Source organism: Streptomyces nymphaeiformis (assembly GCF_014203895.1).
Lineage (GTDB): Bacteria > Actinomycetota > Actinomycetes > Streptomycetales > Streptomycetaceae > Streptomyces > Streptomyces nymphaeiformis.
This window is the reverse complement of sequence record NZ_JACHJY010000014.1, coordinates 55,560-113,230: the sequence shown is the minus strand read 5'-3', so window position 1 is coordinate 113,230 and position 57,671 is coordinate 55,560. Positions and strand designations below refer to the sequence as shown.

Sequence of the window (57,671 nt, the reverse complement as noted above, 5' to 3'; positions counted from 1 at the left end):
CGGCTCCGGCCCCGGAGTGTCGACGCCGGGCACCCGGCCGGGGGCGGCCGCGAGGGCGGAGTCGAGCGCCTTCCTGGACCGCCGTTCGACCAGGATCGGGACGTACGCTCTCACCCTGGCCTGCTCGAAGTGGTCGTGCGCGGCTCTGACCGCCGCCTGAACGGCGCTCGGGTCGACCGAGGGGTAGACGACCGTGAGACGCGCCACGAGATCTTCGAGGGAAGGCGCCTGGTCCGAGGCGGCGGCCGATGGAGGCCCGGAGGGTCCGGCCGGACCGGAGAGGCCGGTGGTCCCGGCCAGGGTCGGTCCGGCTTCCCCCGTCGTCCCGGTGTCGCCGGTCGCCCAGCCCAGTCCGGTTCCACGGTCCGGCCGGGGAGGCAGGTCCATGCTCTCCCCGGACACGCGCGGGCCGACGTGCGGAGGCCGCTCGTCCCTCGTCATGGCTACACCCCTGCCACGTCCCACGACCTCCCGACCGCAGACCACACCACCCGCTGTCGTCGTGAGAGGCCCGTCGAATTCATTGTCGGTGCGCCGGGCCAAGATTGTCCTCCGGAGCACGTCCCGCCGCCCCGTTCCGGCCGGCGACAAGACCGGACGCCCAAGTGCCGCGGCTCACCATTCCGGGGCAGCCGGCCTGGGCATCAACCGGGCCACCCTGCACGAGCGGATCCGGGAGCCGTGAGGCAGGTCGATGGACGCGGTCGGCGGCCACCAGGACGGCGAAGCGCTCGCGACTGCTGGAGGTCGCCGAGGCGGTCTTCGCCGCGCGGGGCGCCGGCGCGTCCGCCGACGGGCTGAAGCCGTGCGCCGGCGGCCTGGAAGGGCCTTCGCCGCACGGTTGTTCCCGCTCCTGAAGACAGGAAGGAGCGGAGAGGACGGGTCAGCGGACGCTGCGGATGGGGAGGATGCAGAGGGCGCCGAGGACGGAGATGACGCCGACGACGGGGTAGAGCGCGCCATAGCTGTCGAACACCGCCACCACGGCCCCCGCCGCGACCGGCGCGACCGTTCCGGGAAGCGTCGCGGCCAGATTGAGGACCCCGAGGTCCTTGCCGTGGTCGTCGGCGTTCGGCAGGACCGAGCTCATCAGCGCCTGGTCCACCGCGACGAACGCCCCGAAGCCGGCACCGACGATCGCGCCGGAGACCGCGAGGCCCGCGACCGTCGGCATGGCGAGCGGGACGAGTGCACCGGCCGCGATGAGCAGCCCGGCGACCAGGACCGGCGGCTTGCGGCGGCCGATCCGATCGGACAGAGGCCCGGCGATCGCCGTGGACAGGACGATCCCGGGCAGCGCGACGAGGCCGAGCAGCGGGACGATGTCGGTCGCCTCGTCGAGCGAGAGCCCGACGTACTGCTGCACGAGATACAGGTTGTACGTGCTGAGCATGTAGTAGCCGCCGAACAGCAGCATCCGGCCCAGGAAGCCCCAGAAGAAGTCGGGGTGACGCACGGGGTTCACCCAGAAGGCGGTGGCGAAGGCGCGGAGCGGGAAGGGCTCGCGCGGCTCGCCGCGGTTGTCGCGATCGGGAACGAGGGCGACGAACAGCACGATGCCGAGGAGGACGACACCCCCGAGCACCTGGTAGCCGAGGGTGATCCGGTCGGCGAAGAGCGACCCGACGAACGGTCCGATGGCCGCGCCGAGGATCACGCCGAGACCGGCACCGGTCGAGTAGCGGCCTCGGAACTGCTCGGGCACACGGTCCGGCAGCACCGCGGCCAGCGGTCCCTGGAAGGCGTTGAAGCCGAACTGGACGACCATCACGCAGACGGTCAGCGTGGCGAGGTTCGGGGCCAGGCTGGTCGTGAGCAGCGCGACGGAGCCGATCAGCCCGCCGACGAGCATCCAGGGTCGGCGGGCCCCGAATCGCGAACGGGTCCGGTCGGAGAGCACTCCGATGACGGGTTGCGAGACCATCGCCGCCACGGCCGACAGCGTGCTCACCATCGCGAGCCCGGCGACCTTCCCCTCGTCGCTTTCGATCAGCTGCACCTGGAGGGCCAGGAAGAACGCGGACGCCCCGTAGGCCATCGGCGCCAGCGCCGACGCCCAGGGTGCGGCGAGGAACAGCCGGCGCAGATCGCGGGGCGGTCTCCTGTCCGCGGACGAGGCCGCCCCGGTGCCCGCGCCTTGGGCCGGGAGGGAGCGGGGCGGGGCGGAACCGGACGGAGGAGAATCCGGAGGGGAACCATGAGAAGGGGAACCGGCAGAGACTGAGTCCGGTGGCAGGGGCATCGTCGATCCCAGGGGAGTGGGTGAGTGGGGCGCGGTCAGGCGAGACCGTTGCGGCGGGCGCAGGCCCCGAGCCAGGCGAGGCTCGGCTTGGGGGTACGTACGAAGGTCTCGCGGTCGACCGCGATGAGGCCGAAGGTGGGCGCGTACCGGCCCCATTCGTAGTTGTCGAGCGCGGACCAGTGCAGGTAGCCGCGCACGTCGATGCCCTCGTCCACCGCGTCCTGGAGGTGTCGCAGTGCCTCGCCGGTGTAGGCGATGCGACGGGAGTCGTCGGCGGTGGCGATGCCGTTCTCGGTGACGAGGAGGGGCACCCCGCCGGCCTCCTCCCAGGCGCGCCGGAGCGAGATGCCGAGCGCATCCGGCCGGTAGGCCCAACCGGTGAGGGTGTTGCCGGGGTGCTCCGGGTGCGGCACGGGACCGTTCGCGTCGACGGGCTGGCTCGTGTACGCCTGCACCCCGACGAAGTCGTCGTCGCGGGCGGCCTCCAGGTAGAACCCCTCCCAGTCCCGGTGCACGCGCCGGAACACCTCCTCGTTGCCCGGGGTGGGCTCGAAGGACTGCTGGGCGACGGTCCAGCCCGCCTTCGCGTCCGTCGTCCCGCGCACGACCTCGACGGCCCGGCGGTGCACGGTGGCCAGGGCCTCGGCGACGGCGGCGTCCGGCCGGATGTCGGCCATGAGCCCGCCGAGTTCGGTGGCGGCCTGCCCGGTGTCGGCCGCCAGGGCCGCCATGGCCGCCTCCCGGACGCTCGCGAACACCCCGAGCATGTTCGGCTCGTTGATGGTGCACACCCACCCGACGTCGCGCAGGGCCGGGGCGACGAACTCGATGTAGCGGGCGAACCGGTCCGCGGCGTCGGGGGCGAGCCAGCCGCCGGACTCGGCGAACCAGCGGGGGAGCGTGAAGTGCTGGAGGGTGACGACCGGCGTGAGGCCGAGGTCGAGGGCGGTGTCCACCATCCGCCGGTAGTGGTCGAGCCCGGCGCGGGAGAACTCCCCGTCGGCGGGTTCGATGCGGGCCCACTCGAACCCGAAGCGGTAGGCGTTGAGCCCGGCGCCGGCGAGCAGTCGCATGTCCTCGGGGTGGCGGTGGTAGCTGTCCACGGCGTCGCCGCTCCGCTCGGGGAGGGGCGAGCCGGGGACGTTCTCCATCGCCCACCAGTCCGAGTTGACGTTGTTTCCCTCGATCTGGTGCGGCGAGGTCGCCGCGCCCCAGAGGAAGTCTTCCCGCAGCTTCGTCATGGTGCCGTGTCCCTTCGGAGGTCGCCGTCCGGCAAAAAGTTACCAACGTGGTGGTAAAATTTGGGGGAGGTTAGCACACCGGGATACTGGGGTCATGGGAAGTTCACGAGGTCCGTACCGCACGGGGCGGGAGCGCGCGGTGCGCATCCTCGACGCCGCACACGTCCTGTTCATCGAGAACGGCTACCGGGCGACGTCGCTGCGTGACATCGCCGCGGCATCCGGCATCTCGCACCCCGCGCTGCTGCGCCACTTCGGGTCCCGCGAGGAGATCCTCACGGCCCTGATCGAGCGGCTCGACGGCGTCCACGACGACTGGCCCGAGGAAGGCGCCGACGCCACTCCCGCCGCGGCGGCCGACATCGCGCGGAGGAACGAGACGATCCCCGGCTGGATCGGGCTGTTCACGGCCCTGCTGGGGGAGGCGACCAGCCCCGAGCACCCCGGCCACGCGCTCATGCGCCGCCGCCGCGCGGCCGGCATGGCCCTCGCGACGCGACTCCTGTTGCCGTACAGCGCCGACGAGCGCTCCGCCTCGCTCGAGGCGCTGCGCTTCGGCGCGTTCTGGGACGGCCTGCAGATCCTGTCGCTCTACTTCCCCGGCGAGATCGACATCCCGGGCCAGATCGCCGCCTACGAAGCGGAATTGGAACGCGGCGGCACCCCCGAGGCCCCGGCGGAGACGGGCGGACAGGAAGACGCCGAACCGACCTTTCCCGCGATCGAACCCGAGAGCCGCCGCCGCGCCCTCGAAGCCGCCGCGCGCCGCTACGCCCGACAGGGCTACCACGAGGCGTCGATGCAGTCGGTCGCCGACGACGCCGGCCTGACGAAGGCCGCCCTGGTCCACATCGCCCGGACCAAACGCGACCTGCTCGACGCCGTGCTCACGGAAGTCATCGACACCCCCGGGCAGGAAGGCGAAGACCCGGCCCGGTGGCTCTACTCCCTTCCGCAGCGCCCCCGTTGGGTCACCGCCGCAGACGTGGTCCTGATGTGCGAGGCGACCGTCCCGGCGCATCCCGCCCACGCCTTCATGACCCGGCGCCTCTCCGAGGCCAGGCGCGGCGCCACGTCCGCACTGGCCGCGACGGGACTCCCACCGGCCCGGGCGGCCTCCGAAGCGGACCGCATCGTCTCCATCGCCCTGGGCGTCGCCGTCTCCTGGCTCTACGACCCGGACCACGTCGACCCCCGAGCACTCCTCGACGGCGCCCTCGCCCACCTCCCGACCTCCGCCCGCTCCCGGTAGACCCTTTCGTCTGGTTCGTCGACGCGAGGCCGAGGAACACACCGGAGACTTCCAGCCCTTCGGCAGACCGCCCTGCACGAACGGGACAGCCCCGCCGGAGCCCGCCCATGGTGGGGGAGTCCGACGGGGCCGTCGCCGTCAGCTTCGCTGTCAGCGCACGTCGTAGGCGCGCGTCACGGTCTGGGTGACGGAGTTGCCGTTGGCGTCCTCCAGCTCCGCCCGCAGGGTGACCTGCTTGCCCGAGGCGTCCGTGTGGTCCACGGTCGCCGTCCAGGTGCCGTCGTGCTGTGCCACCGGAGCCTTGATCCAGGTCGCCCCGCCGTCGTACGAGTACGACAGGGCCGCGGAGACGAGTACGCCCGGGGTGTACCCGTCGTGTCCGGTCACGGCCAGGGCGATCGTCTGACCGGCCGCTGCCGCAAGGGTCTTGGCACCGTCCTCGGGCAGCCCGTAGCGGGGGAAGAGGATCGGAACGCCCTGCGAGTAGACGTTCTCGTCGAGCTCCGAACGGAACCGCCAGACGGTGTTGATCGCCGTGGACCGCTGCCAGACCTTGGCGGGCGCCCCGAACTTCTCGACGTTCTGCTCCAGCTCGTACGCCCCTTCCTCGGCCGGGACCTCGAAGACGCCGAAGGGGTAGGCCTGCTGGCCGATCTGCTCCCCGTTGCGGCGCAGCCGCAGGTTGCCGACGTCCCCGAACGAACCGGCCTCACCGTGGTGCGTTCCGTCTCCCCACATCGCGGTGGCGAAACCGATCAGATCGCCCTGACGCTCGGCGGCGAGCAGAGGCTTGCCGTCGGCGTCGAGCGGGGCGCGCGGGGAGATCACGCCGTCGTACCACTGGTCGTCGCGCCGCTCACCCTCCTCGTACGTGCGCGGCCGGTCGATCATGAACTCGCCCCAGGGGAAGCTGCTGGAGACGTAGTGCTGCCAGGTCGTGTCTCCGGGGGTGAAGTACTCGGTACGGACGCCAGGTGCCGCGACGCTCTCGAACGGCACGAGCACCTGCAGGCCGTCGGGCCGTCCCGCCAGCATCAGGTCGACGAAGTCGGCGGCGACGCCCATCGAGTGGTACGTGGCACGGCTGCGGCCGAGGCGGTCGTCGTCGACGCGGTAGGTCCGGTCCTCGTCGAGTTCGCCGCGCTGCGGGAAGGCGAGGGTGTACAGGTACGGGCTCTTCGCGGTGCCCTTCCAGCGGATCGTGACCCCGCCGGCCGCGAGACTGTCCAGGAGCGCCGTGGCCTCGGCGGACTCGACGGCCAGGGCCGGGAGCTCACCGCCGCCGGTGCCGACCGAGGGGAGCCAGCGGCCGGGGGCGGCGTGGTAGGCGAGGACGGCCTTGGCGCCCGCGGCCTTGGCGTTGCGGACCTGCTGGGCGACGTACGTGTCGCTGTCCGCGATCCGGACCAGGGCGATCTTGCCCTGGACGCCGGCGGCCGCCAGCTCCTCGGCCGTGCCGGTCTTGGCGTCGACGAGCGGCGTCTCACCCGTGCCGTCGAGGTTGACGGATCCGGCCGAGGCGGTGATCGGGTGCAGCCTCTCGCCCCCGGCGACGGCGAACTCGGAGATCAGCGGGGCGGCTGCGCGCCAGTAGCTGGCGAACTCGAAGTCGCCGTCGCTCGCCTCACCCTCGACGGAGGCGTAGTAGCCACGGGTGGTACGGCCGCCGGAGAGGGTTCCCGAGTGCGTCCAGGTGTCGTCCCACGACCGCGCGAAGGACAGGGTTCCGCTGCGCACTTCGGTGGGGCGGTCGGTGCGCAGCCGCAGCTGGTGGGCCCGACGGGCGTCGAGGACGACGGTGGTGTCCTTGGTCAGCTCCAGCTGCGGGCGTCCCAGGTACGTGATCGAGTCGGCGAGCTTGGCGCCCGCGCCGGCGTCGGGGGTGACGACGAAGCCGGACAGGAAGTAGCTGCCGGGGCGCAGCCGGTAGGTCTGCTCCGTGGCACCGGCGTTGTAGCGGCGCTCCCCGGTGGCGGTGTCGGTGCTGACGACGTCCAGCGAGGAGGAACCCGAGGCGGGCAGGCCGAGCCGGTTCACGGTCTTCACCGTCAGGGTGACGGTGTTCGGCTCCACGTACAGGGAGAACGGGGTGGAGACGTGGACGCCGTCGGCGGTGGCGAGGACCCGGCCGGTGATGTCGCCGTACTGTCCGGGCCGCAGCCGTGCGGTCGGGTTCAGCACCAGCGGGACCTTGACGGTGGCTCCGGCGGGGACGGTGACGCTGTCGGCGCCGAGGCGCGCGATCGCCGAGCCGACGGCCGTGCCGTCGTTGCCGGTGACGCGCTGCAGCGTCAGGTCCAGCTTCACCGGCCGGTCGCCCGTGTTGGTGTACGGGACGCCGACCGTGGTGCGGTCGCCGTTGTCCTGCGGCCAGCTGTACGAGCCGGCCTGGACGGCCGGCTCGCTGAGCACCGTCGCGTCGACGGCCGCCTTGACGTCGAGCCGGCCGCCGCCGGTCTCACGGGCGTCGCCGGGGATCGCGGCCTTCGCGGACGAGACCAGCGCGGCCTTGATCTGCTGCCCTGTCCAGTCGGGGTGCCGCTGCTTGACGACGGCGGCCGCGCCCGCGACGTGCGGGGTCGCCATCGACGTACCGGACATCGAGCGGTACGCGTACACCCCGCGCCCGCCCGCGGCGGCGGCGGAGATGCCCACGCCGGTGGCGGCGATCTCGGGCTTGAGCGTGTGCGAGAAACGGGCCGGGCCGCGGCTGGAGAACGGGGCCGTGGAGTCGTCGCGGTCGACGGCGCCGACCGTGAGGACACTGGGGGCGCAGCCCGGTGAGGAGACGGTGTTCAGGCCCGGTCCGGAGTTTCCGGCGGCGACGACGAACAACGTGTCCGTGGAGCGGGCGAGTCGTTCGGTAGCGGCACTCATCGGGTCGGTGCAGTCGGTCGGAGTCGGGTTGCCGAGGCTCATGGAGACGACGTCGGCGCCCTGGGCGACGGCCCACTCCATGCCGGCGATGATCCAGGACGTGGCGCCCGCACCGGAGTCGTTGAGGACCTTGCCGTTGAGCAGCTCGGCGCCCGGAGCGACGCCCTTCTTCCTGCCGCCACTGGCCGCGCCCGTCCCGCCCACGGTGGAGATCGTGTGCGTGCCGTGTCCCTGCCGGTCCGCTTCGGAGGCGGAGTCGGTGAAGTTCCGGGACGCGGCGATCCGGCCCTTCAGGTCCGGGTGTTCGGCATCGGCGCCGGTGTCGAGGACCGCGACCCTGGTGCCCTTGCCGTCGTACCCGGCGGCCCAGGCGAGGTCGGCACCGACCTGAGCCGTGGACCGTTCGAGCGTCGCCTCGACCTTGCGGTCCAGCCAGACCTTCTTGACGTCGGCGCCGGTGCGGGAGCGGCGGGAGGTGATGTCGGCCCAGAAGGCGGAGGCCGTCTTCTTGTCGGCCTTGAGCGCCACCCCGTGGGCGGCCTTCAGCACCGGGCCGTGTGCGGCACCGCGTGGGGAGGCGGGTACGGCGCGGGCGACGTCGACGGAGGAGTCGTAGACGGCGATCAGCGGAAGGGCGGTGGTGTGGGCGTCGTCGTAGCCCTGCCGGATCAGGCCGGTGACGTTGAAGAGTTCCTCGTCGACCCTGCCGGCGGTGAGCGCCTCGGAAGCGCCCTCGGGGTACACGTACAGATCGTCACCGGTCTGACGCGTCTCAAGCAGCGGCACGCTGCCGTCTTCGCGCGGCAGCGCGGTCGCGGCACTGTGGCCGGATCCGTCCGTGCTCACCACCACCCTGTCGCCGGTGACCAGAGTGACCGTCACTGACCCCTGCCCCCGCGGTGAGGCCGTCTGCGTGCCGACGAGTGGTCTGCTGCCGGATGCCCCGCCCTGTGGCTGGGCGTACACGGACGGCGTCAGCGCGGTGACGGCCAGGACGGCGGCGGTCGCCGCTCCCAGGGCCGTACGCGATATCTGGCGCATCGCTCTCCCTTGCTCGTTGCTGCTGCGGTGGCGACACCTTGGCAAAGGTCTCGGCCTGCACGGAACGGCGATCGCGGGCGGGAAGGTGCCGTGGCCGTTTCCCGCCAGAGGTGCTGTGGAAGGACATCTTCCGGAAGGAGGTCGGAGTGCTGGGCGCCATGGGAATCGACACCACACAGGAAGCGGCCTACCGCGGTCTGGTCACGCTGGGAGCCGCCGACGCCGCCGAACTCGCACACCGGCTCTCGCTCCCCGAGACCACCACCGCGACCGTGCTGCGACGACTGGAGCAGCAGGGCCTCGTCACCCGCTCCCGTACGAACGGGGGACATTGGCTGCCGGCCCCGCCCGGCGCCACACTGGGAACGCTGCTCACGCAGCAGAGGCGCGCGCTGGAGGAGGCCGAGCGAGCGGCGGCGCTCCTGGCGGACACGTACCGTACGGAAGCGGCGAATCCCGCGATGTACGACCTGGTCGAGGTGGTGACCGGCGCGAGTGCCGTCGCCCACCGCTTCCTCCAGCTCCAGATGGGGGCGGTCCGGGACCTCTGCGTCCTGGTCACCGGCACACCGGTCGCCGTCACCCCGCTGGACAACCCGGTCGAGGAACAGGCCGTGGATCGCGGCGTCGCCTACCGCGTGGTCCTGGAGCGCGAAGCACTGTCCCTGCCCGGCCAGCTGACCGAACTGGCCGCGGGGCTCGGACGCCGACAGGAGGTCCGGCTGACCGAGAGAGTGCCGACCAAACTGGTCGTGGCCGACGGAACCCTGGCGATGGTGCCGCTCAGCCACGGGGACGCGGAGCCGGCCGCCCTGGTGATCCACGCGAGTGGGCTGCTGGACTCGCTGACGGCGCTGTTCGAGCAGACCTGGCGGGACGCCCTGCCGCTCCGGCTCGACGGAGGGGGCGAACTGATCGAGGGCACACCACCCGGCCCGGACGCCACAGACCTCCAGATCCTCGCCCTGCTGCTGGTCGGCATGACCGACGCGAGCGTCGCCAAACAGCTGAAACTGGGCCTGCGCACCGTGAAGCGACGAGTGAAGGGCCTGATGACCCTCGCCCGGGTCACGACCAGGATCCAACTGGGCTGGCACGCCTACGAACTGGGCTGGATCACCGGCACGCCACCGGAACGCACACCCTGACCCCGCACCGGTCGCCGTACGGCGAGTACACCGACGACTGCCACGCCCGCCAGTTCTGCCTGATCAAGGGAGCAGGCGTGGAAATCCTTGCCGACGTCGGATACCAGGGACTGGGAGATGCTCCGCCGCCAACCATGCACGAGGTCGCTAGGGCTTGCAGAGAATCAAGGCGTTGCTCCGCGTTCCGTTGCTCGTTGATGTGGCATGCGCGTCTCCGAGTCGATCCGTGACCAACCGACTGCGAAGTTCGAGGTGTTGTTTCCATATCTGGACGAGCGGCAGCGGCGTCACCGTCGGCGACCTCGACCAGCACTGACCCTTCAGACACGCCGAGGCGCGCCCGCGTCCAAGCCGCCGCCCTCCGGGCCGCAAAGACCGGCACGGCGCCTCGGACATCGAATCCGGGGGCAAGGCTGGAAGCGGCCACGGTCCCACGGACGGCCGTCGGCGGATGGGCGACGGAGAGGGCTTGCCGAGGGATCCGGGCGTACACCGGATGGTTCCGGCGGACCTCCCGGTGGGGGTGACGGCTCGTCGAGCGGTCGGCCGTACCACTCCTTCAGGGGGCAGCTGCCCGCGTTGTCCTTGTACGGGACGCAGAGCGGTCCCAGTTCGCTGCCCGGGAATCTCACGGACAGCTCGGCGGGTGACTCTCCCTTGTCGGGCATGAACGCGGCGACGTAGACGAGCGCCTTGACGTTCGGGTTGCCGCTCGCCGCGCTGCTGATGACCGCGCCGCCGTAGGAGTGGCCCACCAGATGATGGGGCCCTTGATGCTCTTCAGGGCGCTGGCCACGTACGTGGAGTCGTTGCTCGGTCCTCGCAGCGGGTTGGCGGGGGCCACGACGTCGTAGCCCTGGCGCTGGAGTCGGTCGGACACCTCGCGCCAGCCGGACGCGTCGGCGAACGCACCGTGGACGAGGAGCACGGTCGGCTTCGGGCCGTGGTCTCCGGCGCCACCACGGCCGACGGTCGCCGCCGCGGGGTCCAGGGGGTGACGCGCTCGGCCGGGACCACTCCGTCCGAAAAAGTTGAGCAGTTGTCATGTTCAGTGTCTTCCCAGCGGGGGTCGGCACCCGGTAATTACCGGTGGTAACACCGACACCGGGAGGCTTCATGCCCAACTCCAGTCCATGGCTGAGGACTTGTGCCGTCACAGCCGCCGCGACCCTGGCCCTCGGCGCACTCGCCGCCCCCACCGCGAGCGCCGCCCTCACCACCGGAACCACTGCCACCACCGTGACCGCATCCACGCCACTTCCCGCGGAACTGGAGCAGATCCGCGCGACCGAGGCCACCGCGCTGTACGGCAGCCCGGAGGAACGGCCGATGGCCGAGCGGAAGACGGGGCTCGTCACGATCGGCGACTCGGAGATCTCCGGCGAGGGCGCGGGCGCGTACTGGCCCGGCACCGACGGTCCGACGAACTGGTGCCACCGTTCGCAGGAGGCCGCGATCTACCGCACCGGGATCCCGGCCGACGTTCCCACGAACATCTCCTGCTCGGGCGCGGCCACGTACCACGTCAAGATCGGCGGCGTGAAGCAGTACGCCGACCAGCTCGTCCAGAGCGACCACCTCGCGGTCAAGGCCCGCAACACCCGGGTCAAGATGGTGGTAGTGGTCCTCGGCGCCAACGACGACGTCCAGTTCGGTCCGGTCATGACGGACTGCGTGGAGCGCTGGGTCCTGTCCAAGGGCACCTGCGAGCCGACGTACGCGCCGGGCTGGCAGGCCCGCGTGGACGGCATGGTGCCGAAGGTGGCGGCCACCGTCACCGACCTCAGGAAGGTCATGCGCGACGCCGGGTACACGGACGAGGCGTACAAACTCGTCCTGATGAGCTACCCGTCACCGATCAGCCCCGACATGCAGGACAACCCGAACTTCCCCGGGAAGCTGTCCGGCGGCTGCCTCGGTTACGACTCCGACGCGGCATGGGGCCGCAACACGGCCGTACCCGCCTTCGAGCGCGGCATCCGCAAGGCGGCCCAGCTCTCCGGTGCCTCCTACCTGGACGCCTCTCGGCTCTTCCACGGGCACGAGGTGTGCATGGACTCCACCTGGGCGCGCGGCTTCTTCTACAGCGGCGCCTTCCCGCCGGACGAGAACTCCGTCCGGCAGTCGTACCACCCCAACGCCGCCGGTCACGGCGCGTTCGCGTCGTGCTTCACCCAGTTCTACAACTCCGGTCTGCGCGAGGCGTCCTGCGCCGACCCCGCCTCCACCAACACCCCGAAGCTCTACGCCGGCGCCTGGGACGACATGTTCAAGCCGATCAGGAACGAGGCCACCGGCCAGTGCCTGGACGCCGTCGGCGGCTCCTCGCGCAACTACACGGCCGTCGTGGGCTGGGACTGCCACGGGGCCCGTAACCAGATCTGGTGGTACGACCCGGAGCGGGGGTCGATCCACGTCGGCCTGTCCCACGACCGGTGCCTCGACTCCCGTGACATCCAGGCGCCCACCGCCGCCATCCTGTGGGACTGCCACGGCGGCACGAACCAGAAGTGGACCAGGCCCGCGGACGGCACGATCCGCCCGGCGACCGCGACCGGCCTGTGCCTGACCCAGCCGGCCGCCGGCAAGGCCGTGGCCCTCCGGCCCTGCGACGGCTCGACCGCCCAGCGCTTCGTGTAACCCCAGCCGAGCGAAGAAGCCCCCGGCATGGGACGACGATGCCGGGGGCCCTCCCGTGTCCCGCGATGCCGCCAGGCTTCGCCCTCACCCCATTGCAGTAGCAAGAGCGGTGGCGCGGCGGCCGGGTCCATAGCGTTCGGGTGTCAGCAGGATCGACCTTCGAAGGAGTCGGCACATGAGCGGCGATCCGATCCACGCCGAACTCGACCGACAGGCCGCGGCCGTGGAGCCGCAGGTCATCGCATGGCGCCACCACCTCCATCAGAACCCGGAACTGTCCAACCGAGAGGTGAACACCGCGAAGCTGATCGCGGACCACCTGACCTCGCTGGGTCTCGACGAGGTCCGCACGGGCATCTCCGGCCACGGCGTCGTCGGCGTCCTCAAGGGCGGCAAGCCCGGCGACCGGGTGATCGCGCTGCGCGCCGACATCGACGCCCTGCCGGTCAAGGAGGACAGCGGCGAGAGCTTCGCCTCCACGGTCGTGGACCAGGACTACCCGGGCGGCCCGTTCCCCGTCGCCCACGCCTGCGGCCATGACGGGCACACCGCCATGCTGCTGGGTGCCGCCACCGTCCTGGCCGGCGTCCGCGAGCAGCTGCCCGGCACGGTGCTGTTCGTCTTCCAGCCCGCGGAGGAGGGCGCCCCGGCCGGGGAGAGGTCCGGCGCGAAGGAGATGATCGCCGAGGGGGCGTGCGACGACCCCGTGCCGACGATGGCGTTCGGCATGCACCTGGGCCCGCTGCCGAACAAGTACGTCGGCTACCGCGTCGGCAACCAGTTCGGCGCCTCCTGCATGATCAAGATCGTACTCACCGGGCAGCAGGTGCACGGCTCCACCCCGTGGATGGGCATCGACCCGATGCCCGCGGCCGGCGCCATCCTGGTCGGCATCGGGCAGCTGTACCGGCAGGTCCCCGCCTTCGACCCGGTCACCGTCACGATCGGACACGTCGAGGACGTCGGCCGCTTCAACATCGTGCCCGGCACGGTCACGTTGTGGGGCACCATCCGCTGCACGGTCGAGGACGACATGACCGACGTCCAGAAACGGCTCACCACCCTGGCCGAGCAGACGGCCGCCGCGTACAACTGCACTGCCGAACTGGAGTACCTCCAGGACGTACCGGCCGTGCACAACCGCAAGGAATGGACGGACGTCGTCCTGCCGACCGTCGAACGGGTGGTCGGCGCGGAGAAGGCCTTCGAGCCGCCGCCGACCCTCGGCTACGACGACGTCTCCGAGTTCGTCAACAAATACGGCGGCGTGTACCTGATGCTCGGCGCGCAGGACGGCGAGCTGACCGAGGACGGAAAGCTGGAACCCACCCCCGGCGGACGCGGACTCGTCCCCAACCACAACCCGCGTTTCTACCTCAACGACGACGCCCTCCTGCAAGGCGTACGACTCCACTGCCACGTCGCCCACGACCACCTGACCGGCGTGATCACCCCCAAGCAGTGACCACGGCTCGGACGGCCCCCGCGCAGATCCGTCCTGGACCCCACCGGAGGCCGAAGCGCGGACCGAAGCAGTCAAGCGCCTTGCCGAGGAGGACCGACTGATCCGAGCTCAAATAGCGGCGGAGGCAGTGCGGACAGAGGCAGCGACACAGGCCGCTGAGGCCGATGAACGCGGCGAGCGGGCAGTCGCCCGCATGATTCTGGCCGCTCGCCGCGGGCTCCCCGCCGTATTCCAGGTGGCGCTCCGACCAGCCGTGGTAAGCGTCCGGAGGCAATGCCCTGCTACTTACCGCCGGGCTTACCACGCAGGTCACAGGCCACTTACCACCGGACTCACGATGAGGAGTCATGGCCCCGTGACGGCTTGGGCTCCTGGTGGCCAGCTCGGTGGTGAGGGGGCGTCGAAGAGAGTCAGGCATCAGCTTCGCCGACCTCTTCAAGGAGCTCTGGATGCCTCCGCCCGCCCTGCTGCGGCCTCGCCGTGACGCCCGGCTCGACAGGCACTCGTTCCCGCGTCACCCCACTGCGTGGACGCCGTGCATTGCTCGTACGGGTCGGTGTCTGGGCGGCACTCGCCACCGGCCCCGCGGCCCTCCTGGTCGCCGTCCGCGCAGGGGCTCGACGGCATCGACCTCAAGCCCGAGGAGATCGCCCACGTGCTGCGAGGAGCCATCAGCGTCGGAAGCCTCGGAGTCGAGGCATCGCTCTGAGCCGTCGAGCGCATCAACACCCCAGGGACCGGCTCTGAGACGAGCCGGAGATGGTGGCGTTCCCATGCACCAGGCAAGGACAGCAGCCAAGGCGTCCCGGACAGGCTGTCTCGGTCGACAGGATTCGGACCTGTCAGGGCCCCCCTTTTTTTCATCGCCCGCATGTTCACCGAGTCGATAGCGCGGCGGGACCAGTCCAGCTCGCCGCGGGCACCAAGCTCGTCGAGCACCACGCGGTGGAACTTGGCCCACACCCGAGCTTTCGACCCCTCGCTGAACCGCCGATGGGCCGTTACCCGTGACGGGCTGAAAGACGCTGTCGGCAGCTGCTCCCACAGCTCCCCCGGCACCAGCCGCATCAACGATGCCCACGACGTGTAGCGCCTACGTCTCGCTTTGGCCGACGAATCGTCGCACATACTCACCAAATGAGATGACGTCTGAGTGCAAGTCCTGGGCCACAACGGAGCGGGCGGGCTTCCGTACGAGGCGTTGCCGGACCTCGCCAGTAGACTCCGACGCCATGGTGGCCGCCACTCCCGTATCACCCGTCCCGGTCGCGCCGGCCGGTTTGACCAACAGGGCCAAGAGGTTCGTCGCGTGTGAAGGCATCCGTGTCGCCCGGCAGGACATCGAGCGACACCGCGACGCCTGGATCGAGCACGGTGTCCCGGCCGCGGAGGTCGATCGCGCAGTGGCCTTCGAGGACCGTTGGGGCGGTCTCGCGCTGCCGTCGGCGCCGTTTTACGAGAGCGGCCCGCGCGTCCTGGGCGCGGACGTTCCGGAGGGGTCGGCCAGTGAGGGCTGGTGGATCCCGGCCGGGGACTGCCGCTATTCCATGGCCTACGGATCCCTGATCGGCCCTGGCGGCGAGTTCGGGATTCACGGCTACCACTGGGCACCGCTGCATGCCAGTACCGAAGGCTGGGTGGAGTCGTTGGCACTGGCCTGCCATGCGAGGCGCTGGGCCAAGACCATCACGAGGATCACCGGCGAGGCCGTCGGCTCCCTGGACCTCGAAGGGTACGAGCCGGTACCTGAAGTGCAGGGCCTGACCGACACCTGGTGGCGGGGCAAGGACTCGCTCATCGCCCTGTACCGGGGCGTGGCCGTCGGGATGGACAGGCCGGGATGCCTTGAAGCCCATGTCTACGGCGGTCTTGACCAGTGGGGTCTTCACGGCGGCTGACCGCTGGCCGGCCCTGCCGGACCTGAGCACCCGATGGGCCGGACGAGCCAGCGATCACGGTGCTGACCGGTTCTGCGTGTTCGCACGAACGAGGCGGCGGAGGCAGACGAGGGCCGCGGAAGTACCCGCGAATGATCTTCAAGGGTGCAGTCCGCCCACCCGGATCCCGTCAGCGTCCAGGTGATACGCATGTCGGATGTCACGGCTGCTCCCTGGCGAGGAAGGTCCGGACGTCGGCTGCGAGGGAGGCCATCTGCTCGCCGGCCTCCAGCCAGGTGGTCACCGAGGCGCCCCAGCCGCCGGCGGCCTGTGCCCACGGTCGCAAGGCCCAGGTCAGCCCGACGTGGCCGCCGGATCGGAAGAGGGCCGACACCATCAGGTCCCTGTCGTTGGTCTGCCAGCTCCGTTCGCCGTCCCATCCCCGGTAGTCGGCAGCGAGCTCTTCCAGGAACGTGGTGAGATCGCTGTCCCAGATCCAGGCGACGACCTCGTCGACGCGAGCGGACAGTCCCGGGGCCCGCAGCTCGACGGCATAGTGCACGGAATCCGCGTCGAAGTTGAACCGGTCGCAGAACATCACGCCCACGGATGAGTTGTCCTGGCAGCGGATGGTCACGCTGGACTGTTCGTCGAGGCGGCCGTCTGGGGATGTCATGCACGGAACGCTAGGTCAGTGCTGCCTTGATCGTCATCCGAATTCGGCGCTGACCAGGTTGAATGACCGTAGGTGGCGCCGGAGGTGGCGGTGGTTCAGAGAGGCCGAGACTGGTCCACCTTCAGCGAGACGCATCATGGCGCCCGCCGATGTCGTCGGGCGGGCGCGGGGAAATGCGGGCGCGGCCTTATCGAGGATCTTCACCCGTCGGTGCCTCCTCACCATGACATCCGGAGAGGGTTGGTGCCGGACCGAGACGGCATTGCGGGCAGGTGGTGAGTACGGTGGTGAGGACCGCGCCGAAAGGTGAGGCGTCCCCGTAGCGCGCCGAATCCTTTCGTGGAGCCGCTGATGTCCTCCCCTCCTCCCCGTGGTCCTGACGAGGTGCTCGACCGCCTGGTCGAAGTCGCCGGTCACTTCTTCACCGGCCAGGACCTGGACGGGGTGCGGCGCACGGACGCCATGTTCTGGCGGCCGGGCCGCAGGGTAATGGTGAAGGACACCGACAGCCCGGTACGCCGCTCGTCCCACCGGGCCGGATGGCACCCGGCTCACGGTCCGCGTGACCGCCCTCGCGGCGGCCGGCTGCGGGGCGTACGGGGCTACCTCCATCACCCCGACGCGGCCGCCCAGGCCCTCACCTACGGCGGTCCGGTCGCCGCGCTCGCCACGGCGGCAGTCGGCGCCACGTACCGGATCAAGGGGCGAGAGCGGCGGGAAAGGGCATGTCCACCGAGAAGAGGTTCAGCTTGTGCTGGGCGATCTTCCTCTTGGCCGCTTCTACGTGCTCGGCGTACCGGTCGCATGCCTGGGCGATCTGCGTGCAGCAGCGCGAGGTTCGTCACCAGCAGCTCGTCTTCTCGGCTTTCGCCGGCGGGCGAACACCTTGTGCCGGACGGCAGGCGCCGCCGAGTTCTCGGGCGAGGCTCGCAGGTGGCCCGGCAGCACCCTGCCGGGCCACCTGCCGATCAGCGGGTGTCGGTGCGCTTTTCGAGGCGGGTGCCGTGGCGAAGGGTGATCGACATCAGGTCGCTGGGGACGTCCAGTTCCAGGCGGTGCCAGCGACCGCGGGGAACGATCACGGCGGTGCCCGCCCGCAACCGCACCATGTCCTCGGGGTCGCCGGGTGCGTCGGGACGGAAGTGGAGGCGGACACCGCCGCTCAGGCAGCACACCGCTTCCTCGGCCTCCGGGTGCATCTCCCAGTGGTCGGCGTGCACGTCGGCGTCTGTCTCCACGTGGAACGTGGCGATCTGCCAGGCGCCGGAGCCGCTGCTCGTCATCTGCCGTTCCACGGCTCGGACGTCGCCGTCGGGGTGGAAATGCAACGCCGAGGCGAACAGGTCGACGGTGGTGGTCGTCATGACGGAGTTCCTTCCATCTGGTTCTCTGTGGGGCTGGTGGGCTGCGGGATGGGGGTGACGGCCCGGCGGCGCGGCAGTACGCCGAGCGCCACGACCGCCGCGAGCACGAAGACGGCGGCGGCGACGGCCAGGCCCAGGGCGTAACCGTCGTTGAGCGCGGCGGGGCCGGCGACTGCGCCGGTGTGGTGCGCGGCGACGGTGGCCAGGGCGGCCAGACCGATGGAGCCGCCGAGTTGGCGGGAGCTGTTCATCAGGCCGGAGGCCATGCCGGCTTCCCGCGGGGCGACGCCGGTGGTCGCGGCGGCCGCGACCGGGGCCAGGACCAGTCCGGCGCCGACACTGGTGACGAGGGACGGGCCGAGTACGTCGGCGAGGAAGCTGCCGTCGGGGCTGATGAGGGCGAACCAGGCCAGGCCCGCGGCGGCAAGGAGGGCGCCGGGCACAAGGGACGCACGGGGTGTGCGTGCCGCGGTGACGCGGGTCGCGGCGACGGTTCCCGCGATCAGACCCAGCGAGAAGGGCAGGAATGCGATGCCGGTCGCCGCGGCACCCATGCCCAGGACCTGCTGCATGTACAGGGACACGAAGTAGAACGCGGTGAACTGCCCGGCCGCGGCCAGGAACACGAGCACGTTCGCGCCCGCGACCCAGCGGCTGCGCAGCAGGCCGAGGCGCAGCAGCGGTGCGGGGACCTTCGACTCCGCGAGGACGAAGGCGGCGAGCAGCACGGCCGCGGCGGCGAGGGTCACCCATGTGACCGGGGAACCCCGGCCGAGGGCGTCGGTACGGACGACGCCGAGCACCAGCAGCCCGACTCCGCCGGTCGCCAGGACAGCGCCCAGTGCGTCCAGTCTTTCGCGTCGGGCGGGGGGCGCTCCGGCGGGTACCCCCGCGGGGATGAGCGCGAGAGCCGCCGCCACGACGGGCAGGTTGATCAGCATGACCCAGCGCCAGCCCGCGTACTCGGTCAACAGCCCGCCGGCCAGCACGCCCAGCGCGCCGCCCGCCGCGTTCACCGCGCTCCACACCCCGAGCGCGCGGACGCGCCGGGGGCCTTCGACGAAGGTGGTGGTGAGCATCGCGAGCGCGGCCGGCGCGGCTGCGGCGGCTCCCAGGCCCTGCCCGGCGCGGGCGGCGACCAGTTGCCAGGGAGCCTGGGCCAGGCCGCCGGCCAGCGAGCACAGGCCGAAGACGGTCAGCCCCAGCGCGAACAGCCGGCGCCGGCCGTACAGGTCGCAGGCGCGGCCCCCCAACAGCAGGAACCCGCCGAGCGTGAGCGCGTACACGTGCACGACCCATGACAGGTCGAGCGGCGCGAAGCCCAGCGCCGTGCGGATCGCGGGTAAGGCGACGTTGACCACGGACATGTCCAGGGCGAACGCGAATGGGGCGACGGCGGCTGCCGCCAGCACCACTCCGGGCCGCCCGCGAGAGTTTTTGTACATGTAAGAAAAGTTAGCGCCGAGGGTCGACCCTGTCGACACCTGAGGGAAGATGGGGGGCATGCCGCAACCGTCCGCACCGCGCAAGACCCAGGGCCGACCTCCCCGCATCTCCCGCGAGGAGATCATCGAGACGGCCCGCCGAATCGTGGACGAGGGAGGCGTGGACCGGTTGACCATGCGGCGCTTGGCCACGGAGATCGGCAGTACGCCGATGGCGCTCTACCACCACGTCCGCGACAAGGAGGAACTGCTCGTCCTCCTCCTCGACGACTACGCCGCACGGACCCTGCGCCGCCCCGAACTGCCCGCCCACCCTCGCGAGCGGGTCGTCGTCGCCGCCACCGCGGTCCACGAGGCGCTCGCCGCCTGCCCCTGGATCGTGGAGGTGCTGACCGCCGACGACCTGATGTCCACGACCGCGCTGTGGTTCGTCGAGCAGATCGTCGACGGCCTGGTCGAGTGCGGCCTCTCTCCCGATCTGGCCGTTCACGGCTATCGCGCGATCTGGTACTACACGGCCGGGGAGATCGTGGTCAGGACGACGGCGGCGCGGCGGCGCGCGGACGACGACCGCGCGACCTACCGGGAGCAGGTCTTCGCCGATCTCGACCCGAGCGAGCTGCCCCGCCTGGCACAGGTCGCGGACCACTGGGCGCCGCTGACCGCCGAGGACACCTACCTGGACGGGCTCCGGGCCTTGGTGAACGGCCTTCTCGCCGGCCGCTGACGACGTGCCCCCCGGCGCTGTGAGCCATCGGTCTCGGCGACATGACGCATCTGGAGGCCCATCCGCTGTGACCGGTCAGGCTCCGTCACGGTGGCTTCGGGCCAGGAACAGCTCCTCCGCCTCGTTGAGGAGGCCGGAGGTGATACCGGTCTCGCGGCCGGCGAAGTAGTGGCCGATCGCCTGCGCCTCGGTGAAGGGGATCCAGGAGGGCGGGCCGAGCGGTGGTGGGGGCCGAGTGAGGAGACCTGACTCTTTTGACCAGTCGGCCGTCGAGGAGCGAGTACGACATCCGGGTCAGGAGCGGATGGCCGGCGAGCAGACGCTCGACGCGCTTGTCTGCCTTGGGTCGGACGATGACCCGAAGGCCGGCCATGTGGCAGTGCAGTCGGCGCAGGTATCCGGCCGTCAGGGTGTCGTCGTGGACTACGGGGGCGATCTCCGGCCAGTGGCGGGCCAGGGACTTCACTGCGAAGGGGTAGCGCGGCACATGGCCGTGGGCGACCAGGGTGTGGACCTCTACCACGCCTGTGGGGCGGAACTCCGCCCGGGACGCGGTGAACAGGGTACGGAGCGGGGCCGGCACCTCGGCAGGGTCGGGGCGGTCACCGGACGGCTCCGGCTCCGGTTCCGGTTCCGGCTCGGGCTTCGACTCCGGCGACGGCGGCTCCTCGGGTGCGCAGCATCAGGTCGACCACGCGGTCGTACACCTCGGTGCCGTTGCGGACGGGAGTCTCCAGGCAGGGGAGGTTCTCGTGCGAGGTACACAGATTCGCGGCCGCGACGCCCTTCCCCAGGGCGTCCTGATAGGCGGCGAGCACGTCGGTGTCGCCGGCGGCCAACCGGTCCATCACCCAGGGGCTGAAGTTGCCGACGTGATGAATCAGCTCGAAGGGACCGGTGAGATGGCGCTCGCTGAGCAGTTCGGTACCGGACTCGGCCTTGCGCAGCTGACGGCCGACCCGCGCGGCTATCTCGCGGCAGCGGAGCCGGTACGCGTCCAGGAAGGTGCTGCCAGCCCGGAACAGCGACAGCGCAGAGAACCTGCGAGGGGGTTCGGGAGCGGGCGGCGTGGTGCCGGCTGGCAACCGCTGAGCGGGACGAAGCAGCAGCTGCGGCGGCGGGGGAGTGGGCCGGCCTCGCTGGTGGTGCGGGAGGCCGTACGGGCGCCCGGGAGCGTCGGCGGCCTGCCGGAATCGGACCCGGAAGGACGCGCTCGGGAGCCCTTCACGCGGGACGGGAACCCCTCCGCCGGGGAGACGGGCGCAAGCGGATCGCCAGTGGGACGTTAGAGGAGGGGCCGGAGAATGGTGACTCGCCAGGGGACACGGGGCGCTGCGTCTACCCCATTCCCCTTCCACGATCACGCTACTCGGCAAAGGAACATGTAGATGAGCAGGTTCAAGAGCGCCCTCGCGTCCGTCGCGGCCCTGGCCGCCTTCGCCGGGGTGGGCGCCGCGGCGACGCCCGCGCAGGCGGCGACCTACTGCACGACCAAGAGCCAGAAGTACTTCTGCGACTACGGCATCACGACCACGAAGTTCCCTGACGGGACGCAGCAGCAGTTCGTCGTCGGCGCCGATCACGCGGTGTGGACGAACTGGACCCGCACCGACGGCTCCTGGAACGGGTGGGTCTCGATGGGCGGGTGGGTGCAGAGCCGGGTCGAGATCGACTACCTGCAGAACAGCCCCTGGAACTTCACCATCGCGGCCATCGGCGGCGACGGCAACTACTGGTTCCGGATGCGCTTCACCAACGGCTCCTGGAGCGACTGGCAGGTGAGCTGCTTGGTCAACCCGAACGGCTGGAACTGCCCGTGACCGCTGCGGCCGCCGCGACCGCAGCGGCCGCGTAGGGCGAACGGGCATCCCGGACGCGCCCCGGGGCAGGGCCGGGCCTGACGGGTCGTGCCCCTTCGGGCGTCCTCCTTCGCCCGGGCGGCCGCCTCCCGCTCCGCCGCAGCCGCCTTTGTCCTCTGTCCATTCCGCATCGATGCCCAGGCGCCGCATGCAGCGACATACACCTCCAAGACGGCGACTGCGGCGAGGAGTTGCCCGATGAGCGACCACGAGAGGGTTGCTCCCACGACAGGGGGCTGTTGGCGGTCCGGCGAGCCGGAGATGTACCAACGTTCCGGGTAGTGCAGCGGCTGCGAGCGGTAGGGCTGAAGTCCATACCGCCATGGTGAGAGAGCGGTTTACTGATCATTTCAGAATGAGTTGGGCTGCAGGTCTTGTGCTCGACGAGCTTGGTAGGCGAGGTGTCCGGATGCCCTGTGGGAGTGGGTGGCCCCGCTGTTGCCGCCCACTCCCGAACGGCGCCGTCGTCACCCCGGGCAACTGCGCGTTCCCGACCGAAGTGGCTCTCGCCGGAGTCATGTACGTGCTGCGGACGGGTGTCACGTGGCGTGATGTCCCCGCGGAGACCGTGGCTGCTCAGGGGGGATGGCCTGGTGCCGGCTGCGGGTCTGGACGACCGCTCCGTAGACGGCTCGCACGTCCGAGCACCCAAGGGGGGATCACGTCAGCCCCGCACCCGTCGACCGCGCCCGCCCCGGCTCCAAGCACCACCTGATCGTCGACCGCCACGGAACCCCGCTCCCCGTCACGCTCACCGGCGGCAACCGGCACGACGTCACCCAGCTCCTGCCGCTGCTGGACGCCATCCACCGATTCGGGGGACTGTGGGGCGCCCCCCGCCGCAAGCCCCGGCGTCTGTATGCGGACCAGGGCTACGACTTCGACAGGTACCGCCGCCTGCTGTGGAGGTGCGGCATCAAACCCCTGATCGCCCGACGCGGCGTCGCCCACGGCTCCGGACTGGACAAGGTGAGCTGGGTGGTTGAGCGCGCTTTCGCCTGGCTGCACCAGTTCAAACGGCTCCGCACCTGCTACGAACGACGCGCCGACCTCCATCAGGATCTGCCTGACCTGGCCTGCACCCTCATATGCCTCGCCTCCACCGACTCCAGCGAACTCTGACGTGAGGTCAGTAGCGGAGGCGAGCCTCGGGCCCCTTGATACGCACCATGCAGTTCTTGAAGAGCTGCAACGGAGGCTGCCGCCCGTCAACCGGAGCCAAGGTGAGCTCCAAGTCCTGCAACGGCTTGGCCAGGGCGACAAACCTGGCCCCATCCGGGTCCGAGCCTTTGAAGGCTGCCCATGCCTCGAGCAACGCCCTCACGCTCTCCCAGCCCGGTCCCGGGGTGAAACGCGCCAGGAAGAACGGCTGATCACAGTCATACTCGCTGAGCTCACCGACCAGGACTTCTCCTTGCAAAAGCCGCCACTTCGTCATCCCTGAACCAGCTCGAATCCCGATCGCCGCCGCCATCTGCCGACAACTCCTCCGACTGCCTGCACCCGTCGTCACGGACGCCCGCGGCCACCACGACAAGACGGCCAGGCGCCTCCGCAGCGAGACCGGAGGAACCTGGAGCTGGATGCACCCCCGGAGATCACGGAACGTCACCAGCAGGGTGGGTACCTCAGAGGACCATCGACAGTTGCATACGAGGGCCCACCGGTATCAGGCCCCGCTCCCGCCTCATCCGCTGACTGGTGGTCACTGATGACAGTGCCGTAGCACTTGTCCGGCCCCAGGTGCCGAAAGCGTCATCTAGGCGGTCATGCAAGGGCGTTGGAGCCATGGCGGCTCGTGCGCCGACGCACGTGCGGGTAGGGCGAGTTGGCAACGTTTCCGTTGCGGTGGTCGACGAATCTGGCCAGAAGCCTTCCCTGACAATGCGACATGTGAAATTTTACACGTCACATGTCAACGGCCTCGTGCTTTCGAGCACGTGTCCACAACGGCCCCGGAGGCCCCCACAGATGCATCCCTTCCGGATATCGATGACCCGCGCACGAAGACTTCCCGTGCTCGGCGCGGCCGTCTTCGCCGCGTTCGGTCTCCTCGCGCCGCAGAGCCAGGCCGCCCCCGTCGGCGTCACGGCTCCGGCCGGTGCGCACGCAGGCGGAACCGCGGCCCCGGCGCCGCGGGCGATCCCGGTCCCCAAGTCGCCCCATGCGATGAGCGACAATCCCCGCTTCCGGCTCTCCTCACAGGACGGTGCAGAGGAGTCCGCCCTGCGGCCCGCGCCCACCGTCAAGACGAGCAAGCGGTCGTCGTCCGCCGCCGCGGAGGCGTGCGGCGACCTGTCCGGCGTCATCAACGCCACCGGCAGCGCGCTGATCAGGGAGCTCAAGGCGCTCCCTCAGATCACCTGCACCTACCCGCTGTTCAACCTCACCGGGGAGAACGCGCGGAAGGCCTTCCGCGAAGACCAGATGGTGACCGTCGCCAACGCGCTGCGCGACAACTCCGCCACGTACGCGGGCGACAACAGCACCTCCACCGGCCAGCTGGTGATGTTCCTGCGCGCCGGCTACTACGTGCAGGACAACAACGCGGACGTCGTCGGCGCCTACGGCACGGCACTGGAGGGCGCGGCGCGCGGCGCCCTGGACGCCTTCTTCGCCGCCCCGCACAGCAAGGACGTCACCGACGCCAACGGCGAGATCCTCAACGAGGTCGTCACCCTCATCGACAGCACCCACGAGGCAGGCCGGTACGCCGGAGTCGTGAAGTGGATGCTCGGCAGCTACGTCGGTACGTGGCCCGGCCAGATGAACCTCGCCATGCAGCACGTCGAGTGGGTCGTCGAGAACGGCTTCAAGGCCAAGAACGACGGCCGTGGCTGGCGGGCCGCCCTCAAGGCCGACCCCGCCATCCTCGACACCTGGGCCGGTTTCATCACGCGCAACGGCGCGGAGCTGAACCGCCTGGACGTCGTCAGCAACGTCGGTCGCTACCTCGGCTACGCCCTCGACGTCCCCGAGCTCAAGGACCGGGTCCGGCCGCTGCTGAAGGACCTGATCAACCGGTACCCGAACGTCGGCCCCACCGCGCCGATCACCATGAACCTGGGCTGGTACACGCGCCAGTACGACAAGGGCAACTGCGCGGCCTACGCCATCTGCGACCTGGGCCAGCGCGTGCTTCCCGCAGTCCTGCCGATCCAGCACACGTGCACCGCGGACCTGAAGATCCGCGCCCAGGACGTGTCCCCCGGCCAGCTGGCGAGCACCTGTACGAGCCTGGCCGGTCAGGACGCCTACTTCCACCGGATCATCGGCGACAAGGGTGCGATCCCCGGTGACGTGAACACCAACCTGGAAGTCGTCGTCTTCGACGACTACACCCAGTACGCGCTGTACGCCTGGGCCATCTATGACATCGACGTCGACAACGGCGGCATGTACGAGGAGGGCAACCCGGCCGTCCCCGGCAACCAGGCCCGCTTCATCGCCCACGAGGCCAGCTGGCTGCGCCCGGACTTCCAGATCTGGAACCTCAACCACGAGTACACCCACTACCTCGACGGCCGCTACAACATGTACGGCGACTTCGAGGCGGGCATGACCACGCCGACCATCTGGTGGGTCGAGGGCATCGCCGAGAACATCTCGTACGGCTACCGGGGCGAGCGCAACGCCGACGCGATCGCGGAGGCCGCCAAGAAGACGTACAAGCTCAGCGACCTGTTCGACACCGTCTACGGCCAGGAGGAGAACCCCGAGGTCAACTCCAACCGGGTCTACCGCTGGGGCTGGCTCGCGGTCCGCTACATGCTGCAGAAGCATCCCGCGGACGTCCAGACCGTGCTCGGCGCGTACCGCACCGGTGACTGGGCCGGGGCCCGCACCGTCCTCAAGCAGACCATCGGCACCCGCTACGACGCCGACTTCGCGACCTGGCTGACGACCGACTGCGCGACGAACGACTGCGGTCCGCTGCCGGACGCCGCGGCTCCTTCCGTCCCGCTCTGCACCCTCAGCGACCCCCGGCAGTTCGACCAGAACTGCCGCCGGGACAACCTCGCCGCCTCCACCGGCAACTACAGCTACCACTTCGTGTACCTGCCGGCCGGCGTCAAGCAGCTGAAGATCACCAGCAGCGGTGGCACCGGCAACGCCGACCTGTACTACGGCGGCAGCAACTGGGCCACCACCGGCAGCTACCAGGCGAAGTCCACCAACGCCGGGAACGGCGAGACCCTGACGATCGACAACCCGCCGTCCGGCTGGGTCTACTTCAGCCTCGCCGCCACGCAGGGCTTCAGCGGCGTGAGCCTCTCCACGCAGTCCAAGTGACCCGGTTCGCCGGGGCCCGCCAGGCCCCGGCGAACGTCACGGCGCTGCACCCCGTCAACGGCCCCGGAGCCAGACGCGGCGTCCGGCCGCCCTCAGGGCTTCCTTATCGCGTCCCCGCAGCCCGATGCGGTGCAGCACCGTCTCGAAGCCCGCCTTGAGACAGACATGAGATCGGGCGCCTTGCGGTACGGCAGGCCGTCGATCTCGCGCATCATCTCCTCGAGCAGCCCCTCGTACACCTGCACCTCGAGCGAGCTGATCCGGCCCAGTCCGTGATTGACCTCGGTGCAGCACACGGTGTTCGGTCGGGGCACTCGGGTCGATCCATCCCCAACGGGCGTGCCAGCGGGCCTCGCTGCGCACGGCCCCGCCTTCTCGAGAGCGGGGACGATGTCGGGTTCCTCAGGGGCCGGGGTGGCGTTGGCGGTGATGGAGTAGGCGCACAGTGCCTCGTACGCCCCGTACGCCCCGTACGCCCCGTACGCCTCGGGATGCGAGCGGCGTTCGAGCAGTGCGACGCGGCACCTCGCCGGGCGGGCAGGATCGCTGCCGCGCTGCCGGCGAGGCTCGCCCCGCTGATGACCGCGTCGTAGTCGGGTCCCGCGCTCTCGGCTCGATCACGCTCTGATCGTCCCCCGTGGCGTGGTGACAGTTCCGTCAGGAACATGAGGACGAGGAGCATGGGCGGCTCAAGAGCAGCGGTGCGCCCTCACCTTTCCTCCGGGCCCTCGGGGAAGTGGCAGGCCACCTGCCGGGCGTCGCCCGGGACGGCGATCCGCAGCGGCGGCGCCTCGGTGCGGCAGATCTCCCGGGCCTTGGGGCAGCGCGGGTGGAAGGTGCAGCCCGGTGGTGGAGCGGCCGGGCTCGGAGGGTCGCCGAGCAGCGTGATCCGCTCCCGGGCCCGCTCGGCCGCCGGGTCGGGCAAGGGCACGGCGGAGAGCAGAGCCCGGGTGTAGGGGTGGGCGGGCGCCGCGTACACCCGCTCCTTCGGACCGATCTCCACGATGCGGCCGAGGTACATCACGGCGACCCGGTCGCAGACGCGCTTCACGACCGAGAGGTCGTGGGCGATGAAGAGGTAGGCGAGGCCGAGTTCCCGCTGGAGCCGTTCCATGAGATTGACGATCTGCGCCTGGACGGAGACGTCGAGGGCGGAGACCGGCTCGTCGGCGACGACGAGGCGGGGGGCTGTGGCCAGCGCGCGGGCGATGCCGATGCGCTGGGCCTGACCGCCCGAGAACTCGTGCGGGTAGCGGTCGATGTGCTCCGGGATGAGCCCGACGAGCTCCATCAGCTCCACGGCCCGCTTGCGTGCATCGGCGGCCGAACTCCCCTGCACGAGCAGGGGGTCGGAGATGATGCGGGCGACGGTCTGCCGGGGGTTGAGGGAGGAGTGGGGGTCCTGGAAGACCATCTGGAGGTCGCGCCGCAACGGCTTCAGTTCGCGCTGGGACAGATGGCTGATGTCGCGGCCGTCGTACGAGACGGAGCCGGTGGTCGGCTCCAGGAGCCGCACGATCATGCGGCCGGTGGTCGACTTGCCGCAGCCGGACTCGCCGACGAGGCCGAGGGTCTCGCCGGCCGCGACGTCGAAGGAGACGCCGTCGACGGCCCGGACGGGCGCCGAGCGGGCCCGGCGCCCGCGGAAGGTCATGGTCAGGTCCCGGACGCTCAACAGGGAGGGGGCTGTGGTGGTCATGAGGGAACGCCTTCGTATGCGGGGAAGTGGCAGGCGGCCGGGTGTCCGTCCGGGCCACCGAGCAGGGGGCGTTCGCCCGTGCAGCGGGCCCGTTCCTCCTCGGAGCCCGCGGCGGCGCGGGGGCAGCGGGGCGCGAACACGCAGCCCGGTGCCGGGTCGAGCAGGGAAGGCGGGCTGCCGGGGATCGCCCGCAGCGGCGCGTCGTCGTGGTCGTCGAGCCGGGGCAGGGAGTCGAGCAGGCCCCGGGTGTACGGATGGGCCGGGGCCGCGAACAGGGCATCCACCGGGGCGTGTTCGGCGGCCCGGCCGCCGTACATCACCAGCACGTCGTGGGCCACCCGGGCGACCACCCCGAGGTCGTGTGTGATCATGACGACGGAGAGGCCCCGGTCCTGCTGGAGGCGGGCGATCAGCTCCAGGATCTGCGCCTGGACGGTGACGTCGAGCGCCGTCGTCGGCTCGTCGGCGATCAGCAGATCCGGCTCGCAGGCCAGCGCCATCGCGATCATCACGCGCTGCCGCATACCGCCCGAGAACTGGTGGGGGTACTCGCCGGCCCGGCGGCGCGGTTCGGGGATGCCGACCTCCCCGAGCGCCTCGACGGCCCGCTCGCGGGCGGCCGCGCGCCGGGACCCGAAGTGGACCCGGTGGTGCTCGGCGATCTGCTCCCCGACCGTGTAGTACGGGTGCAGGCTGGACAGCGGGTCCTGGAAGATCATCGCCATCCTCCGTCCGCGCAGCCGGTTGAGCTCGCGCTCCGGCAGGCCGATCAGTTCGCGGCCGTCCAGGGCGACGGAGCCGGTGACCTCGGCGCCGGTGTGCAGGCCCATCACGGCGAGCGAGGTGACGGACTTGCCGGAACCGGACTCGCCGACGATGCCGAGGGTGCGCCCGGGCGGGACGTCGAAAGAGAGGGAGTCGACCGCCCGGACGGGGCCGCGCTCGGTCGGGAAGGTGACCGTGAGGTCCCGTACCGACAGCAGGGGGGCCAAGGCGCCCATCAGTACCTCACTCGCGGGTCGACGACGGCGTACAGCAGGTCGACGGCCAGGTTGGCGACGACGATGAAGGTGGCGGCGAGCAGCGTCACGCCGAGGATGACGGGCTGGTCGCCGGTGGACAGGGCCCCGTAGAAGAGACGTCCGACGCCGGGCAGTCCGAAGATGGACTCGGTGATCACCGCGCCGGCGAGCAGACCGCCCAGGTCCATGCCGAAGATGGTCAGGATCGGCGTCATTCCGGCGCGCAGCCCGTGTTTGACGACCACCGTGCGGCGCGGCAGTCCCTTGGCGCGCGCGGTGCGGATGTACGGCTCCGCCATGGACTCGATCATCGAGCCGCGGCTCTGCCGGGCGTACATGGCCGCGTAGAGCACGGCCAGTGCCAGCCAGGGCAGCAGCAGGTTCGACGCCCAGGACAGGGGGTCGGAGCCGAAGGGCACGTACTGCGGGTAGGGCAGCAGCCCGGTCAGCCGGATCAGCCCGTAGATGAGCAGCACCGAGGTGAAGTAGACCGGCAGGGAGGCGGCGGCGACCGCGCCGACCATGAGGGCCCGGTCCGTGAGGGTGTCCTTGCGGAGCGCGGCCGTCACGCCGGCGGAGAGACCGAGGACCAGCCACAGCACGGACGCGCCGACGGCGAGCGAGGCGGAGACGGGGAGCCGGTCGACGAGCAGGTCCCAGACGTCTTCGCTGTTCTCGTACGAGTAGCCGAGGCAGGGGAAGTCGCAGCGCAGGGCGTACTGGCCGGTGCCCATGGTGCGGCCGGTGAAGATGCCGGTGACGAAGTCGGAGAACTGGCGCCACAGCGGGGCGTCCAGACCCATGTGGGCGCGGATCGCCTCCAGACGCTCGTCGCTGCACGCCTTGCCGCAGGCCGCGGCGGCCGGGTCGGAGGGCAGCACGTAGAAGATGGTGAAGGTGACGGCGGCGATCGCGAGGAGGACGCCGACCACCCCGAGGAGCCGGCGGCCGAGGTAGAGGATCACGTGCGGCCTCCTCGCGGGTCGAGGATGTCGCGCAGGGCGTCGCCGAGGAGGGTGAACGCCAGCACGGTGAGGAAGAGACAGAGGCTGGGGACGAGGAAGTACATGGGGTCCGTGTCGTAGTAGGCGACGCTCTCCGCGATCATCTGCCCCCAGGAAGGGGTCGGCGGACGGACGCCGACCCCGAGGTAGCTGAGGGCGGCCTCGGTGGCGATCATGCCGGGGATCATGAGCGTGGTGTACGCGATGACGGGTCCGGCGACGCCCGGGAGGATGTCGCGGGCGAGGATCCGCCAGGAGCCGGAGCCGCCGACGCGGGCCGCGTCGACGTACTCGCGGTGCTTGAGCGAGAGGGTCTGGCCGCGGACGACGCGGGCCACGCCGGGCCAGCCGAAGAGGCCGATGACGAGGATCATCAGCAGGGTCCGGTTGACGTCCCGGGCCACCGACATCATCGCGATCATGAAGATGAGGGAGGGGAAGGACATCGTCAGGTCCATCAGACGGGACAGGACGGTGTCGGTGCGGCCGCCGAAGTAGCCGGCGGCGACGCCGGCGGCCACCCCCGCCACCACGACGATCGCGGTGGCGGCGAAGGCGATCAGCAGCGAGACCTGGGCGCCGTGCACGACCCGGGCGAACAGGTCGCGCCCGGTGATGGGTTCGACACCGAGCCAGTGTTCGGCGGAGACCCCGCCGAGCGGCCCGATCGGCAGTCCGCCGAGGTAGGGGTCGACGGCGGACTTGTCGAACTCTTCCGGGTTCCAGCCGCCCAGCGAGCTGATCAGCGGGGCGGCCACGGTCATCAGGGCGAAGAGGGCGACGACGGCGAGGGAGGCCTTGAGGGAGGTGCGGCGGCGCAGTTCCGCGCGGACCAGCTGCCAGGCCCCGCCGCCCCCGTGCACCGGAGGGGAGGTGGTGGTCATGGTCATGGGAGGGACGTCCTTCAGTTCGCGCTCTTCGAAGGGTCCTTGAGACCGACCGTCGCGTAGTCGATCTGCCCGCTCCAGGAGGTGTGGCCGTAGGCGCCGGCGATGTTGGTGCCGACGAGGAGGGAGCGGCGCTTCATGGCACCGGGGGCGACCGGGGCCTTGGCGAGGATCTGGCCGTCGAGCTCCTGCCACGCCTTGTTCGCCTGGGCGCCGTCGGTCATGGCGGCGATCTCGTCCATCCGCTTCATGGTGGCGTCGTCCCTGAAGAGGGAGTGGTTGCCGGAGTTGCCCTTCTCCTTGATGTAGCGGCCGTCGAAGACGAAGGGGAGGAAGGTGGTGCCGGAGGGGAAGTCGGGGCACCAGCCGGTGTAGACGAGGTCGGTGCGGTTCTTGGTGTCGCCGATGGTGTCGTAGAAGGCGGACGGGTCGACGGTCTCGATGGTCACCTTGATGCCCGCCCGGCCCAGGGACTGCTGGATGGCCTCCCCGATGGCCTTGTCGTTGACGGAGACGGTGAGGCGGGTGGAGAAGCCGTCGGCCTTGCCGGCCTCCTTGAGCAGCTGCTTGGCTTTCTCGGGGTCGCCGGAGAGCGGGATCTTCAGGGTGTCGGGCTGCTTTCCACCGGTGAAGAGGGAGCCCGGCATGGCGGCGCTGGAGGCGTCGGTGACCGCCGGGCCGCCGGCGGCGGTGACGATCGCCTCCCGGTCGAGGGCCCATTGCACGGCCTGGCGGACCTTCAGGTCGTCGAAGGGGGCGCGGCCGGTGTGCATCTGGACCATCTCGGTGCAGCTGCTGGACTCGGCGAGCAGCCGGGCCTTGACGTCGGCCTTGGTGAGCACCTTGGAGATGGACTCGGGGCGGAGCTGGGCCCAGGAGACGGCGGAGGCGTCGGTGCCGGAGGAGGCGATGAGCCGGTCGTCGATCTGGTTGCCCTTGAGGCCCATGGTGACGACGATCCGGTCCGGGTACGCCTTGCGGACGGAGTCGCTCTTCGGGTCCCAGTGGGAGTTGCGGACCAGGACGATCTGCTTGTCGCGGGCGTACGTCTCGATCTTGTACGGCCCCGAGGAGAAGGGTCGGCTGTCGTACTGGGGGCCCTTGTCCTGCTTCGGCGGCACCGGGGCGAAGGTCGGCAGGGTGGTGGCGAAGGGGAACTCGGCGAAGGCCGTGTGGAGTTCGAAGACGATCGTGCGGGCGTCCGGGGTCTTCACCGAGTCGAGGTGCCTGCCCTGGGCCGGACCCTGGTAGCCCTTGGCGCCGGCGAGGTAACGGGCCGCGTAGTCGGGGCCGCCGGGCAGGTCGGGGGAGAAGGACCGCTCCACGTTGTACTTGATGTCCTGGGCGGTGATCGGGGTGCCGTCCTCGTACTTCAGGCCGGGCTTGAGGCGGAAGGTCCACGTCTTGGCGCCGTTGGACGGGGTGCCGAGGTCCTCGGCGAGGTCGGGGACGAGTTCGCTGCCCTTGGCCCCGGGCTCCGCCTTGTAGGTGACCAAGGTGCGGTAGAGCAGCCGGGTGCCGAAGTCCATGTCGGGCATGACCCAGTTGCGGGCCGGGTCGAGGTGGGTGAAGTCCTGGTTGGACAGGACGGTGAGCGTGCCTCCCTTCTGCGGGGTCCCGCCGACGACGGCGCCGTTGGTGGAGGCCGCGGGGTTCTTGCGGTCCTGGGAGCCACCGGACTTGGCGCCACCGGAACAGCCGGTGACGCCGAGGGCGAGGGCCGTCACCAGGGCGGTGGCCAAGGTGCGGGTGTGCTTGTTCATAGGAGGTCACTCCGGGAGAGCAGCAGTCGGACAGCCGACGAAGGGGCGCGCCAGTGGCACAAGCGTCGACTGGAATGTGACCGGTAACATAGTAATGTGAAATTGCACTGACAAGGTGTCGGGAGCGCCGTTACTCATCCGTGTCCGGGTGGCGGGAGTGGCGGCGACGCCACAACTGGGAAGCTTCAGGCGGGACTTGGCAACCTGACTGCCATGTGAAACATTACTGCCGTGCCCAAGAGGGCACCTCGGATGTCATCACCAGCGCCGACGGCGCGGCCTGCGCCCACTACGCCGCCCGAGCCGGCCTCTCCGCCGCGGTCGTCGACCGCGGTCTCGTGGGCGGCGGCACCACGGGGGCGGGCGAGGGGAACCTCCTGGTCTCCGATGTGCTGGGTCATCCCTCGTCATCTGGCAGGCGACGAGGGTTACTCCATGTCGACGCCGTATCCGCGTACGAGGCTCTCCAGGCCATGGTCGTAGGCCTGGCCGGCGGCGCGGAAGCGCCACCGCGGGCCCCGGCGGTAGATCTCGGCGAGCTGTAGAAGACGAAGTCCCCGTCGCAGGAGAGCTGCTCGTCCTCGTCGAGGACGAAGGCGACGACGTGATCTCGCGGTTCGTCCGCTGTGTCCAGGAGGCACTCACGTGCCCGTGGCCGGCGGTGGCAAGCGTGGGGAGACCGGTGACTCCGCCGCGCGGCAGGAGATCGGTCATCGCGTTGTCCTGGGCGGGGACGTCGGCCGGCTCGGGGACGGGGGCTCCGAGCCGGCCGTGCGCGTGGACCGGAAGCTCCAACGCCGTGATGCGGGTCATGCGGCGGTCGAGTTCGCCCTCGGGGAAGAGGACGACGTCGGTGACGCTCGCCGAGGGGTTGATCGCGGCGGCCCGCCCAGCTCGACGACCCTGGCCCGGGCGGCGGATGCCTCCTCGTGGGTGCCGCCCAGGATCAGGACCCGCCGACGGCCGAACGGCTTGGCGGAATGCTTGGGCTCGGGTCGCCTGGGCGCCGGCACGTCCGCGGCAGCTGTGGACGCGGCGGGGGACGGCTTCGGCGTAGTGGGCGGCGTGGCGGGGTCGCCGCTTCCGGGTTCTTCTTCGGTGTCTGGTTCTCGTGCGGTGTTCCGGGACTCACCCCTCCCCGCAGCTTGAGAAACGTGTGCTCGTCGATGACGGTGACACCTTCGGCGATCGCGCGCCGTGCCTTCGCAGAGCCCGAGGCCGCGTCGGTGGTGACGAGGGCGCTGGTATACCGGCTGGCCGACGACATGATGTTCAGGCCGGCGGCGACCTCTCGGGCCACCAGTTCGGCCCGAGAGGTCGCGGTCTCGCCCGTGACGGGGATCTTCATGGCCTGGGCGATCGGGCCGCCGGGTGTCGGACGGCCCGGACCTGGTCCCGCTCGGCGTGGCAGAAGTCCGCCGACTCCTGGCGCCTCGTCTCGTCCCGCCCCACCTTCGTGACCGGCCGCTTCGGCGGCGCGCTCTCAACTGGTCGTGCTGCCGCTACCAACGCAGAGCGGTCTCGTTGGTGGGGTCTTTCGCTGAGTCCCAGCCGGGCCCATCGGCCGGCCCTGCACTCCGGTCGACGCCTTCGATCAGGCCAGATGGCGAACCGCTGCTGGAGTACCTGGATGCTGGAGCGTGCGCTAGGGCAATCCCGGGAGAGCATGGTAATGGCCCCGGCAGGACTTTCGGGCCTGAGGTATTGCGACGCGGCCAAGGGGGGCGAATTTTAGCCATCACATCGAATTCGTATATTCTTTCGGTCGCTATTCTTCGAACGCTCCGGGAATATCGAAAATTCTGATGGATTTCAGGATTCCACTGGTGGCGGAGAGGCTTCGGTGCATAGGATATCGCGCGCTGCTCGCGATGGCGGTCGGTGAGGTCGATGGTGAGGGGTACTGCGATTGAGCTGCGGAAACACGCACACGCAGGGCGGCCCCACCCAAGGTTCTGGACGTATGTTCGCCATTCCTGATTTGCGGCCTTTACAGCTCGTCCACCTTTTATCCAAGCGATCGTCATGAAGAGGTCCATGCGGCAGTGGTGGGTCCATTTCCTTCTCCGTGTGTGGAGTGTGATGCCATGAACCGAGTCGACCGAGACTCGCGCCGAGCAGCCCCGAGGATTGCGGGGCCGCTGGCGCGCGTAGGGTTATCCGTCTTATTGCTGGCAGGTGGCGCCCTGGGAGCGACGGCCGGTCCGGCCGCCGCTTCGGCTGAGGACGGCACACTGACGGTCGAGGTGCTGCGCGACTTCTTCGGCACCGGCGTGATCAACGCGGCGATGGACGTGCCGCAGCGCGGCATGAAGGTGAAGATCTCCGACCCCGCCGGGCACCGTGTCACCGGCGTCACGGACACCACCGGAAAGGTGGTGGTGTCCCCGTCGACGGCGCTGAGCGGCGGCCGGTACCGCGTCGACGTCAGCATCCCGGCGCCGTACAGCGGCTATCTGAGGGCGGCGCCCGCGTCGACGGCGGAGAACCACTTCGACAGCTTCACGTCGTTCGTGGACGTCTCGGGCGGAAAGAACGCCTCGGTGGTGACGGGGGTCTGGAACCCGGCCGACTACGCGCTGCCGGACTCCCGGTATTTCGTACCGGTCCAGAACGGCGCCAACGGAACCGACACCCGGGCACTGGTGGCGTTCGGGACACAGGCCCGGGGCACCTGCCCCACCGGTGTGTCGTGTCCGGACACGCTCGCGACCCAGGCCCAGGTCGGCACGACGTTCGGGCTGGCCTACGACAGGTACCGCGACCGGCTGTTCCAGAGTGCGTTCGCCCGCCGGTACGCCGGGTACGGGCCGAAGGGCCCCGGCGCGATCTACAAGGTGCCGGTCAGCGGCTCCGGCACGCCGGAGCTGTTCGCGCAGGTGCCGGGCGCCGCGCTCACGCCGCACGACACCGCCGACATGATGAAGGACGCCGGGTTCACCGACGCGCCGGGCAAGGAGAGCATCGGCGGCCTGGCCCTGTCGGAGGACGGCTCCACGCTGTACGCGGTGAACCTGCTGACCCGCAGCCTGGTGAGCTTCGACGCGACAGGAGCCACCGCCGCGGCGCCCGAGGCGACGACGCCGATCCCGGACCCGGGATGTGCGAGCCCCGGTGACTGGCGGCCGTTCGGTCTCGACGTCCACGACAACACGCTGTACGTCGGCGGCGTGTGCAGCGCGGAGAGCACGCAGCAGCGCGCGGACCTGAAGGCCGTCGTCTACGCCTACGACGGCAGGCGGTTCACCACGGTGCTGACCCACACGCTCGCCGACAAGCGCGGCACCGTCTTCGGCTCCGGCGACAAGGCCACCCACTGGAACCCGTGGAACACCGGCCTGGACACGTGGGACGACCGGAAGTCGGGCAACGTCTTCATCGATCCGCAGCCGGAGCTGGCCTCGCTCGCCTTCGGCCGCGACGGCTCGATGATCCTCGGGTTCCGCGACCGGTTCATGGACGTGCTCAGCTGGGGAGGTCTCGACCCCCGCCCCGGGAACTCCACGGCGGAGATGGGCATGGCCGGCGGTGACATCACCATGGTCTGCGCCACTCCCGCCGGCGCATACCAGTGGGAAGGCACCGGGAGCTGCCCCAACCACGCCACCCCTGCCAACAGCGGAGGCCAGGCCGCCGATGTCGTCGAGTACTTCCCGGGCGACTTCTTCGCCGGTGCGCACCAGGAGACCGCGCTGGGGTCGGTGGCGTACATCCCGCAGCAGCAGTGGGTCGTCAGCACGGAGTTCGACCCGGTCGTCGACGTCGCCACCTCGGGGACCGGCTACCACGACATCACGACCGGTCAGGGCCCGGGCAACAACCCGACTGCCAACGGCTTCCAGTTCGTCAGCCAGGCTCAAGGCGGGTTCGGCAAGGCCGGCGGGCTCGGCGACATCGCGTACGCGGCGGCGAACGCCCCGATCCAGATCGGCAACCTCGTCTGGTTCGACGGCGACCACAACGGGATCCAGGACCCGGCGGAACCGCTGCTGCCCGGGGCGACCGTCAACCTGCTGGACGCGGACGGCAAGCAGGTCGCCACGACCAGGACCGACGACGCCGGCGAGTACTACTTCGGTGGCGTCGGCGCCGCGTACCAGCTCACACCCGGGGCGAAGTACACGGTGCAGTTCGACGTGTGCACCGCGGACACCAGCGGGGTGCCGGGCCGACCCACGGCGGACAAGCTGCGGTTCACGCTCCCGCGAACCGGAGCCGACCGGGTGCACGACTCCAACGTGACCCCGCCGACCACCGGGCGGTTGTGCAATGGCTACGCGCCTGTCACGGCACCGGGCAAGCCGGGCGGCGTCGATCACACGATCGACGCCGGGGTCTACATCCCGAAGGGGAAACCGACTCCGAAACCGACTCCGACCTCGACCCCGACGTCGACTCCGACGCCGAGCTCACCGCCCGCGTCGACGCCGCCGTCACACACACCGCCCGCCAACAACCCGGGCCCGGACGGTGGGGACTCGGGTTCGCTGGCGCACACCGGTATGTCCGGGGTGACGCAGATGCTCGGCCTCGTCGGTCTGCTGCTGGCCGCGGGCCTGGCCATCGCGTACATGAGCCGGAAGCGCCGCGTCCGTAAGCACTGACCGAACCGAACCGAACCGAACCGAAGTGATCCATAGTGATCCGCCCGGCCGCGAGCAGGATGGCGCGGCCGGGCGCATCACGTCCGATGACGTCCGAGAGGGTGGGGCAGAAGAGTGTCAGCGTCGAGCCGCGTACGGAGCGGGAGATCTCAGCAAGCCCTGCCGGGCCGTGCGACCAGCCGTGCGACCAACCCTGCAACTGGCGGCCGATGTCGATGGCCGTGGCCACGCCGGGTGGCCGTCGCCCTCGTCACGGCCGCCGTCGCGGTGGGTGCCGCGTTCCTGCTCACCGGCGGGACCGGCGGGGGATCCGAAGCCGGCGGCCCGCGCGCACTGACCTCGGACGAGGCGAACCGGCTGGCGATCACCCGGTTCCGCAACTACGAGGCGCGCGGCCGCGCGGTGACGATCACCGTGCCGGGCACCGCCGGTGGGCTGATCGTCACCGGGTCCGTCGACTACCGGGGCAAGGTCGGTTACGGCGTGGTGCACGGCACCGGGCGGGACACGTCCAGCGAAGGGCTGATCGAGTGGACGGCCGACTCGGTCTTCGTCCACCCCATGACGAACGCCCCGGCACAGGCCCCCGCCTCGCCGCCCCGCACGGGCTGGTACCGCCGTCCGCTGCAGCCCTCCGGCAGCTCGCTGGACAGTTCGCTGACCATCGCGCTCGGTCTCGGCAGCGACCGCCCGGACAACGCCGAACTGCTGCCGCAGAACGGCGCCTCCTGGTGGGGACGGGACCAGGTGGACGGGCATCAGGCGGACGTCATGACCGGGCCGTCCTCCCCCGACCGCTCCGGCACGGCGGGCAATGTGCGCTACTGGGTGGGCGAGGACGGCACGATGTACCGGGTCCGGGTCAGCGTCGGTTCCGCGCCCGAGCCGGTGGACATCGCGTTCGACACCCAGAAGTACGTGCCGGTCACGCCGGTACCCGGAGTCACCCCGAAGAGGTAGCCACTGCTCGGGGACACCGAGGCTCCGGGGCTGTCGGGGCGGGGCGGGCGCTCAGGGTGTCCGCACCCGCGCGCCCGCGGCGAGCAGGGACGCCGACGGCAGCGGGACGCCCGCCAGGTCCGGCAGGTCCGGCACGGCCGGGACGGTGGTGGCGCCCGTGGTGAGGGCATGGGGGAACTGCGGCTGCGGAGCAGGCGCCGCCACCTCGGTGAACGGGATGCCGCCGGGGGCCGTCGGCATCGCCCACCGGCCGGCCGGCGAGAGCGTCGTGGCCGACAGTGGGCAGGACGCGGTGGTCGCGAGCCGGGCGGGCACTGTGCTGCGCAGATCGTTGCCGCGCAGGCAGTTGCCCCGCCCTCGCGCGGCGGTGGGGAACGTCCAGCCGATGTCGACGCCGTTGCCGGTGAACGTGTTGTCCGTGATCTGGTTGCCGACCGCGGGGATGTCGGCGGTCGCGGTGATCACCAGCCCCGCGTTGCTGTTGTCGGCGATGCGGTTGCGGACGAACCGGTTGGAGCTGCCGCCGTCGACGCCGATGCCGATGCCCCACCCGCCGTCTGCCTGCTGCGGGGTGGCCCGCTGCTGGTTGACGGCGATCAGATTGCCCGCGATGACGGCGTCCTGCTGCGGGAGCAGCTTCTCCTGGTGGTCGGAGCCGGTGGTGAGGCCGACCCGGTTGCCGACCAGACGGTTGCCGACCACGTACATGTCCCCGCCGGCGTTGGTGCCTTCGTAACCGACCGCGTTGAGTTCGGAGATGTTGTCCCGCACCACGATGCGGCAGGGCTTGCACTGCCCGACGTAGATCCCCGAGTCGGCCCCGCCTGACGCGTAGGAGTGCTCGATGACGCCGTTCTGCGCGGAGAACGCGTAGATGCCGTACAGCCCGTTGCGGGTCGCGGTCACATGCGAGACGAGGAACGACTTCAGGAAGGTGACGGGCTCGTCACCGGTGTCGTAGCCGCCGCTTCGCCCCGGCAGCCCGGCGGCCGCCGCCTTCGCCGAACCCGTGACCAGCACGCCGTTCTGCGTGTTGTTCCGCACGGTCAGGTTCTCCACGGCCACCCCGGGCGCCGCGACGACGACACCGTTCGGCTGCTGCAGCCGTCCGTCGATGACGACCTTGTCCCGGGACTCACCACGAAGGGTGACACGGGGCGTGGAGACCTTCACCGACTCGTGGTACACGCCCGGGGCGACCAGCACCAGGTCACCAGGCCGCGCCAACGACACCGCGGCCGAGATCGTCGGGGCGTCGCCGGGTACCCGGATCGTCACCCGCGCACCGCTCGGTCGCCGGCCATCGCTCGATCCGCCATCGCCGTCGCCACAGCCGCTCACAAGTGTCAACGTGCCCAGCACTGCGGCCAGCACGCGAAGAGCTAATCGAGGCATGATCCCAGTCTGGCATGGCGCCACTCAATTCAATCCGGGAAAAGGGAGGTTGACCGGCACGGGTGATTCCGGTGTGGCACGCTGACTGCATGCACCGAGGCGACTCCAGTCCGTCACGCCGCGCGTTCATCGGCGCCGCGGGGGCCGTGGCGACCACCGCCCTCACCGCGGGGTGCGAATCCCCCGCGGCTCGGCCCGCGTCAGGGGCGCAGGTGTCACCGACCGGCCTGCACCAGGCGGGCGTCACGCTCCCGCAACCGGCCCAGCCGAACCTCCTGGCGGTGGTGGCCGACCTCAACGACGGCGTGGCTCCCGGTCCGTTACTGGCCGAACTCGGCCGGGCCGTCCACGCACTCGTCGAGGGGACCGACCCACGACTCCTCGGCCTGCCGCCGGGCGACCTCACCGTGACCGTAGGCGTGGGCCCCCGGCTGGTCCGCATGGCCGGTACCTCGCTGCCCGGCGCGGCGGACCTGCCCCGGTTCTCCCGCGAGCGGATCGAGCCCCGGGCCCGGGGCGGTGACCTGCTGATCCAGATCTGTGCCGGCGACGCGCTGCTCCTCCCGGTGGTCGCTGCCGCGCTCCTGGACCAGGCCGGCGACCGTGTCCACGAACGCTGGCGGCAGTCCGCGCGTCGCGGTGTGAACGTGCCCGTCGGCAACGGTCTGACCGCGCCCCGCAACCCGCTCGGTTTCATCGACGGCATCGTGGGCCCGCACACGAACGCCGAACAACAGCGCGACCTGTGGCTGGCCGGGCCTCCCGCAGTCGCCGGCGGCACCCTCGCCGTACTGCGGCGCATGGAACTCGACCTGCAGCGGTTCGCCGCCCTGTCCGTACCCGAGCAGGAGGCGGTCTTCGGACGCCGCCGGGCCAGCGGTGTCCCCCTGTCGGGCGGCCCCGTCGCGTCGGGCCCGGACCTCGGCGCCAAGACACCGGACGGACGCTATCTCGTCCCCGCGGACTCCCACGTGCGCAGGGCCAACCCCGCCGTGGTCGGCACCGGCCTCATGCTCCGCCGCTCCTACAGCACCGACGATCCCGCCCCCGGCCTGCTCTTCATCAGCTTCCAGAACGACCTGCGGACCTTCACCGCCACCCTTGCCCACATGGACACCTCCGACGCGCTGCTGCGATTCACCACCACGACCGCCAGTGCGACCTTCCTGATCCTCCCCGGCTTCGACCGGCAGCACCCGCTCGGTTCCCGGCTGTTCGGCTGATCCCACCGGTCAGCCGTGGACGTCGAAGGGCACCTACCGAGATCGGTGGGTGCCCTTTCGGCTTGTGCCTCCGGCAGGATTCGGACCTGCGACACCTGGCGGGGGTGGGCTGCTGTTCACGGGTGCGGTGGAGACCCGTGCCGGACTGCCGTCATCCACCGTCGTTGATGTCAGCCGTGGACGTCGGCTGCGGCCGGTCCGCGAACGGCCGCCGATAGTCGGAGGCGTCTCCGAGCGGGGGTAGTCCCTGCCGAAGAACACGTAGACGGGGTGCTCGGGATACCCGGCTTCCACTCGCGCGAAGATGTCCACGTCGTGGTTCGCGAACCGATGCAGGTACTGGACGAACAGCTCGAACTCCTCATCGGACAGCCGCTCGTTGTGCATGCCACCCACCCCTGTCAACGACTACCGACCGGGACGGACGATACGACGATACCTGGACTGAAACGCACAGGCGGCTCCTGGGCTCCCACCGCTACCGTGCGGGCATGGGGAGCGGACGAAAACACTGGCGGGACAGGCTCGGGACACCGAAGACGTTCGTTCTGTATCGCACGCCTGACGTGTGGCGCTTTGCCGTGTACTGCGCCGGCGGCATCGTCGACGGCTACCTCGACCAGCCCGGCGCAGGTAGCGAACCCGGCGAAGCCCGGACAGCCGCACACGCCAAGGCCGAGGAACTGGTCGGCCGACCGCTCACGATCTCCTGGGAGGAGAGCGACAAACCGGGTTGGTGGACGGGAGTCATCACGACAGAGCCCACAGAGCTGATGCCCAACTCTGCTACCGGTTGATGGAGGATCAGGCAGAAGGCCGCGGATCTGCCTCCAGTTCCGCGCGCTCCAAGGCTGCGATCGTCCTACGCCTCCACGGTGTGGCTGACCGTGACTCTGATCTCGGCCATCCTGTTCACAAGGCCGGCCCCTGCGACCGCAGAGGCTGCGGACCGCCCTCGTCCCGCAGGGGACTGCAGCCCGTCAGCCCCTACGGCACCACGATTTCACCCTCGGCGGTCGTACGGGCCAAATGGAGCAACCATCAGACCGACGGCTCTGATCTCATTAGAGAGTAGACGCGTGAACGACACGGATGCGGGGGCGACGGAGTTTCGAAGAACGCGATTCGACAGTGTGCACACGTGGGCTGCCACGCTAGCCGCTGTTGTCGCCCTTGCTTTCTCGATCTACAACTTCACTGAGCTCCAGCAGAAGCCCAGAATTGATGTGACGCTACCTCACTTGTTGCGCACTGGGCCGGTGGGCAACGGAACGGTGTTTCAGATCCAGCCGACGGTTTCCACCAGGTTCAAGACCCAGGATGTCGAGGTAATTCTTGATGCGCATCTAGAGCTGACTCCAGTCGGTGCGATCCCGTCTTCAAAGAAGCCGATTTTCTACTGGCACGAAACCGGAACGTACGTATACGATTTCAATTCAGACCAGATCAACTACAGCTGGACCAGCGATCCCGCCCCGTTCATTGTCAGCCAGGACAAACCGCAGCAGCCCACACTCGTGTTCTGGGCCGACGATTGGACCTTCCAGCCCGGCCAGTACGAGGGATCGCTTCAGTTGAGCAGGTCAGGGAATCGTGGCCCTTTGACCGAGAAATTCTGCCTGGATGTTTCAAAGAAGGCCGCTGATGAAATCCACGGCGCAGGGCAACGGCAGATCTTCTTTTTCCGCGACGACCTGCCCAGGTTCCACTCCTCCGGCAAGTCTCCAGACTGCTATCGGAGGGAAACGGATTACTAAAACAGTGTCCTATGAGCTTGTAGAGCGAGCATGTTCGGTCCTTCTTGAGCCTTCTCCAGTAGATGAGGCTGCAGGCCAGGGAGGCGAAGGCGTCGTGGAGTTCGGTGAGGCGTTCCCAGCGGACGGCGAGGCGTTCGAACGGGGTGGGCAGGGCGAAGGTCTGCTCGACGACGTGGCGGAGTTTGCCCAGGCCCTTGATGTTCGGGGTACCTCTGCGGGAGATCACCGGCAGGATTCGGCGCTTGCGCAGTTCGCGGCGGTTGGGCTCGGAGTCGTAACCCTTGTCACCGAGCAGGGCTTCGGGGCGTCGCCGTGGGCGGCCGGGGCGACCCGCGACGGGCGGCATGCCCTCGACCAGTCCAGCCCACCGGCCGCGTTCAGTTCGGCGAGCAGGATCCGGTGTAGCCGGTCGAATACCCCGGCCTGCTGCCACCGCTCCAGACGCCGCCAGCAGGTTTGACCCGAGCCGACCCCCGCCTCCAGAGGCAGCAGTTGCCAGGCGATGTCGTTGTGCAGCACGTACAGGATGCCTGGTGCTGCTGTCGGTCGGCGAGACCCTCGCGGCCGGGGCGGGATGGCACGGTTCGTTCATCGCCTGAGCCGTCCCTTTCACCCGGCGAGCCCCGCGGCGGCGGTTCACCGACTCACGTCCTTCGGCGGCGGGAGGCCCGGCCGCGCGGCGGCTGGGCCCGCCTCAGAACCCGAGACCGGCCCGGACCTGGCCCGCCACGCGGTTCGCGAGGGCGCCGACGTCGATCTGGGGCACGATCCACTGGATGTCGCGGGCCTCGGGCAGACGGAGCGGCTGGTCGGACTGGTAGTGGAACGGGGCGATCAGACCGAACTCCAGGCCCGTGGCGTACGAGTAGGACGCCAGCTCGTACGGGAAGCGCCAGGACCCTCCGACCGCCGCCTCGATGAGGATGTCCGCCTCGACGCGCAGGGTCAGGACGGGCTGCACGCTGATGCGGGCCAGGGTGTCGAAGCTGAGGATCCCCTTCGCGTAGGCGAGCTTGGCACTGGCGTCGAGGCCGCCGCGCAACAGGACGCCGCCGGTGACGGTGATGCCGCCGGTGGCGCTGGCGATGGCGACGGACGCGCCGATGCCGGCCCGTACGAACATCTCGAGCCCCGCTTCGGCGGGCAGCACGAGGCGTGCCTCCGCCGCGAGTTCGGCGTTCATGTCCTCTTCGAGCGGGTTGAACGCGCCGCGGATCACCATGTCCCGGATCTCGCCCGGCCCGAACCGGTAGAACACCGCCAGGCCGCCGCCGATGCGCGCGACCAGGCCGACCGCCCCGATGCCGAGGGGGATCGCGAAGATCGGGATGTCGGGCAGGCTGTGCCGGAACAGCTCGTGGCGGGCGCCGCGGGGCTCCAGGAAGCGGTACGGGGGGAAGCGCAACTCGCCGGAGACGCGGAGCTTGCGGTCCCGGCCGTACTCGACGCCGACCGTGCCCACGAGGCCCGGCCGGATCGTCAGGCTGCCGGTGCCGCGGCCGCTGATCCGGCCGTCCTCGTCGAGGTGCGCGTCGAGCCGGCCGGCGAACCGACCGCGCCTGAGCTCGATGGACCCGTCTCCGCCGAAGAGTCCGTCGCGGTAGCGCAGGGCGATCTCGCCCTCGGCGCCGAGCAGGGCGAACGTCGTACGGGCGGTGCCCGTCACGCGCTCGCCGTCGTAGGTCACCGCGACGTCCACCGGCCGCAGCCCCGGGACCTTCAGGAGGGCCTTGCCGCCGTAGAGGATCCGGTCGCCCGACCTGCGGACGGTCAGCTGGGCGGGGTTGTCGCCGGGCAGCATCACGTCGACCTGGCCGCCGACCCGCCACGTACCGCCGTCGACGTCGAGCCGTACCTCACCTCCGCGCACCAGTCCGGAGGGCTTCGAGGAGCGTGCGACGAAGAACCCGGTGAGTCCGGTCGCGGGACGGTACTCCACGTCGCCGGTCGCCTCGTCGAGACCGGGGACGCGCCCGACGAGCCACCCCTTGGCGAACAGCCCCTGCGCGTCCACCCCGGCGTCCACGCGGCCGGTGACCACCGAGCCGAGGGCGAAGGCCACATGGCCGCCGACCTGGAGCTGCGGCGCGATGCTCAGCGCGAGGGCGGCCTCGGTGACCTTGAACGGCGGCAGCGACAGCTTCTCCGCGGGTGCCTGCGCCGAGCCGCGGAAGCCGCTGCGGTCCCAGTCCACCGTGATCGGCACCCGGGACAGCAGGGGAACGCTGGGGGTGAGCGTTCCATGGCCTTCGAGCCCCTGCTCGGTCGAGGACAGCGTGAGCCTGCCGGTGGACAGGTACGGGTACAGGAAGCGGACCTCCTGCTTCCCGCCGCGCAGCGAGAGCGCGCCGGTCGTGAAGGGGTCCTTCACGTCGAGGGTGAGTTCCTTGTCCTCGGCCTTCGGGATGCTGATGGGAAGTCGGGTGCCCGCCCGGACCGGGTGCGCTTCGGAGTCGATCCACGCGGTGATCACGTGCGCGCCCTTGCCCGACGAGGGCCGCTTCAGCTTCTCCAGCACGACGCCCGCGATCAGTTCCCGGGCGGCGCGGTTCTCCGGGACGGCACTGGTCTCGATCTCGTCGTGGCCGTCGCCCGCAGGCTTGTCCGGGACGCGCAGTTCCTGCCGACCCGGTCCGCTGGCGAGCGGATAGCGCTTGTACGCCGCCCAGGCGTCGGCGGCCTTCTTGAGGTCGTCCGCCGAGGGCCGTCTCCCGGCCTTGAGGTCGGCCTCGGCCGTGAAGTGCACCTGGAGCGCCGACTGGGCCTTGCGGGAGCCGAAGGGCGGATCGAGCGGCTTCACGTCCTTCTTCTCGTCGTACTTCTTGGGCTGGTCGGCGGAGCCGAACCACAGGACGATCTGGTCGGGCCGTTTGCGTCCCTTGGCGTGCAGCGCCGCCGAGACGGAGGAGGCCGCCTGCTGCACGTGCCGGGCGATGGTGCGTCCGCTGTCCTCGTTGTCGGGCCCGTCGTGCGGGGCGAGGTTCTCGGGGACGTTGGAGCCGCCGAGCTGGAGTTCGACGATGTGGTCGATCTGCGACGGAGTGGAGTCGACCTTCGGGTCGAAGTCCTCGCCCTTCGTGGAGGCGTCTCCGCCGGCGTCCTTCCACCAGGCGGCGGCCTGCTCCTTGGGCCACTGCATCCGCAGCAGCCACAGTCTGCGCAGCTCCTTCGTGGGGGCCCGCTTCTCCCACAGCCCGGAGCTCGGGTGGTTCCCGGACATCTTGACGACCGCCTGCAGGCCCTTCGCCTTGGCGACGGCGTCGTACGTCTCCTTCCACGGGCCCTTGTTCTGCGGGACGACGAAGGTGCCCAGGTTGACGCGGACCATGCCGGCCGGGTCCCCGGGGGAGCGCTGCTCCTCCTGGACGGTGCGCTGACCGTCCGCGTACTCGACGGTGTACTGGTCCTTGGGCTCCAGTCTGGTCCAGCTCATGTCGGCGCGGCCCAGGAAGGGGCCGGCGGGCCGCTCCCACCGCCACCCGGAGGGCAGCGGCTCGCCCCGGGCGTGGAACGCGGACGCCGTGTGTGCCTGCTGCTCCAGGCGGGCGTCGGCGGCGGGCGGGGCCACGGAGGGGTGTGTCCGCAGGAAGCCGGGCGCCGAGGGGTGGCCGCGGTGCTGGGCGACATGGGCCAGCTCATGTGCGATGAGGGCCCGGCCCCGGCGCGACAGCGGATCGTACGCGCCGTGAGAGAAGACGACGTCGTTGCCCACCGTGTAGGCGAGGGCGCCGAGTTCGGCGGTGGCCCGGTCCGCGGCGGGACCGGCATGGACACGGACCGGGGAGAAGTCGTGGCCGTAGCTCGTGGACAACTGGTCGCGGACCCCCGGCTCCAGGGGCGCGCCCGCTCCCTGGAGGCCCGAGGCGGCGGTGCTGCCGGCGGCGTCGGTCATGAGGGGACCCAGCCGCGGATCTCGTTGGCGGCCAGTGGGCGTTCGAGCTTGTCGCTCTCGATCCTGGCGGCGTCGAGGACATGGCGCATGCCCACGGGGACGCCCTCGTCGGCGGCGAGGAACGCGGCGTGCAGGGCCAGCTGCGCGATGGTGCCGCCGCTGACGGCCAGTTGCGCGAGGCGCCTGGGGTCGAGCCCGTCGGTGGGCACGCCGGGCGGGAACGCCCCGGCCCACAGCAGGGCGCGCTGCTCGGCGTCCGGGAAGGGGAACGTCACGACGAACCGCATCCGGCGGACGAAGGCGGGGTCGATCGCCTCGCGGGCGTTCGTGGTGAGGATCGCGACGCCGCGGAAGGTCTCCAGGCGTTGCAGCAGGTACGACACCTCCAGGTTGGCGTAGCGGTCCCGGCTGTCGCGTACCTGGGTGCGCTTGGCGAAGAGGGCGTCGCCCTCGTCGAACAGCAGCACCGATCCGGCCTCGGCCGCGTCGAACAGCCGGGCGAGGTGCTTCTCGGTCTCGCCGATGTACTTGCTCACCACCTGGCTGAGGTCCGCGGCGATCACGTCGAAGCCCAGTTCGTGGGCGACCGCCTCGGCGGCCGTGGTCTTGCCGGTGCCGCTCGGGCCGGCGAACAGGGCGGTGACGGCGAGGCCGCGGCCGCGCGCGGAGTACCCCCATGCGCCGTGCACCTGCCGGCGCCCTCGTACGTGAGCCAGCAGGGCGCGCAGGGAGCGGTTCGCCTGATCGGGCAGGACCAGGTCGTCGAGACCGGCCGCCGGGCGACGCAGCGTGGCGAGGCCGTGCAGCGGCCGTTCGGCGAGCGCCCGGCAGGCCGCCGCGACATCGGAGGCCCACGGCCCCTTGTCTCCGGAGGGCCCGTCACCGGGGCCGGGCCGCTCGGAGCCGAGCCGCTCGGAGCCGGGCCGCCCGTTCCCTGAGCCGGGCCGCCCGTCGCTGGGGGCGGACGCGAGCCGGCCGGTGCGTTCCACGGCCAGTGCGATGCCCGCCGGGGTGAGCGGATGCCGCTCGGCGAGTTCGGCCGGGTCCTCGGTGAGGCGCGCCTCGTTCAGGGCGGCGGCGAACAGGTCCCGCCGTTCGCCCGTCGACGCGGGTGGCAGTCGCAGCACCGGGAGTTCGCTGCCGGGGGGTGCCTCGTCCGCCGACAGGACGGCGGAGACACCGAGCGGTGCCCCGGCGGCCAGCAGCCGTACGCAGCGGGGCAGGGTCTCGGCGGTTCCCTCGACGAGCAGCAGCCGCAGCCCGAGCCCCGCCTCGCGGGCGAGCAGGCGCGCCAGGGTGTCCATCGCGGGCGCGGTGTCGGGCAGGTCGGGCCCTTCGACGGCGAGCACGGTGAGCCCGATCCGCTCGGCGGCGTCGACGACGGCCTGACGGCGGGTGAGCCGGTCCTCCCCGGAGAGCAGACAGCCTTCGGTGCCGGGGGAGGGGCGGACGAGGGCGGCCAGGGAGGCGACGACGGCACCCTGCCCGGGCGCGAGGCGGCACACGGGGGCGACGAGGCGGGCGCGCCCGGCCAGGCGGTCGTCCGTCGTGTCGGCGCCGAGGAGGGCGTGCAGGATGCGCTCGTCGACGGCGAGGGGCAGCTGCGACAGACCGCCGAACTCGGTGGGCGGCAGCTGGGCCGGTACGTCGAGCAGGCGCCAGCCCCGTAGCGGGGCGTCGGGCAGCAGGGCGCTCCAGTGCGCGTCCGGCAGTGCGGCCAGGGCGCGGGCGAAGGTGACGGGACCCGTCGCCGTGGGCAGGCCCAGTTCGGGAGCGGCGACCGCGACCAGCACGTCCCGTTCGAACGCGGTGAGGGTGAACAGTCCGCAGAGCCGGTCGAGGGCGGTGGGCAGGCCCGTGGTCTCGCGGACCTCGGCGGCCAGCAGCTCGGCGGCGCGGGCCGGTTCGTCCGCCTCGTCCGGGCGGGCGTCGAGACGGGCCGCGGCGGCGGCCGCGGCCAGGGCGAGATGCCGCTGGTTGTCGCGGGCCCAGACCCGGTCGCGGTCGTCCGCGTCGAGGCGGGGAGCGGTGTCGGAGAGGGTCACAGGGTCACCACCGTGGGGACGTACAGGCCGTTGGCGTCGAGGGCGGGGAGACTGCGTGCGCCGTCGACCTCGAGGGTGACCCGGTACGGGCCCGCGGGGGCGTCGGTCACCGTGAAGTCCACCTGCGCGGCGGGGGGATGGGACGACGGCAGGTCGACCGTGAGGACGAGCGACGCCGAGGATCCGGGCGTCGTGGCGTCGAGCAGCAGCCGCACCCGGTTGCCGGATCCGACCGGCGGGGTGACGGCGGCGGAGACGGTGCCCGTGCGCAGTCCCGGGTGGTGGCCGGCGCCGGTGGTGGCGGTGACCGTGCCGAGGGTGGGGACCACGAGGACGACGACGGGCGCGCTGACCTGCGAGGGGCGGGTCGAGGAGAGTGTGGGATGCGCGGGCGGCCCGCTTCTGCGGACGACGATGCGCCGTCGGCCGGGTGAGAGGGCCGGGGAGGCCAGGACGAGGTGGGTGTCGTCCGTTGCGGTCACCCCGGTGACGACGGCGCCGTCGACCAGTACTTCGCTGATCTCGCCCTCGCGGGCGGAGAGGGCGTGGCCGTGCAGATGGAGATCGGGCATGGGGTGGGCGGCCCGGACGGGAGCGCCCCTGCCCTCGGGCCCCGCCGCTCCGTCGAGCCGCGGAGGGGTGAAGGGCGTGGCACCGAGGAGGAGGGTACGGACGGGAAGCACCGCACCGGGGTCTCCGTCGCCGTCCACGAGCACGGGGCCGGCGATGACGGCGAGCGTCACGGTGAAGGTGGCGGGCGGGAACAGGGCCCACAGCCGGCTCAGTTCGTCGGTCGAGAGGGCCTCGGGCGTGACGCGGACGGGCTCGTCGGCCTGGGCCAGGTCGTTGTCGGCGATCTCGGGGTGGGCGGTCTCCGCGTCGGCGAGCAGGGCGGCGGTGATGTGGGGGACGGTGTGCAGCGTGGCCGCGGTCCTGGCCAGGAGCTGCTGCGTCTCCCATTCGTTGGAGCCGCGGAAGGTGAAGAGGTAGTGCAGGTCGAGCGCCGCCCTCGGCTTCTGCCGGAGCTGTCCGGCGGACGAGCGGGTGGGCAGATCGGCGAGGGACAGGGTCGGGTTGCGCGAGACCCGGTACAGGTGCACGCCGACGCGGGCGTGGTCCCCCGTGTTGTCGAGGGGGCCCGGGGCGACGACGGGTCCGGGGTTGATCCCGAGTCCGTCCACGGCGTTCTGTACGAGGGTGGTGAGGGCGGCGGTGACGGCCGGCACGGCCAGGGCGTTGCTCATCGGGTCCTCACCACAGCGTGCTCAGGTCGTCGAGATCGGTGTACCACTGCTCGATGCCGTTGAGCAGGGTGTCGGTGTTCTCCGCGGCGGCCTCCTGGTCGCCTTCGATCGAGCTGCGCAGACTCTCCAGGTTGTTCTGGAGCACGGGGTCGTTCTGGGCCGCCTGCTGGACTTCCATGACGTCGAGCACCTTGGCCGTCGTCTCCAGCTCCTCCTTCTCCGACGCCAGGGAGTCGTTGGCGGCGTCGAGGAGCGTGTCGACTTCTGCCCTCACCTCCGCGAGGAAGAGGTCCAGACTCTGGTCGACGAGGTCGTCGTCCTCGTCGCTCGCCTCCGCCAGCCGTGGCACGACGACGATCATTCCTGGTCGCAGATGGTCGAGGTCGAGGCCCGGATTGGCCTCGCGGATCGCCTGCGCGGCCTTCTCCTTCGCAGCCTTGGCCGTTCTGGCTTTCAGAAGCCTTGTGGTGAGGGCGGCGAGGGTCTTCTCCTGCTCGACGACGACGATCGGCATCGGTGCGGGGTCCTTCCGGGGGGCGGGTGGGTGAGTCGACAGAGGCCGGGGAGCGGGGTCCGGTCCCGCTGTCAGAGCACGCCCTTGACATTGAGGTCCAGCCACTTGGTGGCGATGCTGTCGGGGTCCATGGGGTCGTCCGGGCCGATGCCGCCGGTGGTGATGTTGCCGAGCACGGCGACCCACTGCGGCGGGACGTGGAAGTAGATCGACGGAATGCCGCCCCTCGCGCGGTTGCCGGTCACGGTCGCGGTGGTGGCCCGCACGGTGAGCGCGGCGGGATCCGAGTCGCCGTGCTGGCGGAACTGGTTGGCGGAGACGACGGCGTCTCCGGTCATCTCGATCCGCGCCGCCGGGTACTGGGCACCGCCGGTGAAGGTGTTGGTGGAGACGATCAGACTGAGGTCGTCCGAGGTGTGGGTGAAGGCGGTGTTCGGGCCGATCAGGTGCGAGACCCTGGCACCGACGACGGAGACGTACGGGCCGATGTGCGCGGTGCGGAAGCTCGGGGGCTCGCCGTCCCCGTCCCAGTCGTCGCCCACCAGCAGGCCGCTCCACGGGGGGTGGCCGTCGTAGTCGACGTCCTCGGGGATCCGCCGGCAGACGTTGCTCTCGATCGTGCTGCGGCAGAAGACGGCGACGTGGATGCCGAGGTACCGGTCGTTCTCGCTCCACTCGGACTGGCCGACCGACTCGACGTTGTTGCCGTGGACCCGGGACTCCCGGCAGGCCAGCACGGCCACACCGGTCTTCCGTTCCGGACCGCCGCCGCCGTTTCCGTCGCCGTTTCCGTCGTCGGGGGAGGGCGTGGTGACGTTGGAGACGGTGTTGGATGCGACGAGGGCGTGGGGCGCGCCGACGAGCCGGATGGCGTGGACGCTCTCGGGAGGGTTCCCGTACGGGCGCGGAACGATGTCCCGCAGCGTGTTGCCGACGATCACGGCATCGGCCGACCTGCCGCGCTCGGTGACCACGATGCCCTCGACGGCCCGTTCGATGGTGTTGTGCGAGATGTCGAGGTCGCCCGTCGGGACGCGCACGACGATGCCAGGACCCATGACCCGGCGGATGCGGTTGCCCGCGATGCGGGTGGTGCCGCGCAGTACGCCGGCCACTCCGCGCCGCACGGCGATCCCCTGGGACGGGCCGGGGTCCGGCTCCGGGGTGCCGACGATGGTGTTGTCCCGGACGGTGTACCCGCTCGCGCCCACCTCGATGCCGACCCCGTCGGCCTCCACGCGGTTGTCGACGATGTCGAAGGAGGCCCGGGGTGAGAGGACGCCGCGCAACCGGAGCCCCGCGCTGTGCGTGAACAGCACCGTGTTGCCGCGGATGGTGTTGCGGAGGACGTGCGCCGTGCTGCCACGGAACTGCACGCCCGCCGAGAAGCACATCATCCGGTTGTCGGTGATCTCCAGACCGGCCGTCAGCAGGTGGGCCCTGATGCCCTCGCCGTCATCATCCATGTACTCCTGGGCCTCGACCCCGTTCCGGCCGATGATGTCGCAGTCCAGGATCCTGGTCCGCAGGGACGCGCCCGACAGTTCGAAGGCGGTGCCCGTCCCGCCGTCCTCTCCGCCGCCGATCGCCAGCGCGGTGAGCCGTCGGGCGGTGACCGCGGCCGTGACGGCGAACCGGATCGCCGGAGAGCCGCCGGTGGAGATGACCGTGAGGTCCTCCAGGGTGATGAAGGCCGAGTGGTCGATGTCGAAGGCCCCGCTCTCGCCGATGAGCAGGGTGCCGGTTCCCTGCCCGTGGATACGCACCGACCGTGCCCTCCACATCCGTACGGGTCCTTCGACGAGGTGGTAGACACCCGGCGCGAGGCAGACCGTGCCTCCCTCCTCCGCGACCGAGTCCACCGCCGCCTGCACGGTCAGGACCCCCTTGGCGTGCGACTCCGGGGTCACGCAGACCGTGCAGTCGCCACAGCCTCCGGCATCCGGCCACAGGGTGCGGCAGTCGTGGACGGTGGAGGGGAACGTGACGACGGCCAGGCGGGCGTAGTGGTGGTGGACGCCGAGCGGGGGTGCCGCGTCCAGCTTCTCGACGGTGGCGGTGGTGGTGCGCGCGGTGAAGATCCAGTGATCGCCGGTGCGGAACACACCACCAGGAGCGTCGAGCGTCACGGTGATGCCGTGTTCGAGCACGACGGGCACGTTTCCCGTCGGCACCTTGATGGCCCCGGTGGAGCCCGGGGCGTCGAGGTCGTCGACCACGGCACCCTGCGCACTCCTGATCGTGCCCGTGTGGTCCCAGCGGCGGATCAGCAGGTTCCGCCGGAGTGCCTCCTCGGGCGTCACGACCAGCTCGGCCGGGAGCGGAGGGGCGATGGTGATCGTTCCGTCGTCGTGCACCTCGGCGATCCGGCGCATGTGGCCGGGCCGCTCGTCGAGTTCCTGCTGGTCGTCGAGGATCTCCACCCAGTCCTGCTCGCGGAGCCCGAGCACCGAGTCCCGGCCCAGGTGCTCGGGCCGCAGCCGGTCCTGCGCCAGCACCTCCACGACCCGCATCGCGACCGAGCCGTTGTCACGGGACCACTTGAACGTGGCGGTGCCGGCGGCTCCGCCTTCGTGGACCTCCACCCGGTAGGTCTGGTTCTCGAGCCCGCGGTAGTCACCGGAGGGCGGCAGCACGCACGGGTTGTCGTCCGCAGCCACCGGGATCGTGCCGGTGGTGAGCCGGCCGGCGGAGGGGGCGATGACCTCGGCCCAGCCGGGGATGTCCTCGTCCCTGGTGCCGCAGCCGACATCGGGGGTGTCGGGTTCGTGCACGCGGACCCGCCACACGGTCTGCGTGCGGGCGGTGGTGTCGACCCCCACGGCCTCCTCGACCAGGTCGCGGGCCTGGAGCGGGGTGACCTCGCGCTGCCACACGTCCAGATACACCACGTGCGTGCCGGTGGTCGGCAGCGCTGTCGGGGCCGCCCAGTACGGCTGGTTCCCGTACGGGGTGTCCTTCGTGCGTGCCGGGCCGGCGAGCAGCGGGTCGAAGGCGATCTCGTCGCCCGTGCCGTGGTTCTCCGCCATCAGGCCGTCGACGTACATGCGGCCGCGGCCGATGGCGATGCCGTCCGCCGAGCTCGTGATCCGGAAGGCGTCGGGGGTCGTACGGGGGACCACGGCGACGCCGGAGAACCCCTCCGCGACTCCGGGGGTGCCGAGGTCGGCGGCGGCGGCGCGCAGTCTGCGGTCGACGATCGCCACGAACTCGTTCCAGTCGGAGTCGAGCAGCAGTCGGCCCTGCTGCATGACGACGCCGGAGTGGTCGCGCAGCGCGTCGAACCGCACGCGGCTCAGATCGGCTCCCATCGGGAGGCCTCCTTGCTCAGGTCGCGTAGAAGAAGCCCGCTTCGAGTCCGAAGCGGAGGTACTCGTCGAGCCGCAGCAGGAGATCGCTCTCCCGCCGCGGTGTGAACAGCAGATGGGTCGCGCCCATCTCGCTCTCGTCGTCGGCACCGCGCCGGACGGTGTCCGGCGTGGCGGTGCCGAGCTGGGCGTACGCGGGGTCGCCGAAACGGAGCGAGGTGAAATGCGGGCGGTCGGCGCGCCGGGTGCCGGGCGGATCTGCGGGGTCCGGGCGGCAGCGGTAACGGCGACCCGTGCGCGAGTCCTCCGGCACGTAGCTGAAGCGCAGACAGCCCTCCTGGCGCCGCCGGGCCCATACGGCGGCCTCCCGGACGTCTCCCGGGGCACGCACGGCGACCAGCAGCGAGTTGGACGCGTCGAGCACGTCGGCGTGGATGCCGCCGATGACGGTGCACTCGCGCAGATGGAGGCGGCCTCCGGGCACGGCGCCGTCCCCCGTGGCCTGTGCGGCCTCGTCGGGGACGGTGTGCGGGCCGCCGTCGGCCGGTTCGGGACGCCCGCAAAAGGCGACGGCCTTCGGCGCCGAGGCGTCGACGACACAGTCGGTGAGCGTGATGTCGGCGCCTTCCACGGCGACGATCGGCCCGAGGACGCACCGGTTCAGTCGTACGGTGGCGAAGGGGTCGAGGATCAGGAGCGAGGCCCTCTCGGGGTGCGCCGGCTGCCCGGCCTCGGTCCTGCTCTGACCGGGGACCAGGGTGCAGTCGTTCAGCTCCACGGTCCGGTTGCCTCCGTCGCCCTGTTCCTCCAGGACGACCGGGCCCCCGGTGACCAGGAGCCCGTCGAGGACGACCGTGGTGCGCGGGGCCATCGCGAGGCGCAGACCGCCCGGGACGGCGAGCGTGGGGCGGACGCCGTCCTCGGCCCGTACCCACACGACCGTGTCGGAACCGCCCGCCGCAGCCGTCGTGGTGCGCACGGTACGCAGGTCCTCGTACCGGTCGGAGTCGGTGATCCGCAGCGTTCCCCCGCCGGCGAGCCCGTCGAGCACCGCCTGCTGGGCCTCCCCGTCGGCGACCTTGCGGTGCGGCAGAGGCAGGGGCGTCGCCGCCTCGCCGCGCGCCGAACCCCGGGCAGCCAGGGGCACGGCGAGGCCGTAGTGGTGGGTGGCGACCGGTTTGGTGGTCCCGGGGACGGCCGTGCCGAAGAACACCCGTCCGAGTTCCGGGTCGACCGCTACCTTGCCCGCCGCGGGTTCGTGCGCCCACGCGCCGGAGCCGTCGGGCAGGTCGGACAGGTCGCAGACGGTGATGTCGGCGGCCCGCACGGGGGTGAACTCCCACGCGCCGGTGGCGTTCCGGACCCCCTTCGACAGCAGGAGGTCGCGCTCGCTCCCGTACGAGGCGTCGAGACGGGCGGCGAGCCGGCGGCGGGTGAGCGGCAGAGGCACGTCCTCGGGCTCGGCGAGGTGGGTGATCTCCTCCTCGGTGCGCGGCGCGCCGAACAGCCGCGCGTCGCTGCCCAGCGTGTCGATGCGGAAGCGGCGCCCGTCACCTGGGGCATGGGGGGTGAGCGGCGTGCGGTCGAGGCGCACGGCCACGGTGCGCCACAGGAAGATGCCGACGTTCGGGATGCCGTACCGGCCGGCGCGGCGGGACGGCCGGGGCGCGATGGCCCGTACGTCGGCGGTGTGGGCCAGGTCGTCGAAGGCCCCGTTCATCAGCGTGCCCCAGGACAGCGCTTCCTGGTCCCGCATCGTGGGGGTGGCGCGCGCGTGGAGCCTGGTGTGGTTCATGTACTGGGTGGTCACGAGGCGTTCGAAGAACTCCACGGCGCGGGCCGGCCAGCCGGTGACGTCCCGGGCCAGCTGCTCCACCACGGCGGCCGTGCCCTTGCGGCGGCGGTAGGCCATCGTGTGGGCGACCTCGGCGCGCGGCGAGCGCACCTTGTCCGCCACACCGTGAAGCGGGCGATAACCGATGAGGTCGCCGATGTACGGCGCCACCCAGGGGGCGCAGGTCTCGATGAACTGGTCGTCGTAGAGCTGCTCCAGATCCTCCTCGAGGACCGCCAGCTGGGTGGCGAGGACCTCGACGAACTCGCGCAGCACGCCGCCCCGTTCGGCGTCGCGCAGCCGGTACACCTCCGGCAGCAGGGCGTACAGCCGGTCGGCGGCGGTGGGTTCGGGCTGAGGTGTGGTCACGGCATCTCCTGCAGCCGGTCGAAGGGAGCTTCGGAGAGGGCGAGCAGCTCGGCCGCGACCGCCCTGCCACGGGTGTCGACCGAGGCCTCCGCGGCGAGGAGCCGGCTCTCCAGACCGAGGTGGTCGCGGTACAGCGCGTCCAGGTCCACGGCGACGACGCCCGGCACGGCGGCCGCGACGGCCACCACCTGGGAGCGGTGCACCGGTGTGGCGAGGCCGCGGGCGAGGGGTGCGTAGGCGGCGCGCAGCGCCGTCTCGACGGCGGCGAGCACGGTTTTCGGCTCGCGGGCGGGATCCACCCGCACCTTGAGGCCGAGGTGGAACCGGGCCTGGCGTGCGGGGAGGACCTCGACGCGGGTCAGGGGGTCGCCGTATCTGCGCAGGGCCGCCGTGAGGTGGGCGACGGTGACGTCGGGTGCCGCCGCGCCCCCGGGTCCGCAGACGCTGACGACGATCGTCCGGCCGGTCCGGAGCCGCAGCACGTCGGCCCGGGCCAGGGTGATCCCGGCGAAGGCGAGCGCGAAGTCGGCGTAGTCGCGCAGAGAGACCGCACGGCCGAGGGTGCGGGTGGCGAGGGGCACGGAGGCGCGGGCGTGCGCCTCGTCCTCGGGGTCGACGCCGCCGTCGGCCACGACCGGGTTGGTGGCGGCCTTGACGCCCAGGGGCCGGTCCATGAGCTGGGACAACCGGTCGGCCGGAAGGTTGCCCGCGAGTCCCGTGCCCTTGCGGTAGGTGGCACGGACGTTGTGCGATCCGGAGGGCAGCCGGGCCCCACGTACACCGTCGCCGAACGCCACCACCACGGTGCCGTCGGGTTCGTCGCGGGTGGTGAAGACCCGGTCGCCGGGCTCCGCCCCGTACAGGGTGGGCAGTTCGCGCCAGGCGACCTCGTCGGCCCGGACGCTGAGGGTGGAGGCGAAGCCCTGCGGGGTGTCGGCACGGACGTGCGTGAGCGGGCCGTGCAGCAGCGGCATCGTCTGGAAGGGACGGCGGGCGTCGCCGTCGCCGAGGACCTGATGCACGGTCTCGCCCTGGGTGGCCTTCACGACGTTCCCGAACAGGGCGGCGGTCGCCCGTTCGTAGGCGTGCAGGGGCGGAGCGGTGAGCGTGACCAGGGTCCGGGATCCCTGGGCGCGCACCGAGTCGAGGACGACGACCTCGGCCGTCGGTGCCTTCGTCCCGCCGTCGAGGCGACCGGACAGGACGAGCCTGCGCCCCGGGAGCATCGCGGTCGCGTCGCCCTCGACGAGGAGGGTGCGCGCGGTCACGGGGGCCGTGTCGGGTGCTTCGACGACCGTGAGCGGTTCGGACACGGCGAGGACGGTCACGTCGCGCGGGGTCCGGAACACGGGGCCGTCGGCCCGCTTCCTGTCCGAGGGGGGCTGCTCGCCCTTCAGGGTCAGCCGGGTGACGGTGCCCGATACGGCGAATTCGGAGCGGGAGAACTCGGTCCGGTCCACCACCCTGTAGAGCTCGCGGTAGAAGGCGGTCTCCTGGTCGACGTGCTCCTGGGACAGCACGACCCAGGATCCGGTCACGACGTCGGGCTGCGATCCGTCGAGGTCGACGACGGTGAGGAGCTCCCCGGACGCGGAGGACTCGGTCACCGCGGCGAAGCCCGGCCACTCCTTGTCCTCCTCCTGCCCCCCGTGGGCGATCACGTACCCATGGCGGAACTCCTTGTTCATCGCCGCCCACACCGGCGCGTTGTGGCCGAAGACCCGCAGCCGCCTGCGCAGCACGAAGGCGTCCGGCCGGGTGGCCGGTTCGTTGTACGGGGCGTCCGAGCCGAGCCCCCGGTCCCAGCGGACGTACGTGCGACGGTGCGGCGGGTCCGGTTCGACGTCCGTCACCAGGCGCACGTCCCACTTGTCGTGCGCCAGGTCGTCGCTCGCGAAGAGGACGGCGTCCCCGACCCGGACGGGGAGCACGTCGCCGTCGAACCAGGCGTCGACTCGGCCCTTGACCGGCAGGTGGGGCTTGGTGGGGACGACCGGCAGGGCG

General features: G+C 71.0%; 39 protein-coding genes and 5 pseudogenes (2 of these 44 cut by a window edge). 16 read left to right on the top strand and 28 right to left on the bottom strand.

All coding sequences use genetic code 11. The annotated features are described in order from the left end of the window. The 3 genes from GGE06_RS42170 to GGE06_RS37980 form a co-directional block, all read right to left on the bottom strand. Positions 1–387: the 5' portion of a three-helix bundle dimerization domain-containing protein gene (locus GGE06_RS42170; RefSeq protein ID WP_220378621.1), read on the bottom strand. 81 nt of this gene lie to the left of the window's left edge; only the first 387 of its 468 coding nucleotides appear in the window; the start codon lies at positions 385–387; its stop codon lies off the left edge, out of view. 496 nt (positions 388–883) lie between these two features. Beyond that, the gene (locus tag GGE06_RS37985; protein WP_181924807.1) at positions 884–2,038 is read right to left on the bottom strand and encodes an MFS transporter; all 1,155 of its coding nucleotides are present in this window, start codon (positions 2,036–2,038) and stop codon (positions 884–886) included. A 239-nt stretch (positions 2,039–2,277) separates the two neighbouring features. Continuing rightward, complete coding sequence (locus tag GGE06_RS37980) at positions 2,278–3,483, bottom strand: glycoside hydrolase family 1 protein (RefSeq protein ID WP_184932952.1); 1,206 nt, start codon at positions 3,481–3,483, stop codon at positions 2,278–2,280. A gap of 94 nt (positions 3,484–3,577) precedes the next feature. On the opposite strand from GGE06_RS37980, the gene GGE06_RS37975 reads away from it, so the two are divergent. Beyond that, the gene (locus GGE06_RS37975) at positions 3,578–4,735 is read left to right on the top strand and encodes a TetR family transcriptional regulator (protein ID WP_184932951.1); all 1,158 of its coding nucleotides are present in this window, start codon (positions 3,578–3,580) and stop codon (positions 4,733–4,735) included. A 150-nt stretch (positions 4,736–4,885) separates the two neighbouring features. Here the strand turns inward: GGE06_RS37975 and GGE06_RS37970 are convergent, their stop codons facing one another. Beyond that, on the bottom strand, positions 4,886–8,653 hold the full coding sequence (locus GGE06_RS37970) for a S8 family peptidase (RefSeq protein ID WP_184932950.1): 3,768 nt from the start codon (positions 8,651–8,653) through the stop codon (positions 4,886–4,888). Between the two features lie 146 nt (positions 8,654–8,799). Here GGE06_RS37970 and GGE06_RS37965 point away from each other — a divergent pair, with 146 nt between their 5' ends. Next, positions 8,800–9,801, top strand: a complete 1,002-nt coding sequence (locus GGE06_RS37965; protein ID WP_116165805.1) for a helix-turn-helix domain-containing protein — start codon at positions 8,800–8,802, stop codon at positions 9,799–9,801. Positions 9,802–10,391: 590 nt separating this feature from the next. On the opposite strand, the pseudogene GGE06_RS43130 reads toward GGE06_RS37965, so the two are convergent. Continuing rightward, positions 10,392–10,792, bottom strand: a pseudogene (locus GGE06_RS43130) (alpha/beta fold hydrolase); the annotation flags it as partial. A gap of 125 nt (positions 10,793–10,917) precedes the next feature. Here GGE06_RS43130 and GGE06_RS37960 point away from each other — a divergent pair. The 3 genes from GGE06_RS37960 (at position 10,918) to GGE06_RS43125 (ending at position 14,615) form a co-directional block, all read left to right on the top strand. Continuing rightward, complete coding sequence (locus GGE06_RS37960; RefSeq protein WP_184932949.1) at positions 10,918–12,441, top strand: ricin-type beta-trefoil lectin domain protein; 1,524 nt, start codon at positions 10,918–10,920, stop codon at positions 12,439–12,441. 175 nt (positions 12,442–12,616) lie between these two features. Continuing rightward, positions 12,617–13,906 carry a M20 metallopeptidase family protein gene (locus tag GGE06_RS37955; protein WP_184932948.1) on the top strand — a complete coding sequence of 430 codons (1,290 nt, stop codon included), beginning with the start codon at positions 12,617–12,619 and terminating at the stop codon, positions 13,904–13,906. A 526-nt stretch (positions 13,907–14,432) separates the two neighbouring features. Then, positions 14,433–14,615 carry a hypothetical protein gene (locus GGE06_RS43125; RefSeq protein ID WP_246533017.1) on the top strand — a complete coding sequence of 61 codons (183 nt, stop codon included), beginning with the start codon at positions 14,433–14,435 and terminating at the stop codon, positions 14,613–14,615. A gap of 110 nt (positions 14,616–14,725) precedes the next feature. On the opposite strand, the pseudogene GGE06_RS44170 reads toward GGE06_RS43125, so the two are convergent. Continuing rightward, a pseudogene (locus tag GGE06_RS44170) lies at positions 14,726–15,091 on the bottom strand (hypothetical protein); the annotation flags it as partial. A 47-nt stretch (positions 15,092–15,138) separates the two neighbouring features. Here GGE06_RS44170 and GGE06_RS37940 point away from each other — a divergent pair. Next, positions 15,139–15,804, top strand: a complete 666-nt coding sequence (locus GGE06_RS37940) for a hypothetical protein (RefSeq protein WP_184932947.1) — start codon at positions 15,139–15,141, stop codon at positions 15,802–15,804. Between the two features lie 199 nt (positions 15,805–16,003). Here the strand turns inward: GGE06_RS37940 and GGE06_RS37935 are convergent, their stop codons facing one another. The 3 genes from GGE06_RS37935 to GGE06_RS37925 form a co-directional block, all read right to left on the bottom strand. Continuing rightward, the gene (locus tag GGE06_RS37935) at positions 16,004–16,459 is read right to left on the bottom strand and encodes a DUF6228 family protein (protein ID WP_184932946.1); all 456 of its coding nucleotides are present in this window, start codon (positions 16,457–16,459) and stop codon (positions 16,004–16,006) included. 968 nt (positions 16,460–17,427) lie between these two features. Further along, positions 17,428–17,823 (bottom strand): cupin domain-containing protein, encoded by a 396-nt coding sequence (locus GGE06_RS37930; RefSeq protein ID WP_116164896.1) that lies wholly within the window; start codon positions 17,821–17,823, stop codon positions 17,428–17,430. Then, complete coding sequence (locus GGE06_RS37925; protein WP_184932945.1) at positions 17,820–19,268, bottom strand: MFS transporter; 1,449 nt, start codon at positions 19,266–19,268, stop codon at positions 17,820–17,822. Before GGE06_RS37925 ends, GGE06_RS37930 begins: the two co-directional genes overlap by 4 nt. A gap of 58 nt (positions 19,269–19,326) precedes the next feature. On the opposite strand from GGE06_RS37925, the gene GGE06_RS37920 reads away from it, so the two are divergent. Then, positions 19,327–19,995: a TetR/AcrR family transcriptional regulator gene (locus GGE06_RS37920; RefSeq protein ID WP_184932944.1), complete on the top strand. Its 669-nt coding sequence runs from the start codon at positions 19,327–19,329 to the stop codon at positions 19,993–19,995. A gap of 602 nt (positions 19,996–20,597) precedes the next feature. Here GGE06_RS37920 and GGE06_RS37915 read toward each other — a convergent pair. Continuing rightward, the gene (locus tag GGE06_RS37915) at positions 20,598–21,080 is read right to left on the bottom strand and encodes a hypothetical protein (RefSeq protein WP_184932943.1); all 483 of its coding nucleotides are present in this window, start codon (positions 21,078–21,080) and stop codon (positions 20,598–20,600) included. 303 nt (positions 21,081–21,383) lie between these two features. On the opposite strand from GGE06_RS37915, the gene GGE06_RS37910 reads away from it, so the two are divergent. Together GGE06_RS37910 and GGE06_RS37905 are read left to right on the top strand one after the other, a co-directional pair. Continuing rightward, positions 21,384–21,815 (top strand): DUF8189 domain-containing protein, encoded by a 432-nt coding sequence (locus GGE06_RS37910; RefSeq protein WP_116164904.1) that lies wholly within the window; start codon positions 21,384–21,386, stop codon positions 21,813–21,815. A 453-nt stretch (positions 21,816–22,268) separates the two neighbouring features. Continuing rightward, a pseudogene (locus tag GGE06_RS37905) lies at positions 22,269–22,976 on the top strand (IS5 family transposase). Between the two features lie 7 nt (positions 22,977–22,983). On the opposite strand, the gene GGE06_RS37900 reads toward GGE06_RS37905, so the two are convergent. After that, the gene (locus tag GGE06_RS37900; RefSeq protein ID WP_246533003.1) at positions 22,984–23,328 is read right to left on the bottom strand and encodes a hypothetical protein; all 345 of its coding nucleotides are present in this window, start codon (positions 23,326–23,328) and stop codon (positions 22,984–22,986) included. 518 nt (positions 23,329–23,846) lie between these two features. On the opposite strand from GGE06_RS37900, the gene GGE06_RS37895 reads away from it, so the two are divergent. Beyond that, entirely contained in the window at positions 23,847–26,147 is a 2,301-nt protein-coding gene (locus GGE06_RS37895) for a M9 family metallopeptidase (protein ID WP_246533002.1), read from the top strand. 99 nt (positions 26,148–26,246) lie between these two features. On the opposite strand, the pseudogene GGE06_RS43120 reads toward GGE06_RS37895, so the two are convergent. The 8 genes and pseudogenes from GGE06_RS43120 to GGE06_RS43105 all read right to left on the bottom strand — a co-directional run. After that, positions 26,247–26,431: pseudogene (locus GGE06_RS43120) on the bottom strand (deoxynucleoside kinase); the annotation flags it as partial. Positions 26,432–26,856: 425 nt separating this feature from the next. Then, entirely contained in the window at positions 26,857–27,846 is a 990-nt protein-coding gene (locus GGE06_RS37890) for an ABC transporter ATP-binding protein (RefSeq protein ID WP_116164908.1), read from the bottom strand. Beyond that, a complete protein-coding gene (locus GGE06_RS37885; RefSeq protein ID WP_116164910.1) occupies positions 27,843–28,847 on the bottom strand; it encodes an ABC transporter ATP-binding protein in 1,005 nt (334 codons plus the stop codon). The genes GGE06_RS37890 and GGE06_RS37885 overlap by 4 nt, the downstream gene beginning before the upstream one ends. Beyond that, a complete protein-coding gene (locus tag GGE06_RS37880) occupies positions 28,847–29,833 on the bottom strand; it encodes an ABC transporter permease (RefSeq protein WP_116164912.1) in 987 nt (328 codons plus the stop codon). Before GGE06_RS37880 ends, GGE06_RS37885 begins: the two co-directional genes overlap by 1 nt. Further along, on the bottom strand, positions 29,830–30,756 hold the full coding sequence (locus tag GGE06_RS37875; RefSeq protein ID WP_246533010.1) for an ABC transporter permease: 927 nt from the start codon (positions 30,754–30,756) through the stop codon (positions 29,830–29,832). The genes GGE06_RS37880 and GGE06_RS37875 overlap by 4 nt, the downstream gene beginning before the upstream one ends. A gap of 20 nt (positions 30,757–30,776) precedes the next feature. After that, positions 30,777–32,522 (bottom strand): ABC transporter substrate-binding protein, encoded by a 1,746-nt coding sequence (locus tag GGE06_RS37870; RefSeq protein WP_116164916.1) that lies wholly within the window; start codon positions 32,520–32,522, stop codon positions 30,777–30,779. Positions 32,523–32,950: 428 nt separating this feature from the next. After that, complete coding sequence (locus GGE06_RS43910; protein ID WP_312883450.1) at positions 32,951–33,163, bottom strand: TerD family protein; 213 nt, start codon at positions 33,161–33,163, stop codon at positions 32,951–32,953. A 305-nt stretch (positions 33,164–33,468) separates the two neighbouring features. Next, on the bottom strand, positions 33,469–33,870 hold the full coding sequence (locus tag GGE06_RS43105) for a hypothetical protein (protein ID WP_246533001.1): 402 nt from the start codon (positions 33,868–33,870) through the stop codon (positions 33,469–33,471). 820 nt (positions 33,871–34,690) lie between these two features. On the opposite strand from GGE06_RS43105, the gene GGE06_RS37860 reads away from it, so the two are divergent. Together GGE06_RS37860 and GGE06_RS37855 are read left to right on the top strand one after the other, a co-directional pair. Continuing rightward, positions 34,691–37,126 carry an SdrD B-like domain-containing protein gene (locus GGE06_RS37860; RefSeq protein ID WP_246533000.1) on the top strand — a complete coding sequence of 812 codons (2,436 nt, stop codon included), beginning with the start codon at positions 34,691–34,693 and terminating at the stop codon, positions 37,124–37,126. 234 nt (positions 37,127–37,360) lie between these two features. Continuing rightward, entirely contained in the window at positions 37,361–38,086 is a 726-nt protein-coding gene (locus GGE06_RS37855; protein WP_376773635.1) for a hypothetical protein, read from the top strand. A gap of 51 nt (positions 38,087–38,137) precedes the next feature. Here the strand turns inward: GGE06_RS37855 and GGE06_RS37850 are convergent, their stop codons facing one another. Next, positions 38,138–39,481, bottom strand: coding sequence for a right-handed parallel beta-helix repeat-containing protein (locus GGE06_RS37850; RefSeq protein ID WP_184932940.1), 1,344 nt, complete (start codon positions 39,479–39,481; stop codon positions 38,138–38,140). 89 nt (positions 39,482–39,570) lie between these two features. Here GGE06_RS37850 and GGE06_RS37845 point away from each other — a divergent pair, with 89 nt between their 5' ends. From GGE06_RS37845 to GGE06_RS44165, 4 genes are all read left to right on the top strand, one after another. Continuing rightward, complete coding sequence (locus GGE06_RS37845) at positions 39,571–40,704, top strand: Dyp-type peroxidase (RefSeq protein ID WP_184932939.1); 1,134 nt, start codon at positions 39,571–39,573, stop codon at positions 40,702–40,704. A 491-nt stretch (positions 40,705–41,195) separates the two neighbouring features. After that, the gene (locus tag GGE06_RS37840; protein WP_184932938.1) at positions 41,196–41,501 is read left to right on the top strand and encodes a hypothetical protein; all 306 of its coding nucleotides are present in this window, start codon (positions 41,196–41,198) and stop codon (positions 41,499–41,501) included. Positions 41,502–41,783: 282 nt separating this feature from the next. Continuing rightward, positions 41,784–42,461, top strand: a complete 678-nt coding sequence (locus tag GGE06_RS37835; RefSeq protein WP_184932937.1) for a hypothetical protein — start codon at positions 41,784–41,786, stop codon at positions 42,459–42,461. Between the two features lie 94 nt (positions 42,462–42,555). Further along, complete coding sequence (locus GGE06_RS44165; RefSeq protein WP_376773641.1) at positions 42,556–42,921, top strand: hypothetical protein; 366 nt, start codon at positions 42,556–42,558, stop codon at positions 42,919–42,921. Here GGE06_RS44165 and GGE06_RS44160 read toward each other — a convergent pair. The 8 genes and pseudogenes from GGE06_RS44160 to GGE06_RS37795 all read right to left on the bottom strand — a co-directional run. Then, a pseudogene (locus tag GGE06_RS44160) lies at positions 42,921–42,980 on the bottom strand (hypothetical protein); the annotation flags it as partial. The gene GGE06_RS44165 and the pseudogene GGE06_RS44160 sit on opposite strands and share 1 nt — an antisense overlap. 175 nt (positions 42,981–43,155) lie before the next feature. Next, the gene (locus GGE06_RS37825; protein WP_184932936.1) at positions 43,156–46,353 is read right to left on the bottom strand and encodes an eCIS core domain-containing protein; all 3,198 of its coding nucleotides are present in this window, start codon (positions 46,351–46,353) and stop codon (positions 43,156–43,158) included. Next, on the bottom strand, positions 46,350–48,398 hold the full coding sequence (locus GGE06_RS37820) for an ATP-binding protein (protein WP_312883449.1): 2,049 nt from the start codon (positions 48,396–48,398) through the stop codon (positions 46,350–46,352). Before GGE06_RS37820 ends, GGE06_RS37825 begins: the two co-directional genes overlap by 4 nt. After that, entirely contained in the window at positions 48,395–49,642 is a 1,248-nt protein-coding gene (locus GGE06_RS37815) for a Pvc16 family protein (protein ID WP_184932935.1), read from the bottom strand. The genes GGE06_RS37820 and GGE06_RS37815 overlap by 4 nt, the downstream gene beginning before the upstream one ends. A 7-nt stretch (positions 49,643–49,649) precedes the next feature. After that, complete coding sequence (locus tag GGE06_RS37810; RefSeq protein ID WP_116164930.1) at positions 49,650–50,156, bottom strand: hypothetical protein; 507 nt, start codon at positions 50,154–50,156, stop codon at positions 49,650–49,652. Positions 50,157–50,227: 71 nt separating this feature from the next. Beyond that, positions 50,228–53,467 carry a DUF6519 domain-containing protein gene (locus tag GGE06_RS37805; protein ID WP_184932934.1) on the bottom strand — a complete coding sequence of 1,080 codons (3,240 nt, stop codon included), beginning with the start codon at positions 53,465–53,467 and terminating at the stop codon, positions 50,228–50,230. A gap of 16 nt (positions 53,468–53,483) precedes the next feature. After that, the gene (locus tag GGE06_RS37800; protein WP_184932933.1) at positions 53,484–55,667 is read right to left on the bottom strand and encodes a hypothetical protein; all 2,184 of its coding nucleotides are present in this window, start codon (positions 55,665–55,667) and stop codon (positions 53,484–53,486) included. Next, on the bottom strand, positions 55,664–57,671 hold the 3' portion of the coding sequence (locus GGE06_RS37795) for a putative baseplate assembly protein (RefSeq protein WP_184932932.1). Its footprint extends 587 nt past the window's final position; the window shows 2,008 of its 2,595 coding nt (coding positions 588–2,595); the start codon falls outside the window, past its right edge; it ends in the stop codon at positions 55,664–55,666. The genes GGE06_RS37800 and GGE06_RS37795 overlap by 4 nt, the downstream gene beginning before the upstream one ends.

What these genes read in the sequence shown, in the direction of transcription:
- GGE06_RS37940 (WP_184932947.1), top strand. Translation starts at nt 15,139, where the DNA reads ATGGTGGCCGCCACTCCCGTATCACCCGTCCCGGTCGCGCCGGCCGGT.
- GGE06_RS37920 (WP_184932944.1), top strand. Translation starts at nt 19,327, where the DNA reads ATGCCGCAACCGTCCGCACCGCGCAAGACCCAGGGCCGACCTCCCCGC.
- GGE06_RS37900 (WP_246533003.1), bottom strand. Translation starts at nt 23,328, where the DNA reads ATGGCGGCGGCGATCGGGATTCGAGCTGGTTCAGGGATGACGAAGTGG.
- GGE06_RS37810 (WP_116164930.1), bottom strand. Translation starts at nt 50,156, where the DNA reads ATGCCGATCGTCGTCGTCGAGCAGGAGAAGACCCTCGCCGCCCTCACC.
- GGE06_RS43105 (WP_246533001.1), bottom strand. Translation starts at nt 33,870, where the DNA reads ATGAAGATCCCCGTCACGGGCGAGACCGCGACCTCTCGGGCCGAACTG.
- GGE06_RS37925 (WP_184932945.1), bottom strand. Translation starts at nt 19,268, where the DNA reads ATGTACAAAAACTCTCGCGGGCGGCCCGGAGTGGTGCTGGCGGCAGCC.
- GGE06_RS37980 (WP_184932952.1), bottom strand. Translation starts at nt 3,483, where the DNA reads ATGACGAAGCTGCGGGAAGACTTCCTCTGGGGCGCGGCGACCTCGCCG.
- GGE06_RS37815 (WP_184932935.1), bottom strand. Translation starts at nt 49,642, where the DNA reads ATGAGCAACGCCCTGGCCGTGCCGGCCGTCACCGCCGCCCTCACCACC.
- GGE06_RS37935 (WP_184932946.1), bottom strand. Translation starts at nt 16,459, where the DNA reads ATGACATCCCCAGACGGCCGCCTCGACGAACAGTCCAGCGTGACCATC.
- GGE06_RS37840 (WP_184932938.1), top strand. Translation starts at nt 41,196, where the DNA reads ATGGGGAGCGGACGAAAACACTGGCGGGACAGGCTCGGGACACCGAAG.
- GGE06_RS37885 (WP_116164910.1), bottom strand. Translation starts at nt 28,847, where the DNA reads ATGGGCGCCTTGGCCCCCCTGCTGTCGGTACGGGACCTCACGGTCACC.
- GGE06_RS37960 (WP_184932949.1), top strand. Translation starts at nt 10,918, where the DNA reads ATGCCCAACTCCAGTCCATGGCTGAGGACTTGTGCCGTCACAGCCGCC.
- GGE06_RS37930 (WP_116164896.1), bottom strand. Translation starts at nt 17,823, where the DNA reads ATGACGACCACCACCGTCGACCTGTTCGCCTCGGCGTTGCATTTCCAC.
- GGE06_RS37955 (WP_184932948.1), top strand. Translation starts at nt 12,617, where the DNA reads ATGAGCGGCGATCCGATCCACGCCGAACTCGACCGACAGGCCGCGGCC.
- GGE06_RS37875 (WP_246533010.1), bottom strand. Translation starts at nt 30,756, where the DNA reads ATGACCACCACCTCCCCTCCGGTGCACGGGGGCGGCGGGGCCTGGCAG.
- GGE06_RS37970 (WP_184932950.1), bottom strand. Translation starts at nt 8,653, where the DNA reads ATGCGCCAGATATCGCGTACGGCCCTGGGAGCGGCGACCGCCGCCGTC.
- GGE06_RS37845 (WP_184932939.1), top strand. Translation starts at nt 39,571, where the DNA reads ATGCACCGAGGCGACTCCAGTCCGTCACGCCGCGCGTTCATCGGCGCC.
- GGE06_RS37910 (WP_116164904.1), top strand. Translation starts at nt 21,384, where the DNA reads ATGAGCAGGTTCAAGAGCGCCCTCGCGTCCGTCGCGGCCCTGGCCGCC.
- GGE06_RS37850 (WP_184932940.1), bottom strand. Translation starts at nt 39,481, where the DNA reads ATGCCTCGATTAGCTCTTCGCGTGCTGGCCGCAGTGCTGGGCACGTTG.
- GGE06_RS37805 (WP_184932934.1), bottom strand. Translation starts at nt 53,467, where the DNA reads ATGGGAGCCGATCTGAGCCGCGTGCGGTTCGACGCGCTGCGCGACCAC.
- GGE06_RS37985 (WP_181924807.1), bottom strand. Translation starts at nt 2,038, where the DNA reads ATGGCCTACGGGGCGTCCGCGTTCTTCCTGGCCCTCCAGGTGCAGCTG.
- GGE06_RS37975 (WP_184932951.1), top strand. Translation starts at nt 3,578, where the DNA reads ATGGGAAGTTCACGAGGTCCGTACCGCACGGGGCGGGAGCGCGCGGTG.
- GGE06_RS37825 (WP_184932936.1), bottom strand. Translation starts at nt 46,353, where the DNA reads ATGACCGACGCCGCCGGCAGCACCGCCGCCTCGGGCCTCCAGGGAGCG.
- GGE06_RS37895 (WP_246533002.1), top strand. Translation starts at nt 23,847, where the DNA reads ATGACCCGCGCACGAAGACTTCCCGTGCTCGGCGCGGCCGTCTTCGCC.
- GGE06_RS37890 (WP_116164908.1), bottom strand. Translation starts at nt 27,846, where the DNA reads ATGACCACCACAGCCCCCTCCCTGTTGAGCGTCCGGGACCTGACCATG.
- GGE06_RS37870 (WP_116164916.1), bottom strand. Translation starts at nt 32,522, where the DNA reads ATGAACAAGCACACCCGCACCTTGGCCACCGCCCTGGTGACGGCCCTC.